A 55,557-nucleotide genomic window follows, 5' to 3' on the forward strand; every position below is an offset into this window, starting at 1 on the left:
ACCCCACCGCCCTCACCCAACTGATCGACACCATCCCCGACCAACACCCCCTCACCGCCGTCATCCACACCACCGGCGCCCTCGACGACGCCACGCTGACGGCGATGACGGAGAAGCAACTGCGGACGATCCTGGCCTCCAAGATCGACTCGGCCGTCCTGCTGGACGCCCTGACGAGGAAGCACGATCTGGGCGCCTTCGTGATGTTCTCCTCGGCGGCCGGTCTGCTGGGCAGCCCCGGTCAGGCCAACTACAGCGCGGCGAACACCTTCCTGGACGCCCTCGCCGCCCACCGCCACGCGCACGGCCTGGCCGCCACCAGCCTCGCCTGGGGCCTGTGGGCGCAGGCCAGCGCGATGACCGGCCACCTCTCCGACCAGGACCACGCCCGGATGTCCCGCAGCGTGATCGTGCCGATGAGCTCCGAGCGCGGACTGGAGATCTTCGACGCGGCGGACCGGACGGCCCGTCCCCTGCACTTCGCCTCGCCGCTCAACCTGGCCCACATCCCCCGGCTGCCGGTCTGGTCGCGGCTGGCCACCATCCGGCCCACCGCCACCACCCACCAGTCCGGCCCCGCCCTGACCGAGCAGCTCGCCGGACTCAGCCCCGCCGAACGCCACCAGCACGTCCTCACCCTGGTCCGCCGCCAGATCGCGGTCATCCTGGGCATCGACAACCCCACCACCATCGACGCCACCCGCGGCTTCCTCGACCAGGGCCTCGACTCCCTCACCGCCGTCGAACTCCGCAACCGCCTCCACACCACCACCGCCATCCGCCTGCCCGCCACCGCCGTCTTCGACCACCCCACCCCCAACGCCCTCACCCACTACCTCCTCGACCAACTCACCCCCGCCGGAACGGAACCCGCTCCGGCGGCGGACCGCGGGGAGCAGGGGGAGGAGGGGATTCGCCGGGCGCTCGCCACGATCCCGCTGGACCGCCTGAGGGGCGCCGGCCTGATGAAGCCGCTGCTCCAACTCCTGGGCCTGGCCGACCCGTCGGCCGACGCGGAGGCGGAGGCGAGCGCGGAGAGCGAGGAGGAGTCCATCGACCTGATGGCCATCGACGACCTCGTGCAGTTCGCTCTCGGCGACGAATCCTGAATCGACTCGGAAAGATAGGTTTCATCATGGCTGCCTCGACTGAGGACATCGTCCGGGCCCTGCGAGCGTCGGTGAAGGAGCGCGAGCGGCTCCAGCGGGAGAACCAGCGGCTGATCGACGCGGCGCACGAGCCGGTCGCGGTGGTGGGCATGGCCTGCCGCTACCCGGGCGGGGTGAACACCCCCGAGGCGCTGTGGGAGCTGGTCGCCCAGGGGGTGGACGCCACCTCGGAGTTCCCGACCGACCGCGACTGGCCGGAGGACCTCTACGACCCGGACCCGGACCGGTCGGGGAAGTCGTACACCCGCCGGGGCGGCTTCCTGGACGACATCGCGGGCTTCGACGCGGAGTTCTTCGGGATCTCGCCGCGCGAGGCGCTGGCCATGGACCCGCAGCAGCGGCTGCTGCTGGAGGTCTCCTGGGAGGCGCTGGAGCGCGCCGGGATCAACCCCCTGGCCGCGAAGGGCAGCCGGACCGGCGTCTTCGTCGGCGGGGCGGCCGTCTCGTACATCCCGGACCTGGAGCAGGTGGCGCAGAGCGTCGAGGGCTACGCCTTCACCGGCAACACGTCCAGCGTGCTGTCCGGGCGGGTGTCGTACTCCTTCGGGTTCGAGGGCCCGGCGGTGACGGTGGACACCGCGTGCTCCTCCTCGCTGGTCGCCCTGCACCTGGCTGTCCAGGCGCTGCGCCAGGGGGAGTGCACGATGGCCCTCGCCGGCGGCGTGACGATCATGGCGGGCCCGGGCGGGTTCATCGAGTTCTCCCGCCAGCGGGCCCTGTCGCCGGACGGCCGCTGCAAGCCGTTCGCGGCCGGCGCGGACGGCACGGCCTGGGCGGAGGGCGTGGGCCTGATCGCCCTGGAGCGGCTCTCGGACGCCAGGCGGCTGGGCCACCGGGTGCTGGGCGTGGTGCGCGGCAGCGCCATCAACCAGGACGGTGCCAGCAGCGGCCTGACGGCGCCCAACGGCCCGTCGCAGCAGCGGGTGATCCGGGCGGCGCTCGCCAACGCGGGCCTGTCGGCCGACGAGGTCGACGCCGTGGAGGCGCACGGCACCGGTACGAAGCTCGGCGACCCGATCGAGGCGCAGGCCCTGATCGCCACCTACGGTCAGGACCGCGAGCAGGACCGTCCGCTGCTGCTGGGCTCGCTGAAGTCCAACATGGGGCACACGCTGGCGGCGGCCGGCGTCGGCGGTGTGATCAAGATGGTGATGGCCCTCCAGCAGGAGGAGCTGCCGCGCACCCTGCACGTGGACCAGCCGTCGCCGTTCGTGGACTGGTCGGAGGGCGCGGTGTCGCTGCTGACCGAGCCGGTCGCCTGGCCGCGCGGCGAGCGCACCCGGCGCGCCGGGATCTCCTCCTTCGGGGCGAGCGGCACCAACGCGCACGTGATCGTCGAGGAGGCCCCCGCCGAAGCGGAGGAGGCCGCCGACGCCGACGGTCCGCTGCTGTCGGGCGAGCCGGTGGCCTGGGTCCTCTCGGGCGGCAGCGCGGGTGGCCTGCGGGCCCAGGCGGCCCGGCTGCTGGAGTTCGCCCAGGACCGTCCGGAGAGTGAACTCGCGCCGTTGGCGAGGTCGTTGGCGGCGAAGTCGGCACTCGGTCATCGCCTGGCGGTGGTCGGTGGCGACCGTGCGGAGGTGCTGGTCGGCCTGTCGGGCTTCGCCGAGGCGGGCCGGGTGGCCGGTGGTGTGGTGGCCGGCCAGGTGGTCGGTGAGGTCGGCGCGGCGTTCCTGTTCTCGGGTCAGGGTGCTCAGCGTCCCGGTATGGGGCGGGAGTTGTATGACGCGGCGCCGGTGTTCGCGGCGGCCCTCGATGAGGCGTGTGCGCATCTGGACGGGTTGTTGGGGCGTTCGTTGCGGGAGGTGATGTTCGCGGGGGAGGGTTCGGCCGAGGCGGCGTTGCTGGATCGGACGGTGTTCACGCAGGCGGCGTTGTTCGCGTTCGAGGTGGCGTTGTTCCGGTTGGTGGAGTCGTGCGGGCTGCGTCCTGACCTGTTGGTGGGGCATTCGATCGGTGAGCTGGCGGCCGCGCATGTGGCGGGTGTGCTGGATCTGAAGGACGCGTGTGCGCTGGTGGCGGCGCGTGGCCGGCTGATGGAGGCGCTGCCGGAGGGTGGCGGGATGCTGTCGGTGGAGGCTGCGGAGGCGGAGGTGGTGGCGAGGCTGGCCGCGTTCGCGGGCCGGGCCGAGGTCGCGGCCGTCAACGGTCCGGGGGCGACGGTGGTGTCCGGTGATCTGGACGCGCTGGCGGAGCTGGCGGCGGTGTGGGGTGGGGAGGGGGTGCGGACGAAGGGGTTGCGGGTCTCGCACGCGTTTCACTCCTTCCGGATGGAGCCGATGCTGGCGGAGTTCCGGGCGGTCGCCGAAGGTCTGACGTTCCGGCGGCCGGAGTTGGCGTTGGTGTCGACGGTGGCCGGGCGTGGTGTGGGGGCGGAGCAGTGGTGCTCGGCGGAGTACTGGGTGGAGCAGGTGCGCCGTCCGGTGCGGTTCGCGGACGCGGTGGGGTTCGCGCGTGAGCAGGGTGTCGGGGCGTTCGTCGAGGTGGGTCCGCGTGGTGTGCTGACGGCGATGGCGGCGCAGTGCCTGTCGGGTGAGAGTGTGGCGTTGGTGCCGTTGACGCGTACCGACCGTCCGGAGGCGCGTTCGTTGCTGACGGCCCTGGCCCAGGCCTGGACCACCGGTCTGGACGTGGACTGGACGCGGGTGCTGGGCACGGGTGGCGCGCTGCCCGAGCTGCCGACCTACGCCTTCGACCACACCCGCTACTGGCTCGACCGCACCCGCTCCGGCACCGCGGACCCCGCCGAGCTCCGCTTCTGGGAGGCCGTCGAGGGCGGCGACGCCGAGGACCTCGCCACCCTGGTCGGCACCGGGGCCGAGTCCTCGCGCTCCTCCCTGAAGACGGTGCTGCCCGACCTCGCCGCCTGGCGCCACCGGCAGCAGGGCGCCCGGTCCTTCGACTCCTGGCGCTACCGGATCGAGTGGAAGCCGCTGGAGGCACCCGAGGCGCCCGCGCTGAGCGGCGGCTGGCTGCTGCTCGCCCCCGTGGACGCCGACGCCGGCACCGTCGCCGCCTGCGCGGACGCCCTGCGCGAGCACGGCGCCGAGGTCCGGCTGCTGGAGGTGGACGCCGCCGCGACCGACCGCCGGGCGCTGGCGGAGCTGCTGGGCGCCGCCGCCGCGGAGCGCGGGGTCGACGGCGTGCTGTCGCTGCTCGCGCTGTCCGCCGCCGGGCACCCGCGCTACCGCGCGGTCCCGGCGGGCACGGCCGTGACCATGGCGCTGTTCCAGGCGCTCGGCGACGCGCGGCTGACCGCGCCGCTCTGGTCGGCCACCCGGGGCGCCGTTGCCGCCGTCCAGGGCGAGCCGCTGCCCAACCCCGTGCAGGCCCAGGTCTGGGGCCTGGGCCGGGTCGCCGGCCTGGAGGCCCCGGCCGGCTGGGGTGGGCTGGTGGACCTGCCGGCCGTCCTCGACCCGGTGGCGGCCGGGAACCTCGTCGCGGTGCTGGCCGGCCTCGCGGACGAGGACCAGGTCGCGCTGCGCGGGGCGGACGTGCTGGTGCGCCGGCTGGTCCGCGCGCCGCTGGCCGAGGCCGGGCCCGTCACCGGGTGGCGTCCGCACGGCACCGCGCTGATCACCGGCGGCACCGGCGCCCTGGGCGGTCACATCGCCCGCTGGCTGGCCCGGGAGGGCGCCGAGCACCTCGTACTGCTGAGCCGTTCGGGCCCGGACGCTCCGGGTGCGCAGGCGCTGCGCGAGGAACTGCTCGACCTCGGTGCCGGGGCGGTCACCGTCACGGCCTGCGACACGGCGGACCGCGCCGCGCTGGCCGGGGCGCTGGCCGCGCTCCCCGCCGGCCTGCCGCTGACCGCCGTGTTCCACGCGGCGGGGGAGGGCCGGGCGGCGAAGCCGCTGGCGGAGCAGGAGCCGGCCGAGCTGGAGGCGGTGCTGGCGGCGAAGGCGGCCGGCGCCCGGCACCTGGACGAGCTGCTGCGGGACGCGCCGCCGGAGGTCATGGTGTTCTTCTCCTCCAGCGCGGGCGTGTGGGGCAGCGCGGGCCAGGGGGGTTACGCCGCGGCCAACGCCTACCTGGACGCGCTGGCCGCGCACCGGCGCGCCGGGGGCCGTCCGGCCACCGCCGTGGCCTGGGGCGCCTGGGCCGGTGCCGGGATGGCGCAGGACGAGGAGTACGTCGCCTCGCTGGCCCGGACGGGCATGCGCACCATGGTGCCCGAGCGGGCGATCGCCGCCCTCGCGGCGGCGGTCGGGCACGACGAGACCTCGGTGACCGTCTCGGACGTCGACTGGCGGCGCTTCGGCGAGGTGTTCACGGCCGCCCGGCCGCGCCACCTGCTGGACGACCTCGGCGCGGGCGACACCGGGGCGGCCGAGCCCGCGGCGGAGGCCGCCCAGGCCGGGCCCGCGCCGTTGGCCGAGCGGCTGCGGCAGCTGCCGCCCGCCCGGCGGCGCCCGGCCCTGGTGGAGGCGATCGCCGCCGAGGTGGCCGCGGTGCTCGGGCACACCGGCCCGGTGGAGGTCGAGCCGCACCTGCCCTTCATGAAGCTGGGCTTCGACTCGCTCACCGGCATCGAGCTGAAGACCCGGCTGGCGACGGCGACCGGTCTGGAGCTGTCCGGCACGCTGATCTACGACCACCCGACGGCGGCGGAGCTCTCCGGCCACCTGCTGGAACTCCTCGGCGGCGACGCGGAGGACGGCGGGAACGCCCTGCTCGACGACCTCCAGCGGCTGGAGCGGGCGCTGGTCGCGCCGCCGGAGGACGAGAGCCTGCGCGAGGAGATCGGCGGCCGGCTGGAGACGCTGCTGTGGAACTGGCGGGAGGCGACGGGCGGCAGGCCGGACCCGCTGTTCGGGGACGCACGGAATGACCCGGCGGCGGATTTGGAGGCGGTCAGCGACGAGGACATCTTCGATCTGCTGGACCAGGAGTTCGGCAGCCATTGAGTGCCGGTCGTACACGCTGGAGTTTTTCCATTCATCGTGCGTCGCCGACTTCGTTTGATAGCCTACTGTCACTTGCAAGGGTGAGAGCGTTGGTGGTGGAGGCCCCATGACTCCGGCGAACGTGCACGGCGGTCCGGCGCCTGAGAAGGGCGAGCGGGCGGTCGGGCTGCGGGAGCGCAAGAAGGCCCGGACCCGGGCCGCGATCCAGCAGCAGGCACTGCGGCTGTTCCGCGACCAGGGCTACGACGCCACCACCATGGAGCAGATCGCCGAGGCCGCCGAGGTCTCCACGAGCACCATCTTCCGCTACTTCCCGACCAAGGAAGAGCTGGTGGTCTCCGACGAGCAGGAGGCGTTCTTCATCAACGCCTGGCGGGAGCAGCCCAAGGAGCTGCCCCTGGTGCGCGCGCTGCGGTACGCCATCAGGAGCACCTTCGAAGGGCTGTCCTCGACGGAGCTCGGCGCGCAGCGCGACCGCGACGTCCTGATGCTCACCGTGCCGGAGCTCTGGGCGGCCAGCCTCGGCAACGTCGCCGAGGCCCGGCAGACCATCATCGAACTGGTGGCCGAGCGCGGCGGCCGTCCGCAGGACGACGTCCAGGTCCGGGCGGTGAGCGCCGCGGTCTTCGGCGTCATCCTGGACGCGATGCTGCGGTGGGCCCAGGACCCGGGCCAGGACATCGCGGAGGAACTCGACCGCGTCCTGGCCTTCATGGACAACGACCACTTCAACGGCCTGGCGGGCGCGGAGCCGTCCGCGGACCGGGCGTAACACCGGTCGGGCCGGGGGCGGCGCGGTGGGGGGAGACCGGCGTCGTGCCGGTTCGAGGGATCTCCCGCGCCGGTTCCGTGCGACACGACCGACCGACCGCGGGCCGGCCACGGCCGCCCGCGGTCGGTCGGTCGCGTGTGCGGACCCCGGGACCGGTGTCCCGTCGTTCCGGGGCAGCCGGAACGAGTCCACCACGAAAGGTACGGACAACCATGATCATGCGCCGCGGCTCCGCCGGGGTACGGGGGCGGGTCCTGGACACCGGCGGCCTTCCGATCGGGGGTGCGCACCTCACCGTCGTCGACCACACCGGCCGTCAGCTGGACGAGGGCACGGCGGACCCTGACGGCTGCTACGACCTCGCCGTCCCGGACGCCGGGCAGTACGTGCTGCTGGTCGGTGCGCGCGGGCACCTGCCGCAGGTGGCCGAGGTGGAGGTGTCCTCCCCGCTGCACTGCGCGGAGGTGACCGTCCGGCTCCCGGAGGCCACCATGGCCAGGGGCACCGTCAGGGACGACTGGCTGCGGATGCCCGTGCCGGAGGCCCTGGTACTCCTCATGGACGAGGCCGGCGAGGTGGTCGGTTCCACCCGGACCTCCGCCGAGGGCCGGTACGAGCTGCGCGGCCTGTGCTCCGGCAGCTACCGGCTGGTGGCGGTGCACCGCGCGCACGAGCCGGTGACCCGCCCGCTCGACGTCACCGGGCGCCAGCCCGTGCTGGTCGACGTCGAGTTGCCGCGCAAGCTGCTGCACGTGCGGGGGGTGGTCCTGGACGCCGACGGCGACCCGGTGGAGGGCCTCCAGGTGCGCCTGGCGGACGACTCCGGCTCGGCGCTGTGGGAGACCACCGGCACCGGGGGCCGGTTCATGTTCTGCTCCCTTCCCCCCGGCACGTACACCCTGATCGCCGACGGCCCGTCGGCCACGACGCTGCGCGTCGTGCTCGACCGGGACCGGCCCGACATCCAGCTCACGGTCGCGCGCGGAGCCCGGTGACGAACGGTCACCGGGCTCCGTCGCGCACGGCCCGCACCCCTGACACACCCTTCCCCAGCAGAGAGGACGCGCGATGACCACGGACCGGACCGTCGACCTGGAGGACCGCTGGCTCCGCCGGTTCCACCGCGCAGAGCAGGCCCGGGTGCGCCTGGTGTGCCTGCCGCACGCGGGCGGCTCGGCGAGCTACTTCTTCCCGCTCTCGCACCGGCTGGCCCCGGAGGCCGAGGTGCTGGCCGTGCAGTACCCGGGGCGGCAGGACCGGCACACCGAGCCGCTCTTCGGCGACCTCGGGGAGGCCGCCGACCGGATCGCCGAGGCGCTGCTGCTCTGGGGCGACCTGCCGGTGGCCCTGTTCGGCCACAGCATGGGCGCCACCATCGGCTTCGAGGTCGCGCGGCGGCTGGAGGCGGCCGGAACGGTGCCGGTGGCGCTGTTCGCCTCGGGGCGCCGTGCGCCCTCCCGGGTCCGGGACGAGGGCATCCACCGGCTCGCCGACCGGGAGTTCCTGGCGGAGATGGTGTCGCTGGGCGGCGCCTCCGAGGTGCTGCTGAAGGACCCGGAGATGCTCCGGCTCTACCTGCCGGTGGTCCGCGGCGACTACCGGACGGCCGAGACCTACCGCTACCAGGAGGGGCCGGCGCTGACCTGCCCGGTCGTCGGGCTCACCGGGGACCGGGACAAGCAGGCGGAGATCGAGAACGTCGCGGCCTGGGCGGAACACACCACCGGTCCCTTCGAGTTGGAGGTCTTCCCCGGCGGGCACTTCTACCTCAACGACGCGCCGGCCGTGACGGACCTGGTCAGGGACCGTCTGCTGGCCCTCACCGGCTGATCCCGGCCGGTTTTGCCCATCGGCTCGTAAAAACTGGTAGCGGCACTCCCAAAAAATGGGTAACCTTCAAAAGACGGTTCAATCTCATCGAAGCGGAGTTCGTCATGTCCAACACCGGGCCCCGTAAGTGGTGGGCACTGGGGGCGCTCAGCCTGTCGATGCTCGCCGTCGGCCTCGACGGCACGATCCTGAGCGTCGCGCTGCCGCAGCTCTCCCAGGCCCTGGACGCCACCGAGACCGATCTGCAGTGGTTCTCCTCGTCCTACCTGCTGTTCCTGGCGGCCTCGATGCTCCCCATCGGCCTGCTCGGTGACCGGCTCGGGCGACGGAAGACGCTGATCACCGCGCTGGTGCTGTTCGCCGTCGCCTCGGCGGGCTGCGCCTACGCGGAGAGCTCCTGGCAGTTCATCGCGGCCCGCTGCGTGCTCGGGGTGGCCGGCGCCGGGATCATCGTGATGGCGCTGTCCGGCCTGACGGTGCTGTTCACCGAGGAGGAGCGGCCGAAGGCGGTGGGCATCTGGTCCGCGTCGAACTTCCTGGCGCTGCCGCTCGGTCCGCTGCTCGGTGGCTGGATGCTGACGCACATCTGGTGGGGCTGGGTCTTCCTGATCAACGTTCCGGTGGCCCTGCTGGGCGCCGCGGTGGTGGCCGCGCTGGTGCCCGAGACGCGCTCCGACTCGCCGTCCGCCTTCGACCTCGGCGGCGCCGCGCTCTCGGTGCTCGGCCTGGCCGGCGTGACGTACGGCCTGATCAAGGCGGGCGAGCAGGGCTGGGGCGACGGGACGGCCTGGCTGGGCATGGTCGGCGGTCTGGTGCTGCTCGTCGCGTTCTTCCGCTACGAGGGCCGGCTGGTCGCGCGCGGCCGGCGGCCGATGGTGGACCCGGCGCTGTTCCGGGTGTCCTCGTACACCTGGGGCGTGGTCCTGATCGGCTTCGTGTCACTGGCCAACATCGGCGTCATCTTCCTGATGCCGCAGTACTTCCAGGCGGTGCAGGGCACCGACGCGATGGGCTCCGGACTGCGGCTGCTGCCGCTGATCGGCGGCCTGGTGCTGGGTGCGGTGCCGGCGGACAAGGTGGCCAAGCTGGTCGGCCCCAAGGCGGTCATCGCCGCCGGGTTCGTGGTGATGGCGGCCGGGCTGCTGCTGGGCTCCACGACCAGCCTGGGCTCCGGGGCCGGGCTCTCCGGGGCGTGGACGGCGCTGTCCGGGGTCGGCATGGGCCTGTCGATGGCCACCACGACCTCCGTGGTGCTGTCCCAGGTGCCCGAGGAGCGCAGCGGGGTCGGCTCGGCGGTGCTCCAGGCCGTCAACAAGGTCGGCGCGCCGCTCGGCGCGGCGGTGCTCGGCAGTGTGCTGGCGACCGGCTACCAGTCGCACCTGGCCCTGCCGGAGCTTCCGGCCGAGGCGGTGGCCGTGGTCGAATCGGGAGTCTTCGGCGGGCTGGCCGTCGCGAAGGAGAGCGGCTCGGAGGCGCTGCGGACCACCGTGCAGGAGTCCTTCGTCCACGGGCTGAACGTCTCGCTGCTGGTCTCGGTGGGCTTCGCCCTGGCCGGCCTGGTCTGCACCCTGGTCTTCCTGCCCAAGCTCCCCAAGCCGGCGGCGAAGAAGGGCGGGGAGGCCCGGGAGGCGGTCGGCGTGGCTTGATTCCGATGCCCCGGAGCCGCACCGGCCCCGCCGGGCGGGCCCCTGGAGGCCCGCCCGGCGGCGGTCCGGGGCGGTGGCCGCTTCGCCGCCGGTCCAACAGATGTGACGGCTCGTCACAACCGGTAAAGGCCGTGGTCGTCCGGTTAAAGTGCGAACGCGGTTCGCTTCCCAGTGTGACCGCAGATGGCTTATGTTGTCCCTTGTGGCGTGACATTCGAGCGATATCCTCGTGTCCGTCGGATGGTTGGCTACGGGGGTCGGCATGGTTCTGGTGGGGCGCGTTCGTGAGGAATCGATCCTGGACGAACTTCTTATGGCGTGCATGGCCGGCCGGGGGGGCGTGGCCCTCGTCAGCGGCGTGGCGGCGAGCGGTAAAACGGAGCTGATGAATGCCTTCGTGAGGCATGCCTCGGAGGCCGGTGCGCTGGTCCTCTCGGCGATGGCGACCCGGTCGGAGTCGGAGATTCCGTTCGGCGTTGTTGACCAGCTCTCGCACAACGCCCTGCTGGCCCCGGCGGACGTCCGGGAGATCCAGGAGGCCATCGAGGCGGGGGTGTTGCTCGCGGACGTGCGCGCCAGCGACCCGGACCGAATCCACCCGGAACATGCCAAGGTGTTGGCCAGGCTGCACATCGCGTTGACGCGATTGTCGCGTTCCGGTTCCGGGCCACTGGTAATCACCGTGGACGATCTCCAGGAATCCGACCGCTTTTCCCTCCAGCTGCTGCGCTATCTGGCGCGGCGGATCACCAACCAGCCCGTGCTGCTGGTGCTCAACGTCCTTTCGGAGACCACCACCGGCATTCCGCTGTTCCTGATGGAGATCGTCGGCCAGCCCAATACCCGGCGTATCCGCCTGGAGCCGCTGTCCGGATCCGCCACGGCGCAGTTGATGGCGAATTTCCTGGAAAGCGCGGATGTCGCCCGGCTGCTTCCGGAGTACGAACGGCTCTGCGGCGGGAACCCGCTGCTGCTGCGGGCGCTGCTCGACGACCACCGGGGCGGACCGGACGCCCCCGGCGTCCGCGCGCCGCACGTCGCGGACGGCTACCGGCACGCCGTCACCAGAAGCCTGCGGCGCACCGACCCGAACGCCGCCGAGGTCGCCTACGGCCTCGCCGTGCTCGGCCTGCCGCGGGTCAACGCCCTGGTCGGCCGGCTGCTCTCGGTGGAGACCGAGGCGCTGGAGCGCTGCGAGCAGATCCTGCTGCGCACCGGGCTGCTGGGGCCCTGCGGGTTCCGCCACCCCGAGGCCCGCGCCGCGGTGCTGGACAACCTCGACCCGGCCCGGCGCGGCGAACTCCACCTGCGGGCGGCCCGGCTGCTCTTCATCGAGGGCGCCCCGGCCACCGAGGTCGCCGGGCACCTGCTGGCCGCCGACGCCGCGCCGGACCCCTGGGCCGTGCGGCTCCTGCTGGAGGCGGCCGAGCGGGTCCTGCGCGAGGACCAGGTGGAGCTCGCCGCCGAGTACAGCCGGCTCGCCCACCGCGAGGCCGACGAGCCGCACCAGCGCGCCGACGTGACGCTGATGCTCGCCCAGATCGACGGACAGGGGAGCCCGGTCGCGGCCGTCCGGCACTGCGTCACCCTGACCGAGGCCCTGTACGACGGCAAGCTCAACCAGAGCCAGGCCGTCCAGTTGGTCAAGTACCTGCTCCAGCAAGGCCCTTCGGAGCAGGCCGAGTCGGCGCTGCGCCACCTGTGCGAGACCCTGCGGCAGGAGGGCGTCGCCACCACCAGCGAGTGGGAGGCCTTCCGGCTCTGGCTGGGCTGCACCTTCCCGCTGCTGGCCGGCCGGTTCACGCCGCTGACGGAGGCCCCGGGGCAGCTGCGCGACTCCACCAACCCCTGTCTGCAGGCCTCGCGCCTGCTCGACGGCGTGCTGCGCGGCACCCTCTCCGAGGCCGGCATCGACGCCGTGCAGGAGCACCTCCAGACGCTCGGGCTGAACGAGACGACCCTGGAGCCGCTGACCGTGGCGCTGACCGCGCTGGTCTACGCCGACCGGCAGCGGGCCGCCGCCGCCTGGGGCGAGGAACTGCTGCGCGAGGCCCGCGCCCGCAACATCCCCAGCTGGCTCGGGGTGCTGTCGTCGGTGATGGCCAAGGCGACCGTCCGGTGCGGGGACCTGGCCGCCGCGGAGCGGCACGCCGCCGCGGCCCTGGAGTGGAGACCGGAGATCAAGTACGCCCTCGCCACCCAGGCGCTGGTCCGCACCGCCGGGGGCGACCTGGACGCGGCCGGCGGGCTGCTGAACCGGCCGCTGCGCAGCGCGGTGCTGGAGAACCCGTCCGGCCTGTACTACCGGCACGCCCGCGGCCACTACTACCTGGCGATCGGCCGCGCGCACGCGGCGCTGATGGAGTTCCGGGCCTGCGGTCAGGACATGCGGGCCTGGGAGATGGACCTGCCCTCGCTGGTGCCGTGGCGCAGCGACCTGGCCCAGGCGCTGATCGCGCTCGACCGGGCCGACGAGGCCAGGGAGATCGCGACCGAGCAGCTGTCCGTGCTGAAGCGGGCCTGGGGCCGCACCCGCGCGCTGACGCTGCGGGTGATCGCCGAGGCCTCCGGGGCGGAGTGCCGCCCGCCGCTGCTGGACGAGGCCCTGGCGAGCCTGGAGGAGTCGCCGGACCAGGTCGAGCGGTCCCGGATCCACGGCCTGCTCGGGCGCACCCACCGGCTGCTCGGCGACGCCGAGGCGGCCGGCCGGCACCTGCGCCGGGCCCGCCAGCTGGCCAAGGACTGCCGGGCCGACGGGCTGCTGGCGGGGCTGCCGTCGGAGGACGAGCCGCAGCCGGTCCCGGCCGGGCGCGGCACCGAGCTGATCGGCATCGAGGACCTGAGCAAGGCGGAGCAGCGCGTGGCCCGGCTGGTCAGCCGGGGCTTCACCAACAACGAGGTGGCGGACCAGCTGTTCATCACGGTCAGCACGGTGGAGCAGCACCTGACCCGGATCTACCGGAAGCTGGGTCTCAAGCACCGCAGCGCCCTGCAGTCGCTGGCCGAGGGCGTGCTGGTCGACAGCTGCTGACCCGCGCCCCGGGACCCTTCCTCCCCGGTGCCCGCGACTCCGTGCCCGCGTCCCGACGAGGCCCGCGGGCGCGGTCGCGCGTTCCGAGGGTAGGCGGGCCCGGGGGCGGGTTTCAAGCGGCGGCCCGGTGCCGGTGTTCAACCGAGCCGCCGCGGCGGTTGTACGTGTTCGGGGTGGGTCCGGGGTCGGCGTCCGGCGCCTGGCCGTGCGGTGGCCGTGATCAGTACAGTCGGGCCGGTAACCCCCCAACTCCGCGGTCGCCGCGGTCTTTTGCATGCCCGTGGCAACCCATCGACCTGGGGGGACCGCAGAACACGCCAGGGAGAAATGTATGAACCGGGCACTGGTATGCCTTCCTTTCGCGGGCGGCGGCGCGGGTTTCTACCGAGCCTGGAAGGACCTTCCGGACGGCTGCCCGAGCATCGTCGCGGTCCAGCTGCCGGGCCGTGAGGAACTGTTCGCCGAGCCGATGTACAAGGACGCGGTCACCGCGGCCGAGGAGCTCGCCCCGAAGATCGCCGAGCAGGTGCGCGGCTTCGACTCCTACGCGCTGTTCGGGCACAGCCTGGGCGCGGTGCTCGCCTTCGAGGTCGCCGGGCAGCTGGCCCGGCTCGACGGCAAGGGGCCCGAGCACGTCTTCGTCAGCGGCTCGCCCGGCCCGTGGAGCGGCCGGGCCGAGCGGGCCACCGGCCTCGGCGACGACGAGTTCGTCGCCAAGGTCGAGCAGTTCGCCGGCTACCGGCACGACGCCCTGAACGAGCCGGAGCTGCGGGAGCTGCTGCTGCCGCTGCTGCGGGCGGACGTCGAGATGCACGAGAACTACCGGCCGCAGGGCAGGACGCCGATCGCGGCGCCGGTCACCTCGCTGCGCGGCGACGCCGACGCCCTGGTGAGCGCCGAGCAGGCCCGGGAGTGGGTCGGGGCCACCACCGGCGGGTTCTCCTACCTGGAGCTCCCCGGGCAGCACATGTACCTGGTCGACGCGGCCGACGCGCTGCTGGCCGCGGTCACCGCGACCACGGCCGGCCGGGACGGCCGGTGATGCGGCTCCAGGGGATGACCGCGGTCGTCACCGGGGCCGCCCGGGGGCTGGGCCGCGCCTGCGCCGTCCGGTTCGCCGAGGAGGGCGCGGACCTGGTGCTGGTCGACCTCGGAGGCCAACTCCCGGGAGTGCCCTACCCGTTGGGAACCGGGAACCAGCTCGGCCACACGGCGGACCTCTGCCGCGAGCGCGGCGCCGCCGTCCTCACCGAGAGCGCCGACGTGCGCGACCTCGACGCCTGCGCGGCGGTGGCCGAGCGGGCGCTGGAGCGCTTCGGCGCGGTCCAGGTGCTGGTCAACGGCGCGGGCATCGCCGCGCCGTCGGGCAAGGCGACCCATGAGATCAGCGGCGACGAGTGGCAGCTGATGATCGACACCGACCTCACCGGCGCCTGGCACATGATCAAGGCGTTCGCGCCCGCGATGGTCGCCCGGCGCGAGGGCAGCATCGTCAACGTCTCCTCCACCGCCGGCCTGGTCGGCTACCGGAACTTCGCCGGCTACGTCGCCGCCAAGCACGGGCTGATCGGCCTCACCAAGGCGGCGGCGCTGGACTACGCGCCCTTCCGGGTGCGGGTGAACGCCCTGTGCCCCGGCTCCGTGCGGGACGACCCGCTGGTCGAGGGCCGGATGCTGGCCGAGATCGCCCGCTCCCTGGAGGTGGCGGTCGAGGAGCACGAGGAGGTCTTCACCCGCGCGCAGCCGATGAACCGGCTGATCGAGCCGCAGGACATCGCCGGCGCCGCCCTCTGGCTGGCCGGGCGGGACTCGCTCCAGGTCACCGGTACCACGCTGACCGTGGACGGCGGCTTCGTCGCGAAGTGATCGGCAGGCAGAACGACGGCTACGCGCCGGCCCGCCCCGACGGCGAGGCCGGCGCCCACATGTCAGGAGTCCTCATGGCACACGGCCTGCGCTACCGCGTGGCCGCAGGGCAGGCCGGCCGGGGGGCCGGCGGCTGCCACAGTCTCACCGTCCGGCTCGCCGGCGACGTCACCGCCGAGTCGGTGCACGCCCGGGCGCGGACGGCGGCCGGTCCGCACGAGGCCCTCGCCGGGCTGCGGGTCTGGCGCGAACCCGGCGCGGCCCGGTCCGACGACCCCGCCGCGCTCGACCGGCTGCGCACCGAGGCGCAGCGCCCGCTGCACGGCGCCCGGCCGGTGCGCGCCGTCCTGGTCGAGCACGCGGACGGGGTGGCCGACCTGGTCCTGGTCGCCCGCCGCTCCGCCCTGGGCGGAGCCGGGCTGCGGCAGCTCGCGGCCGTCCTGACCGGCGGGCGGTCCGCCGCCGACGGCCTGCCCGGCGCGGCGGACCGGCCCGCGCCCGTCGCCACCCTGCCGGACCCGGGCCCGGACACCGCGCCCGAGTGGGGCCTCGGCGACCCGGACGCGCGCGGAGCGTACGGTGAGGTCGCCGTCGAGCCGCTCCCGGCCGCCGTCACCGACGAACTGCTGCTGGCGGCCACCGCCGTCACCGTGGGTCGCCACGGCGACACCGCGGAACCGGAGTTGGCGGTGTGGTCCACCGCCGATTCCGGCACCGACCACTGGGTGCACCGGGTGGACTGCCACCCGGAGCGGACCGTCCGCGAGCACCTCGCCCAGTACCCGGAGCCGGCGGACGGCGCGCCGGCCGGCCGGGTGAACCCGTGGGTCGGCGTCGTCCTCGACGAGGACCGTCCGGGCGAGCACTACCGCCCCTTCCTGGCGCCGCCGCTGCCCGCCCTGGTGGTCTGGCGGCGCGCCGCCGACGGGACCGTGCGCGGCACCCTCCACTACCGCGAGCGCGACCTGGCGCCCGCCGTCGCCCGCGACCTGGCCGCCCATCTGGCCCTGGTGGCCGGGCAGTTGGCCGCCTCGCCGGACCTCGCGCTGGGTGACGTCGAGCTGATCGGGGAGGCCGAGCGCGAGCGCCTGCTGCGCGCCGGTGCCACGCCCGCCGCCGGGGACCCGGCGCCGGACGCCGGGCGCACCGTGCACGAGCTGTTCGCGCGGGTCGCCGCCCGGCAGCCGGAGGCGGTGGCCCTGGTCGACGAGGACGGCGAACTCGGCTACGCGGAGCTGGACCGGCGGGCCGACCGGGTGGCCGCGGGCCTGCGGACGCTGGGCGCCGCGCCCGGGGACACCGTGGTGGTCGCCCTGGAGCGCACCGCCGAACTGGTCGTGGTGCTGCTCGGCGTGCTCAAGGCCGGCTGCGCCTACGTGCCGGTGGACATCCGCTACCCGGCCGAGCGGCTGCGCTACACCGTCGAGGACGCCGGCGCGAAGCTCGCCGTCGCCCTGCCGGGCGCGCTCCCGGAGACGGGCGGCGTCCGGGTGGTCTCGCCGGAGGAGCTGTCCGGCCTCGCCGACGCCGCCGCCCCGGGCCCGGACGGCGTGGACGGCGCGGCAGGAGCGGACGGCGCGGGCCCGGCCTACGTCATCTACACCTCGGGCTCCACCGGCCGGCCCAAGGGCGTCGTGGTCCCGCACCGCAACGTGGCCGCCCTGGTGGAGGCCGCCACGGCCGGGTTCGGCCTGGGCGGCGAGGACACCTGGACCTTCTTCCACTCCTGCGCCTTCGACTTCTCGGTGTGGGAGATCTGGGGCTGCCTGCTCACCGGCGGTCGGCTGGTCGTGGTGCCGTACTGGGCGTCGCGGGACACCGAGGTCTTCTACGAGCTGGTCGAGCGGCGGCAGGTCACCGTACTGAGCCAGACGCCGTCCGCGTTCGCCCAGTTCATCGAGGCCGACGCCCGGCACGAGGGCCGGCTGGCGCTGCGGCTGGTGGTCTTCGGCGGCGAGCCGCTGGACACCGGAATGCTCGCGGCCTGGTTCACCCGCCACTCGCACACCGCCTGCCGGCTGTCCAACATGTTCGGGATCACCGAGACCACGGTGCACGTGACCGAGCAGACGCTGAGCCCGGCCGAGGTGGTGTCCGGCAGCCGCAGCGTCGGCCGGGCGCTGCCGGGCTGGTCGCTGTCGGTGCGCGACCCCCGCGGCCGGGTGCTGCCGGCCGGGGTCGCCGGGGAGATCTTCGTCGGCGGCGCCGGCGTCGCCCAGGGCTATCTGAACCGCCCCGAGCTGACCGCCGAACGCTTCGTCACCGACCCGGACGGCGCACGGGTGTACCGCTCCGGCGACCTCGGCCGGCTGCGGCCGGACGGCCGGCTGGACCACCTGGGCCGGATCGACAGCCAGGTGAAGCTGCGCGGCCACCGGATCGAGCTGGACGAGATCCGCGGCGTGCTGCTCGGCCACCCGGCGGTCGCCGCGGCGGCCGTGGCGCTGCGCCACGCCACCGAGGGCGACCGGGACACCGCCCGCCTGGACGCGTACTTCGTGGTGCGCGGCGGCGGGCGGCTGGACGGCCGGGAGTTGCGCGCGCATGCCGCCGGCATGCTGCCCGAGTACATGCTGCCGGCCACCTTCACCCGGATCGACGCCATCCCGCTGACCGCCAACGGCAAGGCCGACCTGGCGGTGCTGGCGGGGATGACCGAGGAGCCGGCCGGGCCCGCACCGGCCGACCCGTCCGGCCCGTCCGAGGCGGCGAACCCGGCGGAGCCGGGGGACGGCCGGGCCGGCGATCCGACCGCGACCGCCGTGCTGGCGGTCTGGGAGCGGCTGCTCAACACCGAGGTGGGGCTGCGGGACAACTTCTTCGAACTCGGCGGCAACTCGCTGCTGGTGGTCCGGCTGCTGCGCGAGCTGCGCGAGCAGGGCCTGCCCCGGGTGTCCATGCAGGACTTCTACCGCAACTCCGTCGCGGCCCAGTTCGTCGAGGTGGTGCGGAACGCGGCGGGCTGAGCCGCGGGCCCGCGCGCACAACGGGCCGGGCGCCACTCCGTCTCATCGGGAGTGGCGCCCGGCCCGTTGTGCGCAGGCGTCAGAGCGCGGGCCCGGCGCCGTCCATCAGCCGGCTCTCCCAGGCCCAGGCCGCGATCTCCACCCGGTTGCGCACCCGGAGCTTGTTCTGGATGGTCGCCAGATGGCTCTTGACCGTGCTCAGCGAGATGAACAGCGCGGTGGCGATCTCCTGGTTGGTGCGCCCCCGGGCGATGGCCCGGATGACCTCGATCTCCCGCAGCGAGAGCGGCTGCGCGGGCCCGGTCACCTTGCTCTGCCGGGTCGGCGCCAGGTTGCGCAGCAGCCGCAGGGTGATCGACGGGGAGATCAGCGCGTCACCGGCGCTGGCGGCCCGGACCGCCTCGACCAGCAGGGCCGGTCCGGCGTCCTTCAGCACGAAGCCGACCGCCCCGGCGTGCAGGGCGCCGTGCACGTACTCGTCGAGGTCGAAGGTGGTGACGATGACCACCCGCAGCGGGTCGGCGACATGGGCGCCGGCCAGCGCCCGGGTCACCTCGATGCCGTCCAGCTTGGGCATCCGGATGTCCACCAGGCAGACGTCGGGGCGCAGCCGCCGCGCCAGGTCGACCGCCTCGGCGCCGTCCGCGGCCTCGCCGACCACGGTGATGTCGTCCTGGTCCTCCAGGATGAGCTTCAGGCCGCCGCGGATCATCGCCTGGTCGTCGGCGAGCAGGACGTTGATGGTCAACGCGACTCCTTCACCAGGACCGGCACGGTGGCCAGCACCGACCAGCCGGCGCCGGCCTCCGGGCCGACGGTCAGCGTGCCGCCGAGCGCCTCGACGCGTTCGCGCATGCCGATCAGGCCGAAGCCGCCCTTCTGCAGGTGCCGGGCCCGGCCGTGGCCGGCCGGCACGTCGTTGGTGATGGAGATGGTGACGGCCTCCCGGTCCTGGGCGATGTCGACGACGGCGGAGCGCGCCTGCGAGGCGTGCCGGGCGATGTTGGTCAGGGACTCCTGGACGATCCGGTAGACCGTGGTGTCCACCTCGGGGGGCCAGGGCACCGGCTCCTCGGGCAGCCGCAGTTCGATGTCCGGCCCGTGGCCCTCGAAGCGCTGGACGAGTTCGGGCAGGTGGTCCAGGCCGTGCGGGGTGGGGGAGGTGGTGACCACGTCGTCGGTGTCGCGCAGCAGCCCGACCACCCGGCGCATCGCGGCCAGCGCCTCGGCGCCCGCCCCCTCGATGCCCGCGAGGGTGCCGTCCAGCGTCTCGGGCCGCGAGCGGCCGACGATCCGGGCGGCCTGGGCCTGCACCACGATCCCGGTGATGTGGTGGGCGACCACGTCGTGCAGCTCCCGGGCCAGGATCAGCCGCTCGTCGTGCCGTACGGCCTCGGCGGCGGTGCGGCGGCGGTAGTCCAGGAAGCGCAGCAGCAGACCGACCCCGAGGGCCAGCGCCCAGACCTCGGTGCCCACCCGGAAGGCGGTGCTCGGGCCGTCCTGGGTCAGCCAGCCGGAGACCATCAGCACCAGGCCGCCCGCCGCGATCGCACCGGCCTGCCGGCGGGGCAGTGCCCGGATGGCCGAGCCGCCGAGGACCAGCAGCGCGAGGACCGCGCCGGGGCCGGGCTCGCCGGGCAGGTCGGCCAGTCTGGCGATCACGGCGGCGCCGCCCGCGACCACCAGTCCGGCGACGGCCGCCCACGCGCGGTTCCACTCGCGGGCCAGGGCGATCACGCAGACCAGCAGACCGACGCCGGCGTCGAAGGCCCAGGGCCGGCCCTGGGACGCGTACTGCGCGGCCATGACGGACAGGACGGCGGCGAACACGGTGCCCAGCGCCGTGTTGACCGCGGCCCTCGGCCCGGCGGCCGATCGAAGAGCGGTAATCACCCTGTGCACGCTACGCGATCGGGTACCGGCGGCCGAACCGGCCGAAAGTAGGAGTGGGTGGGCCCGGACCGTCCTTTCGGCCGGTGCGGGCGCGGGCGCGTGACCAGCAGGCTGAGGTCATGGCTGATCTGACCTCCTCCGCCCCCGCCCTCCTCGCCGTCGCCGCCGAGGCCGAGAAGACCGTGCGCAGTCCGCTGCTGTACGCCTGGTGGGCGCTCAACCTGGTGGTGCTCGTCGCGGTGGTCTACGGGGCCTACTGGGGCGTCAAGAAGTACCGCTCCGGGCGCGCTCCGCGCCGCTGACGCCGCCCGTCCCCCCCGGCCGGGGACCGGTCTCCGGACACCCCGCACCACGACCACTTCGCGATCCTCGATCGAGGGAAAGACCCACATGACACCGGTACTCGAAGCCGTGAAACTCGGCAAGCGATACGGCCGCCACCAGGCGCTGGTCGACTGCGACCTGAACATCCCGCAGGGGCGGGTGATCGGCCTGGTCGGCCCCAACGGCGCCGGCAAGTCGACGCTGTTGAACATGTCCTGCGGACTGATCAAGCCCACCGAGGGCACCATCCGCGTGCTGGGCGCCGAGCCCGCCGCCAACCCGGCCCACCTGGCCAAGGTCGGCTTCGTCGCCCAGGACACGCCGGTGTACGGCGACCTGTCCGTGGCGGACCACCTGCGCCTGGGCGCCCGGCTGAACCCGACCTGGGACGGCGCGCTGGCGCAGCGGCGGATCGCCCAGATCGGCCTGGACCCCAAGCAGAAGGCGGGCCGGCTCTCCGGCGGCCAGCGGGCCCAGCTGGCGCTCACCGTCGCGGCGGCCAAGCGGCCCGAGCTGCTGATCTTCGACGAGCCGGCGGCCGCGCTCGACCCGCTGGCGCGCTCCGGCTTCCTGGACAACCTGATGGAGTTCATCGTCGACCTCGGCGCGAGCGCGATCCTCTCCTCGCACGCGCTGCCCGACGTCGAGCGGGTCTGCGACTACCTGGTGGTCCTGGCCGACCACCGGATCCAGCTGGCCGGCGACGTGTCGGACCTGCTGTCGCGGCACTACCGGATCACCGGCGCCCGCTCCGACTTCGAGCGCTTCCCCGTCGGGGTGGAGCCGATCCGGGTCGAGCACTCGATGCGCGAGAGCACCGCGATCGTCCACGCCAAGGGCGGCCTGCTGTCGGTCGGCCCGTGGAGCGTGGACGCCGTCGACCTGGAGGAACTCGTCCTCGCCTACATGACCCGTGCGAACGAGGGCACCGCCCGTATCGTTCCGATGCCGACGGAGGCTCACCGATGATCTGGCTGACCTGGCGTCAGTTCCGTGTCCAGGCGCTGGTGGGCCTGGCCGCGCTGGTCCTGCTCGCGGTCTATCTGGTGGTGCTCGGCACCCAGATCCACGGCTCCTACGACGACACCCTCGCGCGCTGCGCGGGCGGTGGCGGCTGCACCGGGCAGCTCGCCTCCGTCGCCGACGAGTACGGCGGCCAGGTGGACCTGCTGAGCTACCTGCTGCTGGCGGTGCCCGGGTTGATCGGCGTGTTCTGGGGCGCCCCGCTGGTCGCCCGCGAGCTGGAGGCCGGCACCCACCGGCTGGTGTGGAACCAGAGCGTGACCCGCGGCAGGTGGCTGGCCGTCAAGATCGGCTTCGTCGGCCTGCTGAGCGTGGCGGTGGCCGGCGTCTACAGCCTGGCGCTGACCTGGGCCGCGGGCCCGGTGAACACCATCCTGAACAACCGCTTCGAGCCGGCGCTCTTCGGCTCGCGCAACCTCGTCCCGCTCGGCTACGCGGCCTTCGCCTTCGCGCTCGGGATGACCTTCGGCCTGTTCATCCGGCACACCGTGCCCGCGATGGGCGCCACCCTGGTGGTCTTCGCGGTGCTCCAGGTCGTCATGCCGTCCGTGGTCCGCCCGCACTACCAGACCCCGGTCAAGACCACGGTGCCGCTCACCGCCCCGCTGATCAGCGGTCTGACGAAGATCGGCACCTACGGGGAGATCGGCGGCCTGCGGGTGCCCGGCGGGCCGTGGGTGGTGAAGACCACCGAGATCCTGGACGCCTCCGGCAAGGCGGTCGGCCACTCCGACTGGTACCAGGACTGCACCAACAACAAGTCGCTCACCGAGATGCCGGAGTGCCTGGCCAAGGGCAACATCCACGTGGACATCTCCGAGCAGCCGGCCGACCGGTACTGGACCTTCCAGCTGCTGGAGACCCTGATCTTCACGGTCCTCGCGGCCGGGCTGTCCGCCCTCTCCTTCTGGCGGATCCGCGGCCGCCTCAACTGACGCGGAGCGGCCGCGGATCCCTCGGCACCATGGCCTCAGCGGCCGGTCGGCTCCCGACCGGCCGTTACGGCGTTCCGGTCCCCGTCCGCCCCGTCCGCCCCGTCCTGTGCCGGAGCGTCCTCCCGCGGCCCGCCCGCCGGGAGGGTGGCCGCCTCGGCCTCGGCCTGCCGGATGAACTGGGCGCGGTAGAGCTGGGCGTAGCGGCCGTCGGCCTCCAGCAGCTCCTCGTGGGTGCCGCGCTCGCGGATCTCGCCGGCCTCGACGAACAGGATCTGGTCCGCCTCCCGGATGGTGGACAGCCGGTGGGCGATCACCAGGGAGGTGCGGTCCGCGAGGGTGGCCTTGAGGGCCCGCTGGATCGCCGCCTCCGACTCCGAGTCCAGGTGCGCGGTGGCCTCGTCGAGCACCACCACCGGCGGGTTCTTGACCAGCAGCCGGGCCAGCGCCAGCCGCTGCTTCTGGCCGCCGGAGAGCCGGTGGCCGTGGTCGCCGACCACGGTGTCCAGGCCGTCCGGCAGGGCCGCGACGGTCTCCCAGATCCTGGCCGTCCGGCAGGCCTCGACCAGCTCCTCCTCGGTGGCCTCCGGCCGGGCGTACGCCAGGTTGGCGCGGATGGTGTCGTGGAACAGGTAGGTCTCCTGGGAGACCACGCCGATGGCCGCCCCGAGCGAGTCCTGGACGAGGTCGCGCACGTCCGTGCCGCCGACCCGGACGGTGCCCTCGGTGGCGTCGTACAGCCGGGGGACCAGCTGGGTGATGGTGCTCTTGCCGGCGCCCGAGGGGCCGACCAGCGCCGTCATCCGGCCCGACTCGACGGTGAAGCTCATGCCGCGCAGCACCCAGGCCTCGGACTCCGACTCCGCGGTGGACGCGGCGGCCTCCAGCGAGGCGAGCGAGACCTCCTCGGCGGCCGGGTAGCGGAACGAGACGTTCTCGAACACCACGTCCGGCGACTTCGCCGAGGCGTCCAGCGGACGGGCGTCCGGCTTGTCGGTGATCAGCGGCTTGAGGTCCAGCACCTCGAAGACCCGGTCGAAGCTCACCAGCGCCGTCATCACGGTGATCTGCATGCTGGAGATCTGGTTGATCGGCTGGTAGACCCGGGCGAGCAGGGTGGCCATCGCGACCAGGGTGCCGATCTCGAAGGAGCCGTCGATCGCCAGGGCGCCGCCGAAGCCGTAGACCATCGCGGTCATCAGGCTGGCGAGCAGGGTCGCGATGACGAAGAACAGCCGGCTGATCGTCAGCTGGGTGATGTTCACGTCGCGGACCCGGCCGGCCTCCCGGGCGAACAGCGCGGACTCGTCCTGCCGGCGCCCGTACAGCTTGGCGAGCATCGCGCCGCCGACGTTGAACCGCTCGTTCATCAGCGAGCCGATCTCGGCGTCCAGCTCCATGCCGTGCCGGGCGAGGCGCTGCAGCCGGCGGCCGATCGCCTTCGCGGGCAGGAAGAACAGCGGGATCAGGACCATCGCCACCAGGGTGATCTGCCAGGACAGGTAGAACATCGTGGCGATGATCAGGACGAGCGACAGGACCGTGGACACCGTCTGGGACAGCAGCGAGCCGACCGCCTGCTGGGTGCCGATCACGTCCGAGTTCAGCCGGCTGACCAGCGAACCGGTCTGGGCGCGGGAGAAGAACGCCAGCGGCTGGCGCTGCACGTGGTCGAAGACCTCGGTCCGCAGGTCGTAGATCAGGCCCTCGCTGATCCGCGCCGACAGCCAGGTCTGGACGTAGACGGCGACCGCGCTGACCAGGGCCAGCACGGCGACGCCCGCGGCCAGCAGGGCGACCACCCGCAGCTTGCCCGGCAGGATGCCCTCGTCGATGACCGCCTTGAGGATCAGCGGGCTCCCGGCGGTGATGACCGCGTCGGTGACCGCGGCGATCACCAGGGTCACCAGCGCCCAGCGGCAGTTGCCGGCGTACGGGAGGATCCGCCGCAGCGTGCCCGGTCGCACCCGTTGTTTGGTGACGCGCTTGTCCATGCGCGGTAGAAATGGTCCCGACAGACTCACAGTTGAATGCCTTCCTGATCTGTCCCGCGCGGCACGCGCGTGGTGGACGGCCGGACGGTCGCCGACCGGGGCGACGTTCGTGCGGAGGATGCGGCGCGGCGCGGCGGCGTTCCGACCGGTGACGGCCCCGGCGGCCGCGTCGGGCCTGCTCGGAGCCTGGCCCGATACCTGGTCGGGCGGGTCGAGGCTATGTGCAGGGCGGGATCGGTAACAAGCCACCACCCGAGCCAACTCGGGCCGTCCGGCATGGAGTTCGGCGGCCCCTGGGCACGGTGCGCGGCTGCCGCCGGGGCCGCCCCGGCGGTTATGCTGCTCCGCGCCCTTCCGTCGGTGGTCCGCCGGTGGCCCGCCGGCCGGACGGCCCGGACGGCCCGGAGCCCGTTCAACCGCCGCGTCCGCTCGGTTGAACGGACGGCGGGCGGCGGACGGCGCCCGCCCGGTCCGCCCCGCGCGCATTTCCGGAATTCCCTGTCCGCGCCGCGCCGGGTTCCCGGCCGGTGTGTCCGCGGACGGCGTTGAGGACGGAACCCCCGCTGTGTCATGGTCCTTTGGTCCGGAATTCACCGGGCCGGCGACGGGGTGAAGGAACATGCTGGCGAAGCGTCACGACAAGGGCCTTCCGGGAAAGGGCGGGGTGTAACCGACATGCCTTTCGCGGACGCCAACGGTATTCGGATCTCCTATCAGAGCACCGGTGCCGGGGAACCCGTTCTGCTCATCATGGGCTCGGCCGCTTCCGGCCGGGTCTGGACAGTGCACCAGACCCCGGCGCTGGTCCGGGCCGGCTACCGGGCGATCACCTTCGACAACCGCGGCGTCCCGCCGACGGACGCGCCGGCCGGGCACTACGCCCTGGCCGACCTGGTCCAGGACACCAAGGGCCTGATCGAGGCCCTCGGGATCGGCCCGTGCCGGGTGGTCGGGACCTCGCTGGGCGCCATGATCGCCCAGGAACTGGCCCTGACCAGCCCGGAGTCGGTCCGCTGCGCGGTGCTGATCGGCACCAGGGCGCGCACCGACGCGTTCCGCCTGGCCCAGCTGCGGGCGGACCGCGCACTGCTGGCGGAGGGCGTCTCGGTCCCGCCCGCCCACCGGGCCGCCACGACGGTGCTCCAGATGCTGTCGCCCGCGACCCGGGACAACGACGACGAGGTCGCCCACTGGCTCGACCTGTTCGAGCTGGCCGGCGACGACGGGGTGGCCCCGGGACAGGCCTGGGCCGATCCCGACGGCGACCGGCGCGAGGCCCTGCGGGGCGTTTCCGTGCCGTGCCGGGTGATCGCCTTCGACGACGACGTGATCACCCCGCCGCACCTGTGCGCGGAGGTCGCCGAGGCCATTCCGGACTGCGATCTCGTGCGGATTCCGCGGGCCGGTCACATCGGATATCTGGAACGGCCGGACGAGGTCAATTCGGCCGTCATCGAGTTCCTTGACAAAAACTAGCCAATCCGCAGCGTGGGGAGTTCTCTGCCATGGGCGTGCGTGACATCGAGTACGTAGAGCTGTACACGAGCGAGCCGAAGCCCGCTCTGGACTACTTCGTGGAGGCGATGGGCTTCACGCCGGTGGCGGAGTCGGTGGAGCGCGGTACCGGCTCCACCGCGCTGCGCTGCGGCGGGGTCCGCATCGTGGTGACCTCCGGACGGGGCACCGAGGCGTTCCTGGACGCGCACGGCGACGGCATCGCCGACGTCGCGCTCGGCACGGACGACGTCGACGCGACCTACCGGGCGGCGCTGGCCGCCGGGGCGCGGCCCGTCCGGGTCGAGGGCGGCGGCCCGGCGGTGGCCGGCTTCGGCGACGTCCGCCACAGCCTGGTGCCCGTCGCGGGCGACGGCTGGCTGCCGGCCGGCCGCGAGTGGAAGGCGCTGGACGCCGCCGCCGGCGGGCCGGAGCGGATCCGCAGCCTGGACCACATAGCCGTCTGCCTGGAGGCCGGGACCCTGGCCGGGACCACCGACTTCTACCTGCGGGCCCTCGGCCTGGAGCGCTACTCCTCGGAGTACGTCGCGTTCGGCGACCAGGCCATGGACTCGATCGTGGTGCGCAGCGCCACCGGCGGCGCGACCTTCACCCTGATCGAGCCCGACCCGACCAAGCAGGCCGGGCAGATCGACCGCTTCATGGAGCGCAACAGCGGGCCGGGCGTGCAGCACCTGGCCTTCCTGGTGGACGACATCGTCCCGGCGGTGCACGAGTTCCGCGCCCGGGGCGTGGACTTCCTGAGCACCCCGGCCGCGTACTACGAGATGCTCGCCGAGCGACTGGGCGACCTGTCCGAGGAGATCGCGGACCTCCAGGCCGCGCACGTGCTGGCCGACCGCGACGAGTGGGGCCACCTGCTGCAGCTGTTCACCCGCTCGCCCTACGAGCGGAACTCGCTCTTCTTCGAGCTGATCCAGCGCCGCGGCTCCCGGGGCTTCGGCAGCGCCAACATCCGCGCGCTGTACGAGGCGGTCGAGCGGGACCGCGTGGTCGCCGAATGAGCACCGAGGTGAGATCCGCCCTGACCCTGGCGGACGTCGAGGAGGCGGCCCGGCGCCGGCTGGACCCGGCGGTGTGGGACTTCATCGCCGGCGGCGCGGGCGAGGAGCGCACCCTGCGCGCCAACGTCGAGGCCTTCCGGAAGGTGCGGCTGCGCCCGCGGGTGCTGGCCGGCGCCGGGCGCCCGGACACCGCCACCCGGATCCTCGGCCGCACCTGGGCGGCGCCGGTGGCGATCGCCCCGGTCGCCTACCACACCCTCGCCGACCCGGCGGGGGAGACGGCCACCGCCGAGGCGGCCGGCGCGGTCGGCGTCCCCCTGGTCGTCAGCACCTTCGCCGGCCGCAGCTTCGAGGACGTCGCCGCCGTCGCGACGGCGCCGCTGTGGGCGCAGGTCTACTGCTTCCGGGACCGCGAGGAGACCCGGCGGCTGGTGGAGCGGGCCGAGCGGGCCGGGGTGGAGGCGCTGGTCCTGACCGTGGACGCGCCGCACCTGGGCCGCCGCCACCGCGACCTGCGCAACGGCTTCCGGCTGCCGGACGGGATCGCCCCGGCGAACCTCTCCGGCGCCGACTACTCCTCCCCGAGCGGTCACGCCGCCGCCGAGTTCGACCCGGCGCTGGACTGGTCGGTGGTGGGCTGGCTGCGCTCGGTCAGCCGGCTGCCGGTGCTGCTCAAGGGGATCCTGTCCGCCGAGGACGCCCGCCAGGCGGTCGCGGCGGGCGCCGACGGCATCGTGGTCTCCAACCACGGGGGCCGCCAACTCGACGGGGTGCCCGCCACGTTGGAGGTGCTGGCCGAGGTCGCCGGGGCGGTCGCCGGGGCCTGTCCGGTGCTGCTCGACGGCGGGGTCCGCCGGGGCGCGGACGTGCTGGCCGCGCTGGCGCTGGGCGCCGACGCGGTGCTGCTCGGCCGCCCGGTGCTGCACGGCCTGGCGGCCGGCGGCCGGGAGGGCGCCGAGCGGGTGCTGCGGATCGTCGTCGACGAACTCGTGGACGCGATGGGCCTGGCCGGGATCGGCTCGGTCGCGGAGGCCGGCCCGGCGCTGCTCTGGGACGGCCCGCGGCCCGCCGCGGCCGCCGTGCCCGGGGCACTCGCGGCGCCGGTCGCGCCGGCCGGCTCCACGGCCCCCGGCGGCGGCCTGGGCATGGCGGACCTGCACCCGAGTCTGAGCGACCCGGTGCTGGACACCATGAACTTCCTCAACGACATCACCCGCCGCTACCCGCGGGCGATCTCCTTCGCGCCGGGGCGGCCGTACGACGAGCACTTCGAGACCGAGCAGATCTTCGACTACCTGCGCCGCTACCTGGACCACCTGGAGGAGCGCGGCTTCACGCCGGAGCAGCGGCGCGAGGCGCTCTTCCAGTACGGCCCGACCCGGGGCCAGATCCGCGAGCTGATCGCCGACTGGCTGCGCGCGGAGGAGGACGTCGACGTCCCGGTGGACTCGATCGTGGTCACCGTCGGCTGCCAGGAGGCGATGGCCCTGGCGCTGCGCGCGCTGATCTCCGGGCCCGAGGACGTCATGCTGGTGGCCAGCCCCTGCTACGTCGGCATCACCGGCGCGGCGCGGATCCTCGACATCCGGCTGGCGGCGGTCGCCGAGCGCGAGGACGGCTTCGACCCGGCCGAACTGGAGGCCGTGGTGCGCGAGCAGCGCGCCCTGGGCCGCCGGCCGCGGGCCTTCTACGTGGTGCCCGACCACGCCAACCCGTCGGGTAACACCATGTCGCTGGCGAACCGTCACGCGCTGCTGGAGCTGGCCGGACGGCTGGACCTGCTGGTGCTGGAGGACAGCCCCTACCGGCTGGTCAGCCCCGGCCGGCAGCTGCCCACCCTGAAGTCGCTGGACCGCGACCGCAGGGTCGTCCAGCTGGGGTCGTTCTCCAAGACGCTGTTCCCCGGCGCCCGGGTCGGCTACGCGGTCGCCGACCAGCCGGTGGCCGGCGCCGGTCTGCTCGCGGACGAGCTGACCAAGCTCAAGAGCATGATCACGGTGAACACCTCACCGCTGAGCCAGGCCGCCGCCGCGGGCATGCTGCTGGCCGGCGAGGGACGGCTCGCGGAGATCAACGCCGAGGCCATCGCCCACTACGAGGGCGCCATGCGGGTGACCCTGAAGGCGCTGGACGAGCACCTGCCCGAGCCGCGCCGCTCGGCCCTCGGGGTGCGCTGGAACAAGCCCAGCGGCGGGTTCTTCCTGACGCTGAACGTCCCCTTCCGCGCCGACGACGCCGCGCTGGCGCGCTCGGCCGAGGAGTTCGGCGTGATCTGGACGCCGATGTCGTACTTCTACCCGCTCGGCGGTGGCGAGCACGCCATCCGCCTGTCCACCAGCTACCCGACGCACGCGGAACTGGAGGAGGGCGTGGCCAGGCTGGCCCGCTTCATCGAGTCCGAGTCCGGATCCGCGTCCGCGTCCGGTTCCGCTTCCTAGTCCCGAACGGAAAGGGTGATCGTCATGGTGAGCCGTGTGCTCCCGCCGCGCAGCAGGCCCCGGATGTGGGGGTGGACGTTCAGGTGACCAGTGGACGCTCCGCCACCGCCACGCGGCACGTCCCCACCACGGCGCGGGTCGCCGGGGTCGGAACGGCCGTCACGAGCACGTCGTACTCCCAGCGCGAGCTGCTGGACCGCTTCGGGATCACCGATCCCAAGATCCGCTCGCTGTTCCTGAACAGCGCCATCGAGCGGCGCTTCCTCACCGTGCCGCCGACCGGCCCCGACGGGCTGCCGGTCCCCGAGATCCAGGGCGAACTGCTCGCCAAGCACAAGCGGATCGCCGTCGACATGGGCGCCAGGGCCCTTCAGGAGGCCCTGAAGAACGCCGGGCTGGACCTCTCCCGGATCGACTACCTCTGCTGCGTGACGACCACCGGCTTCCTGACCCCGGGGCTCAGCGCGCTGATCATCCGGGAGCTGGGCGTCGACCCGTCCTGCCACCGGGTGGACGTGGTCGGCATGGGCTGCAACGCCGGGCTCAACGCGCTGAACGCCACCGCCGGCTGGGCGGCCGCCAACCCGGGCAAGGTCGCGGTCATGGTCTGCGCCGAGGCGTGCTCGGCCGCGTACGCGCTGGACTCCACGATGCGCACCGCGGTCGTCAACAGCCTCTTCGGGGACGGCGCCGCGGCGATCGTGGTGACCGCCCCGGAGCCGGGCGAGCCGGAGCCCGAGGGCCCCCGGATCCTGTCCTTCGCCAGCCATCTGATCACCGACGCGATCGGGGCGATGCGCTACGACTGGGACGACGAGCAGAACCGCTTCAGCTTCTTCCTCGACCCGGAGATCCCCTACGTCGTCGGCGCCAACGCCGAACGCGTGGTGGACCGGCTGCTGTCCGGCGCGGGCCTGCGCCGCAGCGACATCGCGCACTGGCTGGTGCACTCCGGCGGCAAGAAGGTCGTCGACGCGGTCCGGGTCAACCTCGGCCTGACGCGGTACGACGTGCGGCACACCACCGGGGTGCTGCGCGACTACGGGAACCTGTCCAGCGGCTCGTTCCTGTTCTCCTACGAGCGGCTGCTCGCGGAGCGGGCCGCCGAGCCCGGTGACCTCGGTGTGTTGATGACGATGGGCCCCGGTTCGACGATCGAGACGGCGCTGGTCCAATGGTGAAGGGGAGAGCGATGGGTGACACCGGCCTGACTCTGCGGATCGACGGCGCGCTGCCGCCCTCGGCCGAGGCCGTCGCCGCGGTGAACGAGCTGTGCGACCGGGTCGAGGACGGCGCCGGCGGCCCGGTCGTCCTGGAGGTCTCCGGCACCCCGCTCCCGGGGTGGACCGAGGGCCTGGTGGTCGGGCTGGTCGGCAAGTGGGAGCGCGCGCTGCGCCGCCTTGAGCGGCTGCCCGCGGTGACCGTCGCCGTCGCGGCCGGCGAGGTCGGCGGCATCGCCCTGGACGCCCTGCTGGCCGCCGACCACCGGATCGCCGGCGCCTCGGCCCGCCTGGTGCCGCAGAGCGCCGACGGCGGCGTCTGGCCCGGCATGGGCCTGTACCGGCTGGCCCGCCGGGGCGAGAGCGCGGTGATCCGCCGGGCGCTGCTGTTCGGCACCGCCGTCGAGGCCTCCGAGGCGCTGGCGGCGGGACTGCTCGACGAGCTGACCGACGACGCCGCGGGCGCCGTCGCGCGGATCGCCGGGCTGACCGCGGCGCTGCCCGGCGCCGACCTGGCGGTGCGCCGGCAGCTGATGCTGGACGCCCTCGCCACCGGCTACGAGGAGGCGCTCGGCGCCCACCTCGCGGCCTGCGACCGCCTGCTGCGCCGTTCCGCGGACACCCGGTCATGACCGCGCGGGCGACACCCGGGGCGGGCCCGGTGGCCGCGCGCGAGGTGCGGGAGGACCTGGGTGTCGCCCGCGCCGCGCTCGCCCGGGCGGCCGGTGCGGAACCGGCCGCCGGGGCCCCCTCCGACGCCCTGCGGGACCTTCGTGCGGCCTTCCTGGACACCCACGTGGAGGCCGTCTACGCGGAGCTGACCGACCGGCACGCCCGTCCGCTGCGGCTGGACGAGCTGTGCCGGGCGGCCGCCGCGGCCTTCCCCGGCCTGCTGCCCACCGCGGAGCAGCTCGCCGCCGACCGGGCGCTGGCCCAGGAGGCCAAGGCCGGGCACGAGATCGACCAGGGCCTGTTCCTCGGCCGGGTGCTGGGCTCCCCGGTGGCGGGCCCGCACCTGCTGGACGCGATGCGCCGGCCGACCGGGCGCGCGCTGGAACTGCTGGCGGACTTCCGCCGCACCGGCGCGCTGGACCTCGGCACGGTGCGGCTGGAGCGGGCGGACGGCGCGGCGCGGATCACCATGACCCGCGACGACTGCCTGAACGCCGAGGACGACCGCCAGGTCGACGACATGGAGACGGCCGTCGACCTCGCGCTGCTCGACCCCGAGGTGCGGGTCGGGCTGGTGCGCGGGGGAGTGATGAGCCATCACCGCTACCGCGGCCGCCGGGTCTTCAGCGCCGGCATCAACCTGAAGGCGCTGCACGCCGGGGACATCTCGCTGGTCGACTTCCTGCTCCGGCGCGAGACCGGCTACATCCAGAAGCTGATCCGCGGCCTGGTCGTCGACGACGGGCCCGCTTGGCGCCCGGCCGTCGTCGAGAAGCCGTGGGTCGCCGCGGTGGACGCCTTCGCGATCGGCGGGGGCTGCCAGCTGCTGCTGGCCGTGGACCACGTGATCGCGGAGGAGGACTCCTACGTCAGCCTCCCGGCCGCGCAGGAGGGCATCGTCCCCGGCGTGTCCAACCTGCGGCTGACCCGGGCCACCGGGGCGCGGCTGGCCCGCCAGATCATCCTGAGCGGCCGCCGGCTGCACGCCTCCGAACCGCAGGCGCGCACCCTGCTGGACGAGGTGGTGGCCCCCGAGGACATGGACGGCGCCGTCGACCGGGCGCTGAAGTCGCTGCAGGGCGACGCCGTGGTGGCCAACCGGCGGATGCTGAACCTGAGCGAGGAGCCGCCGGAGGAGTTCCGCCGGTACCTGGCCGCGTTCGCGCTCCAGCAGGCGCTGCGGCTGTACAGCGAGGACGTGATCGGCAAGGTCGGCCGGTTCACGGCGCGCGGGGGCGGGCCCGGTGACGGCTGACGACCGGGCGCGGGTCCGGTACGAGAAGCGGGACCGGGTCGCGTACGTGACCCTGGACCGGCCCGAGGTGCTCAACGCGATGGACCGGCGCACCCACGAGGAGCTGGCGGCCGTCTGGGACGACGTGGAGGCCGACGACGAGGTGCTGGTCGTGGTGCTGACCGGCGCCGGCGAGCGGTCCTTCAGCGTCGGCCAGGACCTGCGCGAGCGCGCCCGGATCGACGCCGACGGGGAAGGGGCGACCACCTTCGGCAGCCGGGGCCAGCCCGGCTGGCCCCGGCTGACCGAACGGTTCGGCCTGGCCAAGCCGCTGGTCGCGCGGGTGAACGGCTACGCGCTGGGCGGCGGCTTCGAACTCGCGCTGGCCTGCGACATCGTGGTCGCCTCCGAGGACGCCGTGTTCGCCCTCCCGGAGGCCAGGCTCGGCCTGGTCCCGGGGGCGGGCGGGGTGTTCCGGCTCGCCCGGCAGCTGCCGCTGAAGACGGCGATGGGCCACCTGCTCACCGGCCGCCGGCTGGACGCGCACACCGCGCTGCGGTTCGGCCTGGTGAACCAGGTGGTCCCGGCCGACCGGCTGGACGAGGCGGTCCGCGAGTGGACCGACGACCTGCTGCGGGCGGCCCCGCTGGCGGTGCGGGCGATCAAGGAGGCGGCGCTGCGCTCGCTGGACCTGCCGCTGCCCGAGGCGTTCACCGCCGACTACGTCTGGGAGCGGCGCCGGCGCCTCGGCGCGGACGTCGTCGAGGGCCCGCGGGCATTCGCCGAAAAGCGCGAACCGCAATGGCGGGACCGCTGATCCGGTAATCGCCGGCCGCGGTGCACGTTGATCAATCCGACGGCCCCGTGCCAGAGTGGGCCGGGTTCGTTCAGCACGGAAACCGGGAAACGCCCCGGAGCCCGGCCGGTAATCGGCGGCCGATTGTTCTGAATTCCGTGTCATGACTCTTCTCGATGAAATTCCCTGGGGGTGGTGCAGTGATGAGCGACGACGAGATGTTCCTGCGTTCGCGCGTCATCATCGAGCCGTTGGTGGACCGGTTCTACGCCTGGTTCCACACGGTGGCTCCGGTGCAGGCGTCGATGAATCTCGCATTCCTCCAGGTGCCGATGCTGGAGTCCTATCTGGACAATCCGCAGGTGCACGTCGCGGCGAGCGTCAACCCGGAGCTGCGCGGCGGGTACTTCGTCAACATCGCCGAGGAGCGCGCCGCGGAGGTCCGCGAGCTGCTCGACTCGATCAAGACCGACCGGGCCGGCATGCTGGCCTTCGCCAAGGCGGTCGCCGACGCGGAGAACCTGCTGCGCGAGAACGCCACCGGCTACGACCTGACGCCGTTCTACCCGCAGCTGCCCAAGGAGCTCGGCGGTCTGGTGGAGCTGGCGTACGACACCAGCAACCAGGCGTCGGTGCGCTTCATGGAGCCGCTGGCCTACCGCGGCGGGCTGTACAGCGAGGACCGGCAGTCGGTCCAGATCTCGCTGGAGCCCGGCTACGAGCGGCCGTTCATCCTGAGCACGCCGCGGCTCGCCTCGCCGGACGTGCTGGAGGCGAAGATCCCGTTCCGGCACGCCGGCCTGGAGGAGCTGTTCCGCGCCCGGTTCCGCCCCACCACGGTGGGCCGGCTGCGCGAGGCGCTGGAGCTCACCGACGCCCAGGCCGCCCTGCTGCCCGGGCTGCTGTCGGACCGTCCGAGCGTCTCGGAGGACCGCCACATCGAGGCCGGCGGCCGCATCCGCTACTTCGGCCACGCCTGTCTGGTGCTCCAGACGCCGCAGGCGGCGATCGTCACCGACCCGTTCCTGAGCGCCGACGCCAGCGCCGGTGACCGGTACACCTACGACGACCTGCCGGACTTCATCGACCTGGTCCTGATCACCCACGGCCACCAGGACCACATCGTCCTGGAGACCATGCTCCAGCTGCGCGGCCGGGTCGGCGCCGTGGTCGTCCCGCGCTCCTCGCGCGGCAACCTGGAGGACCCGTCGATCGGGCTCTACCTCAAGGAGCTCGGCTTCCCGGTCGTCGAGGTGGACGACTTCGACGAGGTGCCGTTCCCCGGCGGCAAGGTCGTCGCCACGCCGTTCCTCGGCGAGCACTGCGACCTGGACATCCGGGCCAAGTCGACCTACTGGGTCGACCTGGCGGGCAAGTCGGTGTTCGTCGGCGCGGACTCCTCGGGCATCGACCCGGTCCTCTACCGGCACATCCGCAACCACCTGGGCACCGCCGACATCTGCTTCCTCGGCATGGAGTGCGACGGCGCGCCGCTCACCTGGCTCTACCAGGCGCTGCTCACCAGCCCGGTGCCGAAGAAGATGAGCCGCTCGCGCAAGCTCTCCGGCTCCAACGCCCAGCAGGCCGCGGCGATCATGACCGAGTTCGGCGCCACCGAGGCCTACATCTACGCCATGGGCGAGGAGCACTGGCTCGGCCACGTCATGGCCACCACGTACAACGAGGACACCTACCAGATCCAGCAGATCAACGAGTTCCTCACCTGGTGCGCCGACCGCGGCATCAAGGCCGAGCACCTGCTCAACCAGCGCGAATGGCGTTGGTGACGCCGGCCGGGTGAGACCGGCCGGAAACCGATCCCGGGAAATACCCCGCACGAAAGGAATGCGCTGTGAACCCCTTCGACGACCCCGATGCCTCCTTCCTGGTCCTGGTCAACGACGAAGGCCAGCATTCGCTCTGGCCGGTCTTCGCCGATGTTCCGGACGGCTGGCGGAAGGTCTTCGGCGAGGCCGCCCGGCAGGACTGCCTCGAATACATCGAGACCAACTGGACCGATCTGCGGCCGAAGAGCCTGATCGCCGCGATGGAGAGCAAGTAACAGCAAGCGGAAGTATTCGATCCGCCCGCGCCGGGACGAACGGCGGAGGAATTCCTCCGCCGCCCGGCGGCCGGCGAACGAACCGAGGAAAACGTCAATCCGGCCGGATGACCTGGCGAACGCCGGGGCCCGGCCCGTTTCGTGGAGGGGTGCCGAGATGCCCGATCTCACCGACCACCGGAACCTGCGCGACGCGTTCGCCGCCCAGGTCGCCCGGCAACCGGAGGCGACCGCGCTGACGATGTTCCGCGGTTCCGACGCCGAGGAGCAGGAGAGCCTGAGCTTCGCCGAACTGGCCCGCCGCGCCGCGCTGCGCGCCGGACGGCTGACCGCCCGCTTCGCGCCGGGCGAGCGGGTGCTGATCGCACTGCCGACCTGCACCCAGTTCGTGGAGCTCTACCTCGCCTGCCTGTTCTCCGGCCTGATCGCGGTGCCCACCCCGCCGCTCGGCGGCTCGGCCACCGCCACCGAACGCGCCGTCGCCATCGCCGCCGACTGCACCCCGGCCCTGGTCGTCACCACCGCCGACCACCGGGAGGCGCTCGCCGAGCGGCTGGCCGCGCTCGGCCTGGACGGCGCCCTGGTCGAGGCGGCCGGGGAGGCCGGCGACGGCGAGGCCGCCGTGCCCACCGCCCCCGACCTGCCGCCGGACACCCTCGGCGTGCTGCAGTACAGCTCCGGCTCGACCGGCCGCCCCAAGGGCGTGATGCTCTCGCACCGCAACATCCTCACCAACATCCGCAGCATCGGCGAGTACTTCGGCCTCGGCGACGGCCCCGGCGGCTGCGGCAGCTGGCTGCCGCTCCACCACGACATGGGCCTGTTCGGGATGCTCACCACGCCGCTGATGGCCGGCGCTCCCGTCACCCTGATGTCGCCGAGCGACTTCGTGCGCCGCCCGGTGGAGTACCTGCGGATGATGCAGTGGTCGCGCAGCACCGTCACCGCCGTGCCCGACTTCGCCCTCGACGTGTGCACCCGGCTGATCAACGACCGGGACCTCGCGGACCTCGACCTCTCGCACGTGCGCCGCATCTGCAACGGCTCCGAGCCGGTGCACGCCGCCACCCTGGAGGCCTTCACCGAGCGGTTCACCCCGGCCGGCCTGCGCCCCGACGCGCTGTCACCGTGCTACGGGATGGCCGAGGTCACCCTCTACGTCTCCGGCACCCGGCTCGGCACCCCGTCCAAGGTGTTCTCCGTGGACCGGGCCCGGCTGGAGGACGCCGGGCACCCCGAGGTCCGGCAGGTCCCCGCGGAGCAGGGCCGTCCGCTGGTCGCCCTCGGCGCCCCGCACGGCATCCGGGTGCGGATCGTCGACCCCGCCACCGGCCTGGCCGTCGCGGACGGCGCGATCGGCGAGATCTGGGTCAGCGGCCCGAGCGTCGGCAGCGGCTACTGGGAGCGGCCCGACCTCAACGACCAGGTCTTCGGCGCCAGGCTGCCCGACGAGCCCGGTACCGCCTGGCTGCGCACCGGCGACCTCGGCGCCCTCGTCGACGGCGAGGTGGTCGTCACCGGCCGGCTCAAGGAGGTGATGATCGTCCGCGGCCGCAACCTCTTCCCGCAGGACGTCGAACGCGAGGCCCGCGCCGCGCACCAGGCGCTGACCGGCTTCGTCGGGGCCGCCTTCGGCATCGCCGCCCCGGACGAGCGGGTCGTCGTGGTCCACGAGGTCAGCCCCACCCTGCGGGCCGACGACCTGCCCGCCGTCGCCGGCGCCGTCCAGCGCCGGCTCTCCACCGAGGCGGACGTGCCCTGCCGCAACGTCCTGCTGGTGCGCCGCGGCACCGTCAGCCGCACCACCAGCGGCAAGATCCAGCGCACCGCGATGCGCGAGCGCTTCCTGGCCGGCGAGCTCACCGTCCTGCACGCCGAGCTGGACCCGCAGCTGGCCCTGATCGCGCGCGGCGGTGCGGCATGACCGCGCCGACGAGCCCCGCCGACGCCCTGGAGGCGGCCCTCGGCGACCTGGAGGACCTCGCCCGCGACAGCGCCGCCCTCGACGCCGCCGAGCGCTTCCCCGCCGAGGCCTGCGCCCGGCTCGACGCCCTCGGCCTGCCCGCCCACTACGTGCCGGCCGAGTGGGGCGGCGCCCTGCACGACCACGAGCAGCTGATCGGCCTCTGGCGCGGCGTCGCCCGGCGGGACGTCAGCATCGCGGTCGCGCACGGCAAGACCTACCTCGGCGCCGCCCCCGTCTGGGACGCCGGAACCCCCGAGCAGGCGAAGGACACCGCCGCCGCGATCCTGGCCGGCACCCCGATCGCCTGGGCGCTCTCCGAGCCCGACCACGGCGCCGACCTGCTCAACGGCGGCCTCACCGCCACCGCCACCGGGGACGGCTACCGGCTGGACGGCCTCAAGTGGCCCGTCAACAACGCCACCCGGGGCGGACGGCTCACCCTGCTCGCCCGCACCGGCACGCCCGGGACCGCCCGCGGCCACAGCCTGTTCGTCGTCGACAAGTCCGCGCTGCCCGCCGGCACCTGGCGCAACCCGGCCAAGGCCCCCACCCACGGCATCCGCGGCATCGACATCTCCGGCATCGAGTTCGACGGCGCCCCGCTGCCGGCCGGCGCGCTGCTCGGCCCGGCCGGCAGCGGCGTCGAGACCGTGCTGCGCGCCCTCCAGCTCACCCGCATCACCTGCGGCGCCCTCTCGCTGGGCGCCGGCGAGCACGGCCTGCGGCTGGTCGCCCGGTTCACGGCGGAGCGGATCATCCAGCACCGCCCGCTGCTCGACCGCGCCTACCCCGGCTCGATCCTCGCCCGCTGCGCGGCCCTGCTGGCCGCCGCCGAGGCCACCACCCTGATCGGCGCCCGGTCGGTGCACAGCCTCACCGGCGAGCTCAGCGTCACGTCCGCCGTGGTCAAGTCACTGGCGCCCACCCTGGTCGACTCCCTGCTCGGCGAACTGTCCGAACTGCTCGGCGTGCGCTCCTACCTCACCGGCACCTACGAGCACGGCGCCTTCCAGAAGCTGTGGCGCGACCACCAGGTGGTCGCCGTCTTCGACGGCAGCACCCCGGTCAACCGCAGCGCGCTCGCCCAGCAGTTCCCCCGGCTCTCCCGGGCCCTGGCCGCCGGTGACGCCGACGCGGACGGCCTGGCCGAGGCGGCCGCCTCCGGCACCCCGCCGCGCCCGCTCGACCGGAGCGCGCAGTCCCTGCTCTCGCGGTCCGGCTGCTCCGTCGTCCAGTCGCTGCCGGCGCTCGCCGAGGCGCTCGCCGCGCACGGCGCCCCCGACGGACTGGCCGAACACGCCGCCGCCCTGGCCGGGGCCGCCCGCCGGCTCGGCACCCTGCTGGCCGAGGTCCGCCCGGCCGCCCGCCCGCCGATGGCCGCCTACGAGCTGGCCGCCGCCTACGAGCTCTGCTACGCCGGCGCCGCCGTCCTGCACCTGTGGACGCACGGCGCGCCCGCCCACCGCGGCGAACCGCTCTGGCAGGACGGCCTCTGGGCCCGGGCCGCGCTGCGGGCCCTGCGCGCCCGGCTCGCCGCCGTGCTGCGCACCCCCGCGCCCGCCGGCGCCCCCGGTGACGAGCTGATCGACGCCGCCCTGTCGCGGCACATCGCCGAGGCCGCCGAGACCGGCGCGCCCGTCACCCCGTTCGGCGCCCCGCTGCCCCTGTCCGCCGTCCGCAGTGAAGGAGCACCCGCATGAGCGAGCGGAGCGAGCTCATCGACCAGGAGCAGGACGGACACCGCAGCGCCGAGCGCCTCGACGCCCTGTTCGGAGACCCGCGCGACGCCGCGAACCCCGTCGGCCACGCCCACGCCCTGGCCGCCGACGAGCGCCAGGAGATGCACGCCGAGGGTGAGCGCCTGCTCGACGGCTTCGGCCTCAACGCCGAGTTCGTGCCCGCCGCGCTCGGCGGCCGGCTGCGCCGCGCCGACACCCTCGCCGAGGTGCTGCGCACCGTCTGGCGGCGCGACCCGTCGCTCGGCCTCGGCTACGGCTTCGCCTCCTTCATCGCCTCCGTCAACATCTGGACCGGCGGCGACCGGGAGCAGCAGCGGCGCACCGCCGACCTGCTGCTCGCCAACCGGAGGATCGCCGCCGCGTTCCACGAGCTCGCCCACGGCAACGACTTCGCCCGGGCCGGCTTCACCGCGCGGGCGGCCGACGGCGGCTGGCTGCTCTCCGGCCGCAAGGAGATCGTCACCAACCTGCGCCGGGCCGAGGCGATGGTGCTGTTCGCCCGCACCGACGACCGGGCCGGCAGCCGCAGCCACAGCCAGTTCCTGGTCACCCGCGACGAGCTGCCTGCGAACCGGGTCCTCGACCTGCCGCGCTTCCCCAGCTCCGGCATGCGCGGCGTCCAGCTCGGCGGCATCCGCTTCACCGACTGCCCGGCGCCGGGCCACGCCCTGATCGGCGGCGTCGGCCAGGGCATCGAGATCGCGCTGCGCTCCTACCAGGTCACCAGGGCCGTGCTGCCGGCCATGAGCGTCGGCCCGTTCGACACCGCGCTGCGCACGGCGGTGGAGTTCGCCCTGGAGCGCCGCCTGTACGGGGGCACCGCCGCCGACATCCCGTACGTGCGCGCCACCATCGCGCGCGCCTACGCAGACCTGCTCGCCGTCGACGCCTTCGCCGGGGTCGGCCTGCGCACCCTGCACCTGGACCCCGGGGCGATGGCCGTCTACGCGCCCGCCGCCAAGTACCTGACCTCCCGGCTGGTGCTGGACGGGTTCGAGGACCTGCGCTCGGTGCTCGGCGCCGCCGGCTACCTGCGCGAGGGCCCCTACGCGATCTTCCAGAAGATGGCCAGGGACATCGCCCCCGCCGCGTTCGCCCACGTCTCGCGGGCCGCCTGCCTGGTGATGATCCTGCCCCAGCTGCCCCGGCTGGCCCGCCGCTCCTGGCTGGTCGACGGCGCCGCCGCCAAGGAGGTCTTCGACCTCGGCGGGCCGCTGCCCGACCTGCCCTTCGACCGGCTCGCGGCCGGACTGCCGCGCGGCGACGGCCTGATCGGCGTGATCACCGAGGCCGCCGCGCGGCCGCAGTCGGGCCCGGTGGGCCGCTTCGCCGCCCGCCTGGAGGCCGAGTTGCGTGACCTGCGCGAGCGCTGCGCCGCCCTCGGGCCGGCCGGGATCACCATCGACGCCCCGCCGCAGGCCTTCGCCCTGGCGGACCGCTACACCGTGCTGCTCGCCGCCGCGTCCGCGCTCGCGGTGTGGGCCCAGGGCGGCGAGCAGTACCCGCGGGAGGCCCTGCTGGGCGTCCTGGACCGGCTCACCGGCCGCCTCGGCGGCGAGTCCGTCCTCACGCCGGCCGAACGCGAGGACGTCGAGCAGCGGCTCTTCGACCTGGCCGTCCGGCGCTGCCGGGAGCACCGTCTCCTCGATCTGACCGCCCGCCCGATCGCGGGCCGAGAAGGGAACCACCGATGACCGATGCGGAACTGACGCAGTCCGTGCGCACGCCCGAGGAGATCGGGGCCTGGCTGGCCGACCGGGTCTCGCACTTCCTGCAGATCCCGGCCGGCGAGATCGACCCCGACGCCTCCCTCGCCGGGTACGGCCTCGACTCGGTGTACGTCTTCGCCCTCTGCGGCGAGATCACCGACGACCTGGGTCTGCCCATCGAGCCCACGCTGCTCTGGGACATCGACACGCTGTCCGCGCTCACCGCCCACCTCGTGGGCCTCGCTGCCGAATAGGGGATGACGGGAATGGCTGCGCCTCAGGCGGAATCGCACGAGCTGATGTCCGGTCAGCTCGGCATCTGGTACGCCCAGCAACTGGCACCCGAGGACCCGGCGTACAACATCGCCGAGTACCTCGACCTCCGTGGCGACGTGCGGGTGGACCTGCTGGTGGCGGCGACCCGCCGGGCCCTGGAGGAAGCGGAGGCCTACCGGCTGCGCTTCCGCCTGGAGGGGCAGTCGCCGCGGCAGTACGTCGGTGCCGCGGACGAGCACCGGGTGGACGTCGTCGACCTGCGGGGCGAGGACGACCCGTTCACGGCCGCTCGGGCCTGGATGACGGCGGACCTCTCCCGCCCGGTCGCGCTGACCGGCGGCCCGCTCGCCGCCCACGCGGTGCTCGTCCTCGGCGAGGACCGGTGCCTGTGGTACCAGCGGATCCACCACGCCGTCCTGGACGGCTCCAGCCTGACCGCCTTCGCCGCCCGGGTCGCCGCGCTCTACACGGCCGCCCTGCGCGGCGCGCAGCCCGAGGGTGCCGCGCTCGGCCCGCTGAAGGTGCTGCTGGACGCCGACCGCGCCTACCGCGCCTCGGACGGGCCGGAGGCCGACCGGCGGTTCTGGGCCGAGGCGCTGGCCGGCCTCCCGCCGACCGGCGAGGCGCACGGCCGGCGGCTGTCCGGCCACCCGGTGGTGTACGCCCGGGACGTGGACCCCGAGGACGCCGCCGCACTGCGCGCGGCCGCCCGCGGCCTGCGGACCGGCTTCGCCACCCTGGCGATCGCCGCCGCCGCCGTGTACCACCACCGGGTCACCGGCCTGCGGGACTTCGCCGTCGGCGTCCCGGTCACCGGCCGCACCGCCATGGCCGAGCTCGGTGTCCCCGGCATGACCTCCAACGTGCTGCCGGTCCGCTTCACGATCGGCCACCGCACCACCGTCGCCGAACTGCTGGGCGCCACCGCCCAGGCGCTGCGCGCGGGCCTGCGCCACCAGCGCCACCAGCTGCGCGACCTCCTGGCCGAGCGCCGGCTGGTCGGCCACGGCTCGCTCTGGGGCCTGAGCGTCAACGTCATGACGGTGGACCGCCCGCTGCGCTTCGGCGACTGCGAGGCCGTCCGGACCGGCCTGTCCAGCGGCCCCGCCGAGGAACTCAAGATCGACCTGATCGGCACCGCCGACGGCGACGGCCTGCAGACCCTGGTCCAGCTCAACGCCGAGCGCCACGATCCCGCCGCCGGCCCGGGCATCGCCGACCGCTACCACCGCGTCCTGCGCGCGCTGGCCGCCGCCCGGCCCACCGACGCCGTCGCCGGCCTCGACGTGCTGGACGCCGCCGAGCGCGCCCGGGTGGTGCGCGACTGGAACGACACGGCGGTGGCCGTGCCGCAGGCGTCCGTGCCGGAGCTGTTCGCGGCGCAGGCGGCGCGCACGCCCGACGCGCCGGCCGTGGTGTGCGACGGGACCGAGCTGAGCTACGCCGAGCTGGACGCCCGGTCGGACCGCCTGGCGGCCTGGCTGTGCGGCGCCGGCGTCGGCGCCGAATCGGTGGTGGCGCTCTGCCTGCCGCGCGGCGTCGAGATGATCACGGCCCTGCTGGGCGTCTGGAAGGCCGGCGCCGCCTACGCCCCGCTCGACGCGGAACACCCGCTGGAGCGGCTGGAGTTCGTGCTGGCCGACAGCGGCGCCCGGCTGCTGCTGGGCCACCGCGAGCTGGTCGCGGGCCTGAGCGCCGAGCGCGTGGTGTGCCTGGACGACCCGGCGGTCGCGGCCGAGGTCGACGCCGCCGGGCGCCCGGCCCCGGCGGCGGTACTGCCGGGCCGGCTGGCCTACGTGATCCACACCTCCGGCTCCACCGGCCGCCCCAAGGGCGTCGCCGTCACCCACGGGGGCCTGGCCAACTACACGGCCACCGTCCCCGGCCGGATCGGCCTCGGCGCGCCCGGCGACCGCTACGCGCTGCTCCAGGCGCAGACCACCGACCTCGGCAACACGGTGCTCTTCGCCGCCCTGACCACGGGCGGCACCGTCCACGTCCTGGACGCCGACGCCGCCACCGACCCCGGCCGGCTCACCGCCTACCTCGCCGAGCACCGGATCGACCACCTCAAGGCCGTCCCCTCGCACCTGGCCGCCCTCGGCTCGGCCGCCGGCCCGGCCGGCCTCGTCCCCGCCAAGTCCCTGGTGCTCGGCGGCGAGGCCGCCACGCCCGCCTGGGCGGGACAGCTGCTGGCCGCCGCGGGCGAGCGCGCCGTGTACAACCACTACGGGCCCACCGAGGCCACCATCGGCGTGGTCACCGGGCGGCTGGACGCCCGCACCGCCGCCGCCGGCGCCGTCCCGCTCGGCACCCCCGTCGGCAACGTGCGGACGTACGTCCTGGACGACGCGCTGCGCCCGGTGCCGGTCGGCACGGCCGGCGAGCTCTACCTCGCCGGCGCACAGCTGGCCCGCGGCTACGTCGGCCGCCCCGGACTGACGGCGGAACGTTTCGTCGCCAACCCGTTCGACTCCGGCGAGCGCCTCTACCGCACCGGCGACCGGGCCCGCTGGACCGCCGACGGACAGCTGGTCTTCGCCGGCCGCACCGACGACCAGGTCAAGATCCGCGGCTTCCGCGTCGAGCCCGGCGAGGTCCGCGCCGTCCTCGCCGAACACCCGCAGGTCGCCCAGGCGGCCGTCGTCGTCCGCGAGGACGTCCCCGGCGACCCGCGGCTCACCGCCTACCTGGTCCCCGCCGGCGACAGCGCCGAACTCGCCGACACCGTCCGCCGGTTCACCGCCGAACGACTGCCCGGACACCTCGTCCCCGCGGCCTTCGTCCTGCTCGACGCGCTGCCGCTGACCGCCAACGGCAAGCTCGACCGGCACGCCCTGCCCGCCCCCGGCCCCGCCGCCGGCGGCGGCCGCGCCCCGGCGGACGCCCGCGAGGAACTGATCTGCCGCGCCTTCGCCGACGTCCTCGGCCTGCCCGCGGTCGGCGTCGACGACGACTTCTTCGCCCTCGGCGGCCACTCCCTGCTCGCCGTCACCCTGGTCGCCCGGCTGCGCGAGCAGCAGGTCCCGGTCTCCGTCCCCGCCCTGTTCCAGGCCCCGACCCCCGCCGCCCTCGCCGCGGCCTCCGCGCCGGAGCCGATCGCCGTCCCGGCCAACCTCATTCCCGCCGGCGCCACCGCGATCACCCCCGCCATGCTGCCGCTGGTCGAGCTCACCGACACCGAGATCGCCACCATCGCCGCCGCGGTCCCCGGCGGCGCGGCGAACATCGCCGACGTCTACCCGCTCGCCCCGCTCCAGGAAGGCATCTTCTTCCACCACCTGGCCCGCGCCGAGGGCGAGGCCGACCCGTACATGAGCTGGGCGGTACTCGAATTCGACACCCGGGCCCGGCTGGACGGCTTCCTCGCCGGACTCCAGCGGGTCGTCGACCGCCACGACATCTACCGCACCGCGATCGCCTGGGAAGGCCTGCGCGAGCCCGTCCAGGTCGTCCTGCGCGAGGCCGCCCTGCCCGTCCAGGACCTCACCCTGGACCCGGCCGGCGCCGAACCGGCCGAGCAGCTGCTCACCGCCGCCGGCCGCTGGATGGCCCTCGGCCGCGCCCCGCTGATGGGCGTCCACACCGCCCCGAAGCCCGACGGCGACGGCCACCTCGCCCTGCTGCGCATCCACCACCTGGTGCGCGACCGCACCTCCATGGACGTGCTGCTCGGCGAGGTCCGCGCCTTCCTCGCCGACCGGGTCGACGAACTGCCCGAACCGCTGCCGTTCCGCGACTTCGTCGCCCAGGCCCGCCTCGGCGTCTCCCGCGAGGAGCACCAGCGCCACTTCGCCGGACTGCTCGGCGACGTCACCGAGACCACCGCCCCGTTCGGCCAGCTGGACGTGCGCCGCGTCGGCACCGACCTCGGCCGCGCCCAGGCCGAGGTCGACGACCGGCTGGCCGAACGGGTCCGCGAACTGGCCCGCACCCTCGGCGTCAGCCCGGCGGCGGTCTTCCACCTCGCCTGGGCCCGCGCCTTGGCCGCGCTCTCCGGCCGCGACGACGTCGTCTTCGGCACCGTGCTGCTCGGCCGGATGAACGCCGGCGCCGGCGCCGACCGCGTCCCCGGCCCCTTCCTCAACACCCTGCCGGTCCGCGTCCGCCTCGACGGCACCACCGTCGACGACGCCCTCACGGCACTGCGCCGGCAGCTCGCCGGCCTGCTCGAACACGAGCACGCGCCGCTCGCCGTCGCCCAGGCGGCCAGCGGGGTGCCCGGTGGCCGCCCGCTGTTCACCTCGATCTTCAACTACCGCCACGGGCAGACCGTCCACGAGTCCGGCATCGACCTCGACGGCATCGGCGTCCTGGTCAGCCGCGAGTACACCAACTACCCGCTGAACGTCTCGGTCAGCGACTCCGGCACCGGATTCGTCATCAACGTCAGCGCGCTCGCCCCCGCCGACCCCGACCGCGTCCACGCGCTGCTCACCACCGGCCTCGCCAACCTCGTCGAGGCGCTCACCGACGCGCCGCGCACCCCGCTCGCCGCGATCGAGGTCCTCGACGACACCCAGCGCGCGCTGCTGCTCCAGGAGTGGAGCGGCGCCGGCGCCGTCCCCGCCGCCACCCCCGCCACCGCCCCGGAGCTGTTCCGCCGGCAGGCGGCCGCCACCCCGGAGGCGACCGCCCTGGTCGACGGCGGCGAGCGCCACAGCTACCGCGCGCTCGACGACTGGTCCGACCGGTTCGCCGGCCACCTCAACCGGCTCGGCGTCGGCCCGGAGAGCGTCGTCGCCCTCCACCTGCCGCGCGGGCTCCGGATGACCGCCGCCATCCTCGGCGTCTGGAAGTCCGGCGCCGCCTACCTGCCGATCGACCCCGGCTACCCCGCCGAGCGGGTCGCCCACATGGTCGCCGACAGCCGCGCCGCCGTCGTGGTCGGCCTTGAGGACGACCTGGACGAACTGCCGCTGCGCCGCGTCCTGACGGTCGCCCTCGACGACCCGGCCACCGAGGCCAAACTCGCCGCCCAGGCCCCCGCCCCGGCCCGCGAGACCCTCCCCGGCCAGACCGCCTACGTCATCTACACCTCCGGCTCCACCGGCCGCCCCAAGGGCGTCGCCGTCACCCACGGCGGCCTGGCCGCCTACCTCGCGGCCGTCCCCGCCCGGGTCGGCTTCGGCGAACCCGGCACCCGGTACGCGCTGCTCCAGGCCCAGGCCACCGACCTCGGCAACACCACGGTCTTCGGCAGCCTGACCACCGGCGGCGAACTGCACATCCTCGACGCCCGGGCCGCCGTCGACCCGGCCGTGGTCGCCCGCTACCTGGCCGAGCACCGCATCGACCACCTCAAGGCGGTGCCCTCCCACCTCGCCGCGCTCGGCGGCGAGAGCGGCGCGGACGCCCTGCCGGCCCGCTCCCTGGTCCTCGGCGGCGAGTCCGCCCCCCTCGACTGGGCCCGCCGACTCGTCGCGCAGGCCGGCGAGCGGACCGTGCACAACCACTACGGCCCCACCGAGACCACCATCGGCGTGGTCACCGCCCGGCTCGACGAGGCCGCGCTCGCCGACGGCACCCTGCCGATCGGCACCCCGGTGCCCGGCACCCGGGTGTACGTCCTCGACGACGCACTGCGCCCCGCCCCGGTCGGCGTCGCCGGCGAGCTGTACATCGCGGGCGCCCAGCTGGCCCGCGGTTACGTCGGCCGTGCCGCGCTGACGGCGGAACGTTTCGTCGCCGACCCGTTCGGCTCCGGCGGGCGCCTGTACCGCACCGGCGACCGGGTGCGGTGGACCCCCGAGGGGCGGCTGGTCTTCGCCGGCCGCGCCGACGACCAGGTGAAGATCCGCGGCTACCGGGTCGAGCCCGGCGAGGTGGCCTCCGTGCTGGCCGGCTACGGCCGCGTCGAGCAGGCGGTCGTCGTCGCCCGGACCGAGGGCACCGGAGAGCCGAGGCTGGTCGGCTACGTCGTCCCGGTCGACGAGGAGGACGCCGAGGACGCCGGATTCGCCGACCTGGTCCGCAAGTTCGCCGCCGGCCGGCTGCCCGAGCACATGGTCCCCTCCGCCGTCGTCGTCCTCGGCGCCCTGCCGCTGACCGCCAACGGCAAGCTCGACCGCGCGGCCCTGCCCGCCCCCGAGCACGCCGGCGCGGCGCAGGCCCGCCGGGAGCCGGCCAACGAGCGCGAGCGCGTCCTGTGCGCAGCCTTCGCCGAGGTCCTCGGACTCCCGGCGGTCGGCGTCGAGGACGACTTCTTCACCCTGGGAGGCCACTCCCTGCTGGCGACCCGCCTGGTCAGCCGCGTCCGCGTCCTGCTGGACGAGGAACTGCCGATCCAGGAGCTGTTCGCCGACCCCACCCCCGCCGGCCTCGCGGCCTGGCTCGCCGACAACGCCCACCACGCACAGAACGCCCGGCCGGCCCTGCGGCCGCGTCCGAGGGAGGAATAAAACGATGATCCCCATGTCTTTCGCCCAGCGGCGGATGTGGCTCCAGTGGCGCGTGGAGGGAGCGAGCTCCACCTACAACAGCGCCACCGTCGTTCGCCTCACCGGACGGCTCGACCAGCAGGCCCTGGGCGCCGCCCTGCGGGACCTGATCGGCCGCCACGAGGCGCTGCGGACCGTCTTCCCCGAGGTGGACGGTGAGCCCGGCCAGCGGATCCTGGATCCCGCCGACCTGCCGTGGGAACTCGCCGTGGTGCGGGTGCTCGGGGCGGAAGACACGGGGCGGGCGCACCCCGGCCTGCCCGCGCTGCACGACCTCGCCTGGGACCGGGCGGTGCTGGACCTGCCCGCCGTCGAGGTGGCCGACGCGCCGCCCGGCACCGGGATCACCGCGGCGGAGCTCACCGGCGCCGTCGCCCGGGCCGCCCGGCACCCGTTCGACCTCGCCACCGAAGTGCCCTTCAGGGCCTGGCTGTTCGAGCTGAGCGAGGACGAGCACATCCTCGTCCTGGTACTGCACCACATCGCCACCGACGGCTGGTCGGGCGGCCCGCTCGCCCGCGACCTGTCCACCGCCTACGCGGCCAGGTGCGCGGGGCGGGCCCCGCAGTGGGAGCCGCTGCCGATCCAGTACGCCGACTACGCGTACTGGCAGCGCGACCTGCTGGGCGACCCGCGGGACCCGGCCGCACTGGGCTCGCGCCAGGTCGAGTACTGGCGCGACGCCCTGGCGGACGTCCCCGAGGAACTCGCCCTGCCCGCCGACCGTCCGCGCCCCGCGGAGGTCTCCCACCGTGGCCACGCGGTCGGCGTGAGCCTGTCGGCCGACACCCACCGCGCCCTCGCCGCCGTGGCCCGGGAGCGCCGCGCCACCCTGTTCATGGTGCTCCAGGCGGCCGTTGCCGTGACCCTCTCCCGGCTGGGCGCGGGCACCGACATCCCGATCGGCTCGCCCATCGCCGGGCGCACCGACGAGGCGCTGAACGACCTGATCGGCTGCTTCGTCAACACCCTCGTCGTGCGCACCGACCTCTCCGGCGACCCGACCTTCGCCGAGGTCGTGGACCGGGTGCGCGGCACCACCGTGGGCGCCTACGGCCATCAGGACGTGCCGTTCGAGCGCCTGGTGGAGGAGCTGGCCCCGGCCCGCTCGCTGGCCCGGCACCCGCTGTTCCAGGTCTTCCTCGCCCCGCTGGACATCGGCTCGTCCGTCGACCTGCCCGGTCTGCGCGGTGAGGCCCTGGTGCTCGGCCGCTCCGGCGCCAAGTTCGACCTGGAGGTCACGGTCGGCGAGGTCTTCGACGCCGACGGTGCGCCGGCCGGCCTGCGCGGTGTGCTGATGGGCTCGGCCGACCTGTTCGACCACGACACGCTCCGGCGGCTGGCCGGCCGCCTGGTGCGGGTGCTGGACGCGCTCGCCGCCGATCCCGCGCTGCGGGTGTCGGCGGTGGAGGTGGTGGACGCGGCGGAGCGCGCGCTGGTGGTGGGGGAGTGGAACGACACGGCTGCTTCGGTGCCGGAGTTGTCGGTGTCGGAGGTGTTCGCGGCGCAGGTCGCGCGTACGCCGGAGGCCGTGGCGCTGGTGGGTGGTGAACTGTCGCTCTCTTATCGTGAGTTGGACGAGCGTGTTGACCGTCTGGCGTCGGTGCTGGTGGAGCGCGGTGTCGGTGTGGAGTCGCCGGTTGCCGTGGTGATGGAGCGTTCGGCGGACCTGGTGGTCGTGCTGCTGGCGGTGCTGAAGGCCGGTGGGGCGTTCGTGCCGGTGGACGTGGCGTGGCCGTCGGCGCGGGTCGAGGCCGTGCTCGCGGACGCCCGCCCGGTGTGCGTGGTGACGACGCCGGACCTGGCGTCGGACGTTCCGGCGGGCCTGCCGGTGGTGTTCGCGGATGCGGTTCCGGCCGGTCACGGCGAGGTTCCGTCGGTTGCGGGGCTGTTGGACCGCGCGGCGTACGTGATGTACACCTCCGGTTCGACGGGTGTGCCGAAGGGCGTCGTGACCACGCAGCGGGACCTCGTCGCGCTGGCGCTGGACGGGTGCTGGGGTGGGTCGGCGGACATGCGGGTGCTGTTCCACGCTCCGCACGCGTTCGACGCTTCGTCCTACGAGTTGTGGGTGCCGCTGCTGTCCGGCGGGACGGTCGTGGTGGCTGAGCCGGTGGCGATGGATGCCGCCGTGCTGCGGGAACTGGTCGCCGGACACGGGCTGACCCACGTCCACGTGACGGCCGGCCTGCTGCGTGTCCTGGCTGATCAGGACCCGGAGTGCTTCAAGGGTGTCCGCGAGGTTCTGACCGGTGGCGATGTCGTCCCGGCGGCGTCCGTGCGGCGCCTGCTCGAACACAACGAAGGCCTGGTCGTCCGACACCTGTACGGGCCGACCGAGGTGACGCTCTGCGCGACCCAGCACGAGGCCCATGACGTTGCTGGCGACGTGCTGCCGATCGGCCGTCCGCTGGACAACACCCGTGCCTATGTCCTGGACGACGCGCTCGCGCCCGTTCCGGTCGGGGTGACCGGCGAGCTGTACGTCGCCGGTGTCGGGTTGGCCCGTGGCTACGCCCACCAGCCCGTCCTGACGGCGGAACGTTTCATCGCCGATCCCTTCGGTTCGGGTGAGCGGCTCTACCGCACCGGCGACCGTGTCCGCTGGACCGCCGACGGCCAACTCGTCTTCGCGGGCCGCGCCGATGCGCAGGTGAAGATCCGCGGCTTCCGCGTCGAGCCGGGCGAGGTGGAGGCGGTCGTCGCCGGTCACCCGCGGGTCGCGCAGGCGGCCGTGGTGGTCCGTGAGGATGTGCCGGGGGACAAGCGCCTGGTCGCGTACCTCGTCGCAGGCGAAGCCATGGACGTGGACGCGGTGCGCGCGTACGTCTCCGAGCGCCTGCCCGCTTACATGGTCCCGTCGGCGTTCATGCTCCTGGAGACGCTGCCGCTGACCGTCAACGGCAAGCTGGACCGCAAGGCCCTGCCCGCCCCGGAGTACGTCTCCGGCGTCGGCCGCGCCCCGGCGGACGTGCGCGAGGAGCTGATCTGCCAGGTCTTCGCCGAGGTCCTCGGCCTGCCGCTGGTCGGCGTGGACGACGACTTCTTCGCCCTCGGCGGCCACTCCCTGCTCGCCGTCTCCCTGGTCGAGCGCCTGCGCTCGCGCGGCGTCACCGTCTCCGTGCGCGCCCTGTTCGCCACCCCGACCCCGGCGAGCCTGGCCCACGCCACCGGCGGGGAGCAGCTGGCCGTCCCGGCCAACCTGATCCCGGAGGGCGCCACCGCGCTGACCCCGGCGATGCTGCCGCTGGTCGACCTCACCGACGCCGAACTCGCCGCTGTCGTCGCCGCCGTCCCCGGCGGTGCGGCGAACATCGCGGACGTGTACCCGCTCGCCCCCCTCCAGGAGGGCATCTTCTTCCACCACCTGATGGCCGACCGGGAGGCCGGTGGCGACGCCTACCTGCTGCCCGTCTCGCTCGCCTTCGACTCCCGCCGACGGCTGGACGCCTTCACCGAGGCGCTGCGCCGGGTGCTGGCGCGGCACGACGTCTACCGCACCGCCGTCGTCTGGGACGGTCTGCGCGAGCCCGTCCAGGTGGTCCTCCGCGAGGCCGCGCTGCCGGTCACCGAGGTCGCCCTCGACGCCGGGTGCGCGGACCCGGCGGAGGAGTTGCTGGCCGCGGCCGGCGGCTGGCTGGAGCTGGACCGGGCGCCGCTGCTGAGCATGCACACCGCGGCGGAGCCGGGCACGGACCGGTGGCTGGCCGTCCTGCGCATCCACCACCTCGTCCAGGACCACACCGCGCGCGACGTGCTGCTCGACGAGGTGCGGGCGTACCTGGCCGGCCGCGCCGACGAGCTGCCGGAGCCGCTGCCGTACCGCGAGTTCGTCGCGCAGGCGCGCCTGGGGGTGCCGCGCGAGGAGCACGAGCGCTACTTCGCCGAGCTGCTCGGCGATGTCACCGAGACCACCGCCCCGTTCGGCCTGACCGACCTGCTCGGCGACAACGCCGAGACGGAGCGCGGGCGGGTGCCGGTGGACGAGGGGACGGCCCGCCGGACCCGGGAGACGGCCCGTTCGCTGGGCGTCAGCCCGGCCACGCTGTTCCACCTCGCCTGGGCCCGGGTGCTCGGGGCCGTCTCGGGCCGCGACGACGTGGTGTTCGGCACCGTGCTGTTCGGCCGGATGAGCGCCGGCGCCGGCGCGGACCGGGTGCCCGGCCTGTTCATCAACACCCTGCCGGTCCGGGTCCGCCTGGACGGGTTCTCGGTGGCGGAGGCGCTGGACGGACTGCGCGGCCACCTGGCCGACCTGCTGGTGCACGAGCACGCCCCACTCGCCGTCGCCCAGGCGGCCAGCGGCCTGCCGGCCGGCGGCGGCGCGCTGTTCAGCTCGCTGTTCAACTACCGGCACGCCGGCCCCGCCGTCCAGGGGCCCGACGCCCTGCTCGACGGCGTCACCGTCACCCAGACCCGGGAGGGCGCCGGCTTCCCGCTGAGCGCGGCCGTCGACGACGACGGCTCCCGGTTCGCCATCACCGTGCGCGCCCCCGGGCGGGTCGGCCCGCACCGGGTCGCCGCCATGCTGCACACGGCGCTCGACAACCTGCTGCGGGCCCTGACGGAGGCCCCGGACAGCCGGTTCGCGACCGTGGACGTGCTCGACGACGCGGTCCGGCGCCAGGTGCTGGAGCAGTGGAACGAGACCGCGGTCGAGGTGCCGGACACGACGCTGCCGGAGCTGCTGGCCGCCCAGGCCGCGCGGACGCCGGACGCGACGGCCCTGCTGGTCGAGCGTGCCGACCCGTCCGCCGCCACCCTCTCCTCCGCCGTCCCGTCCTACGAGGAGCTGTCCTACGCGGAGCTGTGGACGCGGGTGAACCGCCTGGCCCGGCTGCTGGCCGGCCGCGGCGTCGGGCCTGAGTCGGCCGTCGCCGTCATGCTGGAGCGCTCCGTCGACCTGGTGGTGGCCGTGCTCGCCGTGGCCACCGCCGGCGGCGCCTACGTGGCGGTCGACCCGGAGCACCCGGCGGAGCGGGTGGCCGGCATGCTCGCCGACAGCGCGCCCGTCGTCGTCCTGACGTCCCGTCCGCTCGCCGCCGGTCTGCCGGCGGCCGCCGGGGTGCCGGTGCTGGCGCTGGACCACCCGGCGCTCGTCGAGGAGCTGGCCGCCCTGGACGGCTCGCCGCTGACCGACGCCGACCGGGTGTCGCCGCTGCTGCCGGACCACCCCGCCTACGTGCTGTTCACCTCGGGCTCGACGGGGCGGCCCAAGGGCGTGACGACCGCGCACCGCGCGATCGTCAACCGCCTGCTGGGCATGCAGGACGCGTACGGCCTGACCGCCGCCGACCGGCTGGTGCAGAAGACGCCGTTCGGCTTCGACGTCTCGGTCTGGGAGATCTTCTGGCCGCTGACGCAGGGCGCCTCCCTGGTGGTGGCCCGCCCGGGCGGCCACCGTGACCCGGCCTACCTGGCGGAGCTGGTGCGGGAGACCGGCGTCACCGTCGTGCACTTCGTGCCGTCGATGCTGGAGCTGTTCCTCCGCGAGCCGGGGGCGGCCGGCTGCACCGGCCTGCGGATCGTCTTCTCCGGCGGCGAGGGCCTGTCGGCGGCGCTGCGGGACCGCTTCCTGGCGGCGCTCGACGTACCGCTGTACAACCAGTACGGCCCGACGGAGGCGGCGATCGACGTCACCGCGACGCGCTGCTCCGCCGAGGACGGCGCCCGGGTGACCATCGGCGCGCCGGTGACCAACACCCGGCTGTACGTCCTGGACGGCCGGCTGCGCCCGGTCGCGCCCGGTGTGACGGGAGAGCTCTATCTGGCGGGCGCGCAGCTGGCGCGCGGCTACGTGGGCCGGGCCGCGCTGACGGCCGAGCGGTTCGTGGCCAGTCCGTTCGGGCCGGCCGGCGAGCGGCTCTACCGCACCGGAGACCTGGTGCGGTGGACGGCGGACGGCGAGGTGGAGTACCTCGGACGCGGCGACGACCAGGTCAAGATCCGCGGGCAGCGGGTGGAGTTGGGCGAGATCGAGTCGGTGCTGGCCGCCGGCGCGGGCGGCGCGCGGGTCGCCGTCACGGTCCACCAGGCCGCCCCGGGCGACGGCCGGCTGGTGGCCTACCTGGCCCCGGCCAAGGGCGGCACGGCCGCGGACATCGACGTGGACGCGGTGCGCACGGACGCCGCGGAGCGGCTGCCCGCGCACATGGTGCCGTCGGTGTTCGTGGTGCTGGACGCGCTGCCGCTGACGGTGAACGGCAAGCTGGACCGCCGGGCGCTGCCCGCCCCGGACCTCGGCGCCGAGGCCGGCGGCGGCCGGGCGCCGGCCACCGTCCAGGAGGAGTTGGTCTGCCAGGGCTTCGCCGAGGTCCTCGGCCTGCCCGCGGTCGGCGTCGACGACAGCTTCTTCCTGCTCGGCGGCCACTCGCTGCTGGCCATCACCCTGGTGCAGTGGCTGCGGGCGCGTGGCATCACGGTGTCGGTGCGCACGCTGTTCGACGCGCCGACCCCGGCCGCGCTGGCCGTGGCGACCGGTCCGGCGGAACTCGTGGTGCCGCCGAACCTGATCCCCGCCGGCGCCACCGGGCTGACCCCGGCGATGCTGCCGCTGGTCGAGCTGACCGAGGCCGAGCTGGCGACCGTGGTCGCCGCCGTGCCGGGCGGCGCGGCGAACGTGGCGGACGTGTACCCGCTGGCGCCGTTGCAGGAGGGCATGTACTTCCACCACCTGTTGGCGGACCAGGACGGCGGCGACGTCTACCTGAAGCCGTCGGTGGTCGAACTGGACTCCCGCGAGCGGCTGGACGGCTTCCTGCGGGCGCTCCAGTGGATGGTCGACCGGCACGACGTCTACCGCACCGCGATCATCTCCGAGGGCCTGCGCGAGCCGGTCCAGGTGGTCGTCCGCCGTGCCGAACTGCCGGTCACCGAGGTCGCGCTGGACCCGGCCGGCGCGGAGCCGGTCGAGCAGCTGCTCACCGCGGCCGGCGGCCGGCTGGACATGGACCGGGCGCCGCTGATGCGGGTGCACATCGCACCGCACGCGGACGGCCGGCGCTGGCTGGCGCTGCTGTCGATGCACCACATCGTCCGCGACCACACGACGATGGACACCCTGCTCTCCGAGGCGCGGGCCTTCCTGACGGACCGGACGGCGGAGCTGCCCGAGCCGCTGCCGTACCGCGAGTTCGTGGCCCGGGCCCGCCTCGGCGTGCCGCGCGAGGAGCACGAGCGCTACTTCGCCGAGCTGCTCGGGAACGTCACCGAGCCCACCGCCCCGTACGGGATGCTGGACGTCCACGGCGACGGCAGCCGGGTCGCCCAGGCCAAGCTGCCCGTCGACGGCGAACTCGCCCGCCGCACCCGGGAGGCGGCGCGGTCCCTGGGCGTCAGCCCGGCGACGGTGTTCCACCTGGTGTGGGCGCGGGTCCTCGGCGCGCTGGCCGGCCGTGACGACGTGGTGTTCGGCAGCGTCCTGTTCGGCCGGATGAACGCGGGCGCGGGCGCCGACCGGGTGCCCGGCCTGTTCATCAACACCCTGCCGGTGCGCGTCCGCCTCGCCGACCAGGGCGTCCGCGAGGCGGTCGACGGCCTGCGCGGCCAGCTCGCCGAACTGATGGTCCACGAGCACGCGCCGCTGACCCTGGCCCAGACGGCCAGCGGTCTGGCCGGCGGGACCCCGCTGTTCACCTCGCTCCTCAACTACCGGCACGTCCGGCCGGCCACCGGGACCGGCGAGCGGCTCGAAGGCATCACCAAGCTCTACTACGAGGACCGCACCAACTTCCCGCTGGACGTGGCCGTCGACGACGACGGCACCGGCTTCGCCGTGGTCGTCGAGGCCGTCGACCCGGCCGACCCCGAGTACGTCTGCGCCCTGGTGCACGCCTGCCTCGACGGCTTGGTCACGGCGCTGGAGCACGACCCTGCTTCGCGGGTGGGGTCGGTGGATGTGCTGGGTGAGGTCGAGCGTCGTCGGATGCTGGTGGAGTGGAATGCGACGGGGGTGGCGGAGTCGGGTGGTCTGGTTCCGGGGTTGTTCTCGGAGCAGGCGGCGCGGACTCCGGATGCCGTGGCGGTGGTGTGTGACGGCGTCGAGGTGTCGTATCGGGAGTTGGATGAGCGGTCGTCGCGTCTGGCGCGTCGTCTCGTAGGGCTTGGTGTGGGTCCGGAGTCGGTGGTGGCTCTGGT

Annotated in this window: 31 protein-coding genes; 28 read left to right on the forward strand and 3 right to left on the reverse strand. The window is 74.3% G+C overall.

The genetic code is table 11. The annotated features are described in order from the left end of the window. The 10 genes from ACFZBX_RS34235 to ACFZBX_RS34280 all read left to right on the forward strand — a co-directional run. The coding region (locus tag ACFZBX_RS34235) for a beta-ketoacyl reductase (RefSeq protein ID WP_391537705.1) at nucleotides 1-1,109 on the forward strand (1,109 nt) is incomplete at its 5' end. Between the two features lie 26 nt (nucleotides 1,110-1,135). Next, nucleotides 1,136-6,073, forward strand: a complete 4,938-nt coding sequence (locus ACFZBX_RS34240) for a type I polyketide synthase (RefSeq protein ID WP_391537706.1) — start codon at nucleotides 1,136-1,138, stop codon at nucleotides 6,071-6,073. 106 nt (nucleotides 6,074-6,179) lie between these two features. After that, entirely contained in the window at nucleotides 6,180-6,845 is a 666-nt protein-coding gene (locus ACFZBX_RS34245; protein ID WP_391537707.1) for a TetR family transcriptional regulator, read from the forward strand. 212 nt (nucleotides 6,846-7,057) lie between these two features. Continuing rightward, complete coding sequence (locus tag ACFZBX_RS34250; protein ID WP_391537708.1) at nucleotides 7,058-7,840, forward strand: collagen binding domain-containing protein; 783 nt, start codon at nucleotides 7,058-7,060, stop codon at nucleotides 7,838-7,840. Nucleotides 7,841-7,913: 73 nt separating this feature from the next. Then, the gene (locus ACFZBX_RS34255) at nucleotides 7,914-8,675 is read left to right on the forward strand and encodes a thioesterase II family protein (protein WP_391537709.1); all 762 of its coding nucleotides are present in this window, start codon (nucleotides 7,914-7,916) and stop codon (nucleotides 8,673-8,675) included. A gap of 104 nt (nucleotides 8,676-8,779) precedes the next feature. Continuing rightward, nucleotides 8,780-10,321 (forward strand): MFS transporter, encoded by a 1,542-nt coding sequence (locus ACFZBX_RS34260; protein ID WP_391537710.1) that lies wholly within the window; start codon nucleotides 8,780-8,782, stop codon nucleotides 10,319-10,321. 262 nt (nucleotides 10,322-10,583) lie between these two features. Beyond that, the gene (locus ACFZBX_RS34265) at nucleotides 10,584-13,352 is read left to right on the forward strand and encodes an AAA family ATPase (RefSeq protein ID WP_391537711.1); all 2,769 of its coding nucleotides are present in this window, start codon (nucleotides 10,584-10,586) and stop codon (nucleotides 13,350-13,352) included. Nucleotides 13,353-13,683: 331 nt separating this feature from the next. Next, nucleotides 13,684-14,394 carry a thioesterase II family protein gene (locus ACFZBX_RS34270; protein ID WP_391537712.1) on the forward strand — a complete coding sequence of 237 codons (711 nt, stop codon included), beginning with the start codon at nucleotides 13,684-13,686 and terminating at the stop codon, nucleotides 14,392-14,394. Next, entirely contained in the window at nucleotides 14,394-15,218 is an 825-nt protein-coding gene (locus tag ACFZBX_RS34275) for an SDR family oxidoreductase (protein ID WP_391537713.1), read from the forward strand. The genes ACFZBX_RS34270 and ACFZBX_RS34275 overlap by 1 nt, the downstream gene beginning before the upstream one ends. Next, complete coding sequence (locus ACFZBX_RS34280; RefSeq protein WP_391537714.1) at nucleotides 15,215-18,184, forward strand: amino acid adenylation domain-containing protein; 2,970 nt, start codon at nucleotides 15,215-15,217, stop codon at nucleotides 18,182-18,184. The genes ACFZBX_RS34275 and ACFZBX_RS34280 overlap by 4 nt, the downstream gene beginning before the upstream one ends. Before the next feature lie 79 nt (nucleotides 18,185-18,263). Here the strand turns inward: ACFZBX_RS34280 and ACFZBX_RS34285 are convergent, their stop codons facing one another. Together ACFZBX_RS34285 and ACFZBX_RS34290 are read right to left on the reverse strand one after the other, a co-directional pair. Next, complete coding sequence (locus ACFZBX_RS34285; RefSeq protein ID WP_391537715.1) at nucleotides 18,264-18,932, reverse strand: response regulator; 669 nt, start codon at nucleotides 18,930-18,932, stop codon at nucleotides 18,264-18,266. Continuing rightward, entirely contained in the window at nucleotides 18,929-20,077 is a 1,149-nt protein-coding gene (locus ACFZBX_RS34290; protein WP_391537716.1) for a histidine kinase, read from the reverse strand. The genes ACFZBX_RS34285 and ACFZBX_RS34290 overlap by 4 nt, the downstream gene beginning before the upstream one ends. A 119-nt stretch (nucleotides 20,078-20,196) precedes the next feature. On the opposite strand from ACFZBX_RS34290, the gene ACFZBX_RS34295 reads away from it, so the two are divergent. The 3 genes from ACFZBX_RS34295 to ACFZBX_RS34305 all read left to right on the forward strand — a co-directional run bounded on the left by ACFZBX_RS34295 (nucleotide 20,197) and on the right by ACFZBX_RS34305 (nucleotide 22,359). Beyond that, a complete protein-coding gene (locus ACFZBX_RS34295) occupies nucleotides 20,197-20,379 on the forward strand; it encodes a hypothetical protein (protein ID WP_380757001.1) in 183 nt (60 codons plus the stop codon). Nucleotides 20,380-20,467: 88 nt separating this feature from the next. Further along, entirely contained in the window at nucleotides 20,468-21,370 is a 903-nt protein-coding gene (locus ACFZBX_RS34300; protein ID WP_391537717.1) for an ABC transporter ATP-binding protein, read from the forward strand. Further along, a complete protein-coding gene (locus tag ACFZBX_RS34305) occupies nucleotides 21,367-22,359 on the forward strand; it encodes an ABC transporter permease (RefSeq protein WP_391537718.1) in 993 nt (330 codons plus the stop codon). The genes ACFZBX_RS34300 and ACFZBX_RS34305 overlap by 4 nt, the downstream gene beginning before the upstream one ends. A 35-nt stretch (nucleotides 22,360-22,394) precedes the next feature. On the opposite strand, the gene ACFZBX_RS34310 is transcribed toward ACFZBX_RS34305, so the two are convergent. Beyond that, nucleotides 22,395-24,350: an ABC transporter ATP-binding protein gene (locus ACFZBX_RS34310; RefSeq protein WP_391537719.1), complete on the reverse strand. Its 1,956-nt coding sequence runs from the start codon at nucleotides 24,348-24,350 to the stop codon at nucleotides 22,395-22,397. Between the two features lie 675 nt (nucleotides 24,351-25,025). On the opposite strand from ACFZBX_RS34310, the gene ACFZBX_RS34315 reads away from it, so the two are divergent. From ACFZBX_RS34315 to ACFZBX_RS34385, 15 genes are all read left to right on the forward strand, one after another. Next, entirely contained in the window at nucleotides 25,026-25,826 is an 801-nt protein-coding gene (locus ACFZBX_RS34315; protein WP_391537720.1) for an alpha/beta fold hydrolase, read from the forward strand. A gap of 29 nt (nucleotides 25,827-25,855) precedes the next feature. Beyond that, on the forward strand, nucleotides 25,856-26,869 hold the full coding sequence (gene hppD, locus ACFZBX_RS34320; RefSeq protein ID WP_391537721.1) for a 4-hydroxyphenylpyruvate dioxygenase: 1,014 nt from the start codon (nucleotides 25,856-25,858) through the stop codon (nucleotides 26,867-26,869). 8 nt (nucleotides 26,870-26,877) lie between these two features. Continuing rightward, entirely contained in the window at nucleotides 26,878-29,307 is a 2,430-nt protein-coding gene (locus tag ACFZBX_RS34325; RefSeq protein WP_391537722.1) for an aminotransferase class I/II-fold pyridoxal phosphate-dependent enzyme, read from the forward strand. A gap of 83 nt (nucleotides 29,308-29,390) precedes the next feature. Then, on the forward strand, nucleotides 29,391-30,488 hold the full coding sequence (dpgA, locus tag ACFZBX_RS34330) for a 3,5-dihydroxyphenylacetyl-CoA synthase DpgA (RefSeq protein WP_391537723.1): 1,098 nt from the start codon (nucleotides 29,391-29,393) through the stop codon (nucleotides 30,486-30,488). Between the two features lie 11 nt (nucleotides 30,489-30,499). Then, nucleotides 30,500-31,159 carry an enoyl-CoA-hydratase DpgB gene (dpgB, locus tag ACFZBX_RS34335; protein WP_391537724.1) on the forward strand — a complete coding sequence of 220 codons (660 nt, stop codon included), beginning with the start codon at nucleotides 30,500-30,502 and terminating at the stop codon, nucleotides 31,157-31,159. Continuing rightward, nucleotides 31,156-32,454 (forward strand): (3,5-dihydroxyphenyl)acetyl-CoA 1,2-dioxygenase DpgC, encoded by a 1,299-nt coding sequence (gene dpgC / locus ACFZBX_RS34340; protein WP_391537725.1) that lies wholly within the window; start codon nucleotides 31,156-31,158, stop codon nucleotides 32,452-32,454. The genes dpgB and dpgC overlap by 4 nt, the downstream gene beginning before the upstream one ends. After that, the gene (dpgD, locus tag ACFZBX_RS34345; protein ID WP_391537726.1) at nucleotides 32,444-33,250 is read left to right on the forward strand and encodes an enoyl-CoA-hydratase DpgD; all 807 of its coding nucleotides are present in this window, start codon (nucleotides 32,444-32,446) and stop codon (nucleotides 33,248-33,250) included. The genes dpgC and dpgD overlap by 11 nt, the downstream gene beginning before the upstream one ends. A 182-nt stretch (nucleotides 33,251-33,432) precedes the next feature. Next, nucleotides 33,433-35,016: an MBL fold metallo-hydrolase gene (locus ACFZBX_RS34350; RefSeq protein ID WP_380756978.1), complete on the forward strand. Its 1,584-nt coding sequence runs from the start codon at nucleotides 33,433-33,435 to the stop codon at nucleotides 35,014-35,016. A gap of 65 nt (nucleotides 35,017-35,081) precedes the next feature. After that, a complete protein-coding gene (locus ACFZBX_RS34355; protein ID WP_093859912.1) occupies nucleotides 35,082-35,291 on the forward strand; it encodes an MbtH family protein in 210 nt (69 codons plus the stop codon). A 157-nt stretch (nucleotides 35,292-35,448) separates the two neighbouring features. Further along, nucleotides 35,449-37,215, forward strand: a complete 1,767-nt coding sequence (locus ACFZBX_RS34360; RefSeq protein ID WP_391537727.1) for a fatty acyl-AMP ligase — start codon at nucleotides 35,449-35,451, stop codon at nucleotides 37,213-37,215. Continuing rightward, nucleotides 37,212-38,957 (forward strand): acyl-CoA dehydrogenase family protein, encoded by a 1,746-nt coding sequence (locus tag ACFZBX_RS34365; RefSeq protein ID WP_391537728.1) that lies wholly within the window; start codon nucleotides 37,212-37,214, stop codon nucleotides 38,955-38,957. The genes ACFZBX_RS34360 and ACFZBX_RS34365 overlap by 4 nt, the downstream gene beginning before the upstream one ends. Continuing rightward, complete coding sequence (locus tag ACFZBX_RS34370; RefSeq protein ID WP_391537729.1) at nucleotides 38,954-40,690, forward strand: acyl-CoA dehydrogenase; 1,737 nt, start codon at nucleotides 38,954-38,956, stop codon at nucleotides 40,688-40,690. The genes ACFZBX_RS34365 and ACFZBX_RS34370 overlap by 4 nt, the downstream gene beginning before the upstream one ends. Continuing rightward, nucleotides 40,687-40,959: an acyl carrier protein gene (locus ACFZBX_RS34375; protein ID WP_391537730.1), complete on the forward strand. Its 273-nt coding sequence runs from the start codon at nucleotides 40,687-40,689 to the stop codon at nucleotides 40,957-40,959. Before ACFZBX_RS34370 ends, ACFZBX_RS34375 begins: the two co-directional genes overlap by 4 nt. 12 nt (nucleotides 40,960-40,971) lie before the next feature. Next, complete coding sequence (locus tag ACFZBX_RS34380) at nucleotides 40,972-47,382, forward strand: amino acid adenylation domain-containing protein (protein ID WP_391537731.1); 6,411 nt, start codon at nucleotides 40,972-40,974, stop codon at nucleotides 47,380-47,382. Nucleotides 47,383-47,395: 13 nt separating this feature from the next. Further along, the coding region (locus tag ACFZBX_RS34385) for an amino acid adenylation domain-containing protein (RefSeq protein ID WP_391537732.1) at nucleotides 47,396-55,557 on the forward strand (8,162 nt) is incomplete at its 3' end.

Source organism: Kitasatospora sp. NPDC008115, from assembly GCF_042957205.1.
Taxonomy (GTDB): Bacteria; Actinomycetota; Actinomycetes; order Streptomycetales; family Streptomycetaceae; genus Kitasatospora.

Excerpts from the sequence above, each read along its gene's own strand:
- ACFZBX_RS34245 (WP_391537707.1), top strand. The coding sequence starts at position 6,180 with ATGACTCCGGCGAACGTGCACGGCGGTCCGGCGCCTGAGAAGGGCGAG.
- ACFZBX_RS34315 (WP_391537720.1), top strand. The coding sequence starts at position 25,026 with ATGCCTTTCGCGGACGCCAACGGTATTCGGATCTCCTATCAGAGCACC.
- ACFZBX_RS34365 (WP_391537728.1), top strand. The coding sequence starts at position 37,212 with ATGACCGCGCCGACGAGCCCCGCCGACGCCCTGGAGGCGGCCCTCGGC.
- dpgB (WP_391537724.1), top strand. The coding sequence starts at position 30,500 with ATGGGTGACACCGGCCTGACTCTGCGGATCGACGGCGCGCTGCCGCCC.
- ACFZBX_RS34360 (WP_391537727.1), top strand. The coding sequence starts at position 35,449 with ATGCCCGATCTCACCGACCACCGGAACCTGCGCGACGCGTTCGCCGCC.
- ACFZBX_RS34275 (WP_391537713.1), top strand. The coding sequence starts at position 14,394 with ATGCGGCTCCAGGGGATGACCGCGGTCGTCACCGGGGCCGCCCGGGGG.
- ACFZBX_RS34270 (WP_391537712.1), top strand. The coding sequence starts at position 13,684 with ATGAACCGGGCACTGGTATGCCTTCCTTTCGCGGGCGGCGGCGCGGGT.
- ACFZBX_RS34350 (WP_380756978.1), top strand. The coding sequence starts at position 33,433 with ATGAGCGACGACGAGATGTTCCTGCGTTCGCGCGTCATCATCGAGCCG.
- dpgC (WP_391537725.1), top strand. The coding sequence starts at position 31,156 with ATGACCGCGCGGGCGACACCCGGGGCGGGCCCGGTGGCCGCGCGCGAG.
- ACFZBX_RS34240 (WP_391537706.1), top strand. The coding sequence starts at position 1,136 with ATGGCTGCCTCGACTGAGGACATCGTCCGGGCCCTGCGAGCGTCGGTG.
- ACFZBX_RS34375 (WP_391537730.1), top strand. The coding sequence starts at position 40,687 with ATGACCGATGCGGAACTGACGCAGTCCGTGCGCACGCCCGAGGAGATC.
- ACFZBX_RS34300 (WP_391537717.1), top strand. The coding sequence starts at position 20,468 with ATGACACCGGTACTCGAAGCCGTGAAACTCGGCAAGCGATACGGCCGC.
- ACFZBX_RS34295 (WP_380757001.1), top strand. The coding sequence starts at position 20,197 with ATGGCTGATCTGACCTCCTCCGCCCCCGCCCTCCTCGCCGTCGCCGCC.
- ACFZBX_RS34255 (WP_391537709.1), top strand. The coding sequence starts at position 7,914 with ATGACCACGGACCGGACCGTCGACCTGGAGGACCGCTGGCTCCGCCGG.
- ACFZBX_RS34260 (WP_391537710.1), top strand. The coding sequence starts at position 8,780 with ATGTCCAACACCGGGCCCCGTAAGTGGTGGGCACTGGGGGCGCTCAGC.
- ACFZBX_RS34305 (WP_391537718.1), top strand. The coding sequence starts at position 21,367 with ATGATCTGGCTGACCTGGCGTCAGTTCCGTGTCCAGGCGCTGGTGGGC.
- ACFZBX_RS34380 (WP_391537731.1), top strand. The coding sequence starts at position 40,972 with ATGGCTGCGCCTCAGGCGGAATCGCACGAGCTGATGTCCGGTCAGCTC.
- ACFZBX_RS34310 (WP_391537719.1), bottom strand. The coding sequence starts at position 24,350 with ATGGACAAGCGCGTCACCAAACAACGGGTGCGACCGGGCACGCTGCGG.
- hppD (WP_391537721.1), top strand. The coding sequence starts at position 25,856 with ATGGGCGTGCGTGACATCGAGTACGTAGAGCTGTACACGAGCGAGCCG.
- ACFZBX_RS34250 (WP_391537708.1), top strand. The coding sequence starts at position 7,058 with ATGATCATGCGCCGCGGCTCCGCCGGGGTACGGGGGCGGGTCCTGGAC.
- ACFZBX_RS34370 (WP_391537729.1), top strand. The coding sequence starts at position 38,954 with ATGAGCGAGCGGAGCGAGCTCATCGACCAGGAGCAGGACGGACACCGC.
- ACFZBX_RS34265 (WP_391537711.1), top strand. The coding sequence starts at position 10,584 with ATGGTTCTGGTGGGGCGCGTTCGTGAGGAATCGATCCTGGACGAACTT.